Below are 57,671 nucleotides of genomic sequence, written 5' to 3'. Positions count from 1 at the left end.
TAAACTGGAAGCATAACAACAATTGCAATCTTGCCAATCTTTAATGCTGATAGTGAAAAAACTTATCGCGCCTGTAAAAAAAATGCATCCTTATCAAATCCCCTAAATTTATTTACGGGGAATGATCTTTTTACTCTTTACTTCTTAAGCTATAGCAGTTCCGTACCTAGTCAGATACGTTTTCAAAGGTACTAAACTTGGTAAAAAAGATTTGGGTGTAACTCTGCTGCTTAGGAAATGCTATGAGTCATTTAAATATTAAATATTAAATATAACAAGCTAACTTTATGGATTTTATAGACAAGTCTACACCTGAATTTCTCACCACATCTCATTAATTAAATAAGTAATGAGTAATAAGTAATGAGTAATAAGTAAGATTCTTTACTCATTACTCATTACTTCACCCGCGAAGGGAGCAGGGGAGCTTGTGAGAAATGCGGGTACAGAAGTGCTACAATAGTTGTTATAAGTATTCAATGTACGATAAAGTTTTAACTTACCGTAGCACTACAGCTACTAGATATAAAAAAACTTCCCATGACTTTAAACATAAAGTCATAAAAACTACTTTCTGCTTCAGATTCTACTGAGAATAACATAATCACAGGATATTGGCTGAAGATGCTTTAAGTGAAATCATTAGTATTTAAAAATAGCAAAAATAACTCAAATAGTTTCTAAGTACTTCCAAAACTGTATGTTGCAATAATGTCAACTCGAAGAATTTTTATCTGATGTGTGTAAGCTCCTATGGTCAAGCGATCGCTCGAAGCATCAGTTACCGGGATTGAACAAGCCAAAAAAGCGTTCGCTCATAAAGGGTGGACACAAGACAACTTGGCTTTTGAAGTCAACTTAAAGACTCGCCAACCAATTTGGCGGTTTTTTACTGGGCGTCCCGTTGAACGTCATATATTTATAGAAATTTGTTCTGTGTTGTCGTTGAATTGGCGTGAGATTGCGGCTAATCCTCCAGAAGAATTAAGCGAATCAAAAGAACTTGGTGCTGCTGAATTTTTAGATATTGATGCTCTAGTACAATTTGTGCGATCGCAACGCTTTAACAAAATTCAAGACCAGTGCGGCACTTTGCAGTTATTAGATGTTAGTCACCCCGTTAGAATGGACGACATTTACATCGATGTCAACATTTTGGAGGAGATTGCCAGCCTTCAGTGGTTAGAGTTTGCTGATTTGCAAAAGTTTACATCAAAAGAATTCGAGCGCTTTGGTTTAGATGAAGTATCCCAAACACAAATGGCAGGAATCGCAGCAGTTCAAACTTATTCAAAGCTGCGGGTGTTGGGTAAACCGGGAGCAGGTAAAACCACTTTTTTACAACATCTGGCGATTCAATGCAACCGAGGGAGATTTGCTGCAAATCGGGTGACTATTTTTGTCACCTTAAGAGATTTTGCCGACGAAACGAGAGTTGCAGGAGAGTTCTATTTACTGAACTATATTCGCAAAGAATTCCTTAACTGTGGAATTTCAGATCCATCTGTGCTGGAAACTTTGTTGTTGGAGGGCAGAGTGTTGCTATTGCTGGATGGATTAGATGAAGTACTCCATCAACAGAGCATTGGTGTCGTCAATGAGATTCGCAGACTATCTGAAAAATATCAAAAGAATATGTTTGTCGTCACCTGTCGCACGGCAGCTAAAGCTTTCAACCTTAGACGCTTTACAGATGTTGAAATTGCCCCTTTTAGTCAAGATCAAATTGTTGCTTTTGCTCAGAAGTGGTTTACAGCAGTTACGAAAACGAACATCCAGGATAAACAAAAACAGGCATTTGAGAGCAACACATTAGCGATTATATCGGTGATTTGCCGAATGCTTCCACAGAACCAGAGGAATTGCAATTAGATAGTGAAGGGGTACTTCAGGCGATAGAGTTGCAACATGGATTACTAGCAGAACGAGTGCGGGGAATTTTTTCTTTCTCTTATTTGACGTTTCAAGAATACCTGACTGCTCGAAAAATCGTAGGCAGTTATAATTTACAAGCATTAAAACAACCGTTAGAACTTCTGGTGACTCATATTACTGAACCTAGATGGCGTGAAATCTTTTTGTTAACGGTTGCCATGCTACGGAATGCAGATTTTTTGGTACTGTTGATGAAGCAAGAAATTGATGCGCTAGTTGCTGAAGATCCATATTTGCAAAAATTTTTAAAGCATCGAAACATTAAGCATGACTGGCACTTCAGCCCAAAGCAAGAGAAAGTATTGCAACAATATTACGATGCCAATCAGTTGCTTCTCGATTGCCTTAATAGCAACTGTGAGGTAACAGGCATTGTGCGACAGGAGATTGAAGCTAGTTTATTGTTGCCGATAAAAAAACTCTCCGAGCGAGAATGGTAGGGACTTTGACTAAATCAGAGTTGTCTTGCTACATGAAGCTTTCCCTACTGTTCTGCTAGTATTTTGATTTCATAAAGTTCTCGCTGAATGAAATTGGATCTAAACATCAAGCGCTTACCACTACTGTTTACAAAAAAGAATCTCTGATTACGAGATTGATAGCTAAATTTGATTTGTTACCCTCGGCAAGAGTAGATTTTACCCCGAATTAAATCGGTAGATTTAAACATTTTCAACCTCCTTATCCTCCCGATCAAAAACTTACTTACAGCAGAATTAAGAAGTCAGAATTAGCTACGCCCCACTGCGCTAACAGAAGTAAAACAGCCTTCATGCTGGGGTTTGAGACTTCGATTATTTACTTTACCAGCTTGAAATTCGCTGTATGTCGTAAGTAAATCTGCTTCGGGAAGGAGTATCATCGTTTCTGCACCAACTCTGCCAAAGTCAGGCTCTAGCCCTAATGCCATCTCAATGAGATAAGTCCATGTACCATATTCAGGTGTGTAGCTGCGTACAATCCCTTCTCCACCAACAAAGCTTACCCATTGGGCATTGCGAAACTTAGGACTCCTCATGAAGGTTGCACTCATGCGTAAAACTCCTCAATTCATAGTTGATATTTTCTGTTTTAGTAGAATAAATCAAATATGTTTTGTATCTTTTTAAGTAAAGATGTCAAACATCATCTATAACTTGAGAATGTTTTAGGTGGAGATTATACAACTTATACGTAATTCAAGCTTTTATTCAAACATTTGATAGGGCAATCCTAAATCATTCATTAAAAATTAGATACCCGACTTCTCAAAGAAGTCGGGCATCTGGACACCGCACATTTTTTACTTTTTCATAATTCAAATTAACGTGAGTTCGACAAGTCTTATTTGACCTCTCCCCCAGCCCCTCTCCGACACGGCTACGGTGTATACACAAGTCAAAAAAAGTTTGATTTTCCATTCTTCTCTCGTTTCATTGAGTCAGAGACTCAATGAATGCATTCCCAGTCGGAGACTGGGAACGAGGAACGAGGAAAGTCTTATCAAGTTAGGTTTTTAAGACTTGTGTATACACGGTAGCTCCGACACGGAGAGGGGAGCAAAAAGCTGAATTTTTCGCTACTCCTCCCTTTCCGTTTCGGAGAGGGAAGCTGGAAGGGAGAGGTTCGTCGAACTCACGTTAAAATAATCACTAAACTCTACAATTCCTGCGGCGGCTAAAAACGCGACTTCTAGTCGCCAGGATACTAATACCAATTCAATTAATGATTGCAAATTATGAATTATTAATTAGACGCTGCATTCTCTGCAACATTACGAATTATTTCCTCCAGCGTTTGCAGTAATTCTTGTTCGTTATAAGGTTTAGAAAAGTAAGCCCGTGCCCCCAATTGCATCGCCAATTGCCGATGTTTGTTACTGCTACGAGAAGTCAGCATCGCAACTGGAATATTTTTTGTCTCAACATCTGAATTCACCTTACCTAAAAAGCCATAACCATCTAAACGAGGCATTTCAATATCACAAATTACCGCCTCAACTCTCAATCCACTATGGAGTTTTTCTAAAGCATCTTGACCATCTTTAGCTTGCTCTACTTGATACCCGCCTTTTTCTAGAGTCAGAGCTAAGAAGCGGCGAACATTAATTGAATCATCTACGATCAAAATTGTGCCTTTCTGCTTAACAGATGCTGCTGATATTTTTTCTTCATCAAATATCAGGAACGGTGTTTTTAACCTTGCCGATGGTAATTGAGTACCTCTAGAAGTCCGCCGATTTGTAGCAATCCAATACAGCAACTCATTAACATTAACTAGTGGCACTACTCGACCATCACCGTAAATTGTGCAATTACTGAAGCCTTCAGGTAAAGGTATATTTCCCTCAACTTGACGAACAGCAACTTCTTGTTCACCCCAACAACGGTCTATTTGAATTGCTACTAGCTGATTATTGCCTTTGACTACTAACACACTGTTACTATTAATTGCTGCCGGAATCTCCAACTCTGGGCTATCATAACGCAAGCAATTAAACTCTAAATAACGAGTCAGGCGAATTAGTGGTAACATATTTCCTTGCCAATTCAGAACTTCGCTACCTGCCATTTGCAAAATTTGCTCGTCTTGGAGTAAAGATATTTCTGAAATGACATCTGTAGGAAATGCCAATAAAATCTTGTTAATTTCTACCAGCAGAACTCGTGCAACGGAAAGTGTAAATGGCACTGATAAGGTAAAGGTAGTACCAACTCCTGGTTCCGTATCAACTTTGACATCTCCTCGAATTAGTTTGAGGTTGTTACGAACTACATCCATACCGACACCGCGGCCAGATAATGCTGTCACTTGCTCGGAGGTAGTAAAACCTGCTTCAAAAATGAGTGATAATAGTTCTTCATCACTAGCATTAGCCAGTAGAGAAGCATCTAATCCCATCGCTAAAGCGCGGGTGCGAATTTTCTCTAGAGAAATGCCCCAACCATCATCACGGATAGTAATCAGGGTGCGATTACTGCGGTGGGTAGCTTTAATTTCAATTAATCCCTGTTCTGGTTTACCCAGAAGGCGGCGGGTGGCAGAGTCTTCGATACCATGATCAAAGGCGTTCCTTAATAGGTGCATTAAAGGTTCGTTTAATGCTTCTAAAATGCTGCGTTCAATTAAAGTGTTGCCACCTTCAATTTTTAACTGGACATTTTTTCCATACTCGACATTTAAATCGCGCAAAGCTCTAGGAAAACGTTCGACTAAATCAGACAGTGGTCGCATCCTGATGTGATTTAGTTTAGTCTGTAACTGTTTCGATGTTTTGTTGAGTTTACGAGCAATTTGGTCGGTATCATCAACACTGAGTTGCACATCAGTTGTGACTTCCTGAACTTGAACAATGGTTTCCATAACTTCCTGCGATCGCAGGTTTAAATCGTTATAGCGATCCATTTCTAAGGCATCAAATCCCCTATCTGTATCTTGTGTTTGCTGATCATTTTCAGCTTGCACTCTCACCCCAGTAGCTTGAGTAGAAATTTTGTCGTAAGCTATACGTAAATCTTGATTTTCGCGATCGAGAACTTGGACTCGCTGGTTGAGGTTACGAACAAGTTTACGTAATCTTTCTAGATGGGAGTTTAATCCATTGCGCTGAACAATCAACTCACCAAATAAATCATTAATTTGCTCTAGTTGTTTGCTAGGAACTCGGACGGTATTTTCATGGATTTCCCGATCTTTCGCAATGCCAACTTGCTCTCCCTTATTTTCGGTAAATCTGCCATCTGGAGGATTATTTTCTTTAGTAAATATCGTATTGTGTTCAGTGACATTGACACCATTTACATCATCAGCAAATTCTGCGTCCACAAACGTGAAATTAGCTGCGATTGCTTCATCTTTAATCCAAGTTTCTGGAGTGATTTCGGCTTGCCAAACAGATGTGTCAATCATATCTGTGTTAGCTGTATCTGTGGCAATCAACTTTGGTATTACTTCTGCTGGTAATAATGGTTGCGATCGCGTGTAACTACCCAACTCAATTTCTGTAGGTAAATTATCTAATTGATTTGTCAATATCAAAGCTTGCGATCGCCGCCATGCTTGCAATGCTAACTGAGCAATTTCGGGAATGCAATCGCTGCTCACAGTTTCTAATTGCTGCGTTACTGACTCACAAAGCTTGGTAAAAGCTGCCAACTGAAGCATTTCCCCTAAACCGCCCAATTCAGCCGCCATGATGACAATTTCTTCATGCAAACCGGGCTGTTCGCTATCTGCCAATATAGATTCTAGACGCTGCAAACACTCTTCTACTTCTGTGCCAAATAGCAAAGGGATAACGTCTTGCCCATCCTCAGGGGATAGCATGGTGGAAGCATCTTCCGGGGTGGGATCGCCCAAGCGATCGTGCAACTCATCAAAAATTGGATAACAAAAGGTTGCTAACCACGCATCTTCAACAACATTTCCTTCTGCAAGCAATTCTACAATCTGACGTAGCCAATCAACTCCAGATAGCAATAAACTTTGCAACTGAGTATCAATTTCTAAAGAATTTTTTTTAGTTTTTAAAACTTTAAAAGAATCTTCCAGACGATGAGATAAATCACTTAACGATCTAAACCCCATCATCCCCGCGCCACCTTTGATAGAATGAGCAGCCCGGAGTGCAGCATTAATTTTATCCAAATCGATGCGGTTAGTAGTATCGATTTCCAGCAATACCCCTTCTAAGGTATTTAAATAATCAGTTGCTTCTTCCAGAAACTGCATCTGGATTTCTAATTCTTTGTCTTGTAGCATAGTTTTTATCCTTAGTCATTGGTCAAGTCGCTTCGCTCCAATTCGTAGTTCGTAATTCGTAATTCGTAATTAATGCCCCATAAATTTAGTGATGGCCCAAATAACAAATGACAAACTTAACTAACCTTGAAAGTCTCGACAGTCTCTTGCAACTGTTGGGAAATCTCGGCGGTTTGTTGCAAAGATTCGGAAACTTGGCGAGAAGAATCGCTGGTGCGTTGTGATGTAGCAGCGATATCTTTCATCAATTGGCTGACACTTTGCGATGTTTCTACCTGAGACGCAGTTGCAGTGGAAATTGACTGCACTAAGAAGTCAATTTGACACGATACATCCAAAATTTCACTCAGACTCTGTTTAGCCTCCTCGACGATGCGTGTGCCTTCCACCACTTGGGTAGTGCCTATTTCCATTGCTTGCACTACTTCGCTGGTTTCTCGTTGGATATTTTCAACAATTTGTTCAATTTCTTGGGTTGCTGCGGCACTTCGGACTGCTAATTCGCCGACTTCTTCAGCGACGACGGCAAAACCTTGACCTTCTTCACCTGCACGCGCTGCTTCAATGCCGGCGTTAATAGCAAGTAAGTTGGTTTGGATGGCAATTTGGTTAATCAAGGAGACTACACGAGAAATTTGTTGCGAAGACTCTCCCAAGCGTTTCACTTTTTTAGCAGTTTCCCCAACGGTTTCGCGCAGAGACAGAATATTTTGTACTGTCAAATCCATTGCGTGTCCACTCTTGGTAGCGGTGTGAGCGGCGTGATTGGCAACAAAGGCAGCTTTTTCGGCGTTTTCGGCTACGGCTTGCATTGATTGCGTCATTTGGTCAACAGCATCAAGGGTATGGTTGATTTCAGCAGCTTGTGTAAGTGCTTCCTCTGCGAGATGGCGGATGGCTCCTTCGTTAGAGCCAATAGCACTATTCACATGGGTAGCAGCTTCTTGAACTTGGGTAACAATATCCCGCAGACTTTCGACAATGGAGTTGAAAAAGTCGGCAACAGTGCCTATTTCCCCAGCCGTCACGTCTGCACGTACTGTTAAGTCGCCTCTGGCTGCACCTTCTACGTCGTTGAGCAGTTGTAAAAGTTGCTGTTGCAATGTTTCGTTTTGATGCCGTTCGTCGTCAGAACCGATTACTGCAACATTTCTAGATTGCCCTTCAACGTCTAGTTCCTGTTCCTTTAAGACCTGCAATTGTTCGGCCATAAGGTTGATATTTGCACTCAATAACCCTAATTCGTCTTCTCTTTCGATTTCCAGACGGGTATTGAATTTACCTTGACCTAACTTCGCTAATGCCGCACTTGCATTGAGAATTGGCTGTGTAGTAACTTTAGCTAATCGAGATGCGATCGCACCGACAATCAATGCTGTCAGTACTGTACCAATGCTGAAAATCCACAATAATTGTCTTTGTGGCTCAAATACAGTTGCTGTATCTGTAGATAAAAGTACTTGCCAGTTTAAATCAGGTAAGCTATCTATCGTACTCGCTGGTACATAGCTAACTAGTTCTTGTTTTTTCTGAGTTTTTGGAACTTCTATAAAACTATCTAGCTTTTTGGCTGCCAGCAGTTTCGGTAAATTAGAATACTCTCCCTTTGCCTCTTTCCCTAATAATGCCTGTTGTGGACTCAATAAAACTTTTCCCGAACCATCGAGTAAATGGTATTGTTGTCCCTTGCCTACGTAGTTTTTGATTACTTCCTCTAAAGATTTTACGGGCATACGTGCTTGTACCACGCCAATAGTTTGACCCGTCCTTGTCTCTTTCACGGGTGCAGCTAGATAAATACTGACGACACCAGTATTTTTTGCTGCTTCCGGCTTGCTAATGACAGGAGTATCTTTTTGTAAAGCGTCTTGAAAATAGGTACGGTCTTTTTGATTTTCCAGGGGTTCGCCTGTAGATTGGACAATCAAGTTACCTTGGCGATCAAAAACAGCAACACTGTCATAAGCTTTGTAAACTTCGACAATGCGATTTAAAACTGCTTGCTTATCTAGAGTACTGACACTACTTTGGGGATTTGCCAAAAAAGGCAAACTTGATATTACCTGAATATCTCCGTAGCGCCCTAGCATGAAGCGGTTAACTTTATCACTTAAACCTGTTGCTTCAGCTTGTTGAGATTGAGTAATTTGCTTAGTAACCGACTTATTGACAAAACCAAAAGCGATCGCGCCGATGGTCAATACTGGTATTGTACCGATTGCGATCGCTAAAATAGTCGCTTTCTTAACCAATCCCAGCTTTGTAAAATAGGCAATAGCCTGATTCAAAGAAGAATTATTACCAGTTTCAGTAGTCAGCTTAGTTGGTAGCTTTACAACAGTTCCAATACCTTTTTGAGATGAAATCAGTGATGCTCGATTTTGAGCGTCATTACCTTGATTCGTGTTGGTTTTATTAAACATAAAAGTAGTTCTCCTAAGTATGTGAATAAGAATACTAAAAATCTTTTTTTAGTAGTACACCCTAATCACTGCGGAGAATAGAAGACTGTACAATTGCCTGTCCATCTAATACCAGTAATATTTCTTCCTCTTGCACAACGCACCCACATAAATAAGGAACTAAACTAGATGCCACTTGTCCGATAGGAGAATGAATATCATCAACGATGAACTTGGTTGTACCTTTTATTTCTTGCACAACTAAGCCTAACACCAATGATTCCACTTGAATAACGATTACATTGTATTGTCGTAGTCGATAATCTAGGGATTCTAAATTGAGCATTCTTGGCAAATCAACAACCCAAATTATCCGACTCCGCCAATTCATTAATCCTAAAATGCAGGGCGGCATATTGGGCATCGAAGTAATAGATTCAACAGGCACAATAATTGCTTCTTGTGTATGCCTCATTGATAAAACAGCAGTAGTTTGTTGATTTAGCTGAAACTTTAGATAACCATCTGCCAAGTTATTTAAAGTTGGTTTTGAAGAAAGAGTAATGTTTGTACTAGTCATTGATTCAAATTACCACTGATTTAATAGTACGTAAGAGAAGTTCGCGGGTGTAAGGTTTGGTTATATAAGCATCTGCACCTTGTCTCATTGCCCACAAACGATCGATTTCTTGATTTTTGGAACTACAAACCACAATCGGCACTTTTGCAGTAATCGGATTTCTTCTCAGAGAACGACACAATTCAAATCCACTCATTTCTGGCATTACGACATCAGTAACGATCGCATCTGGTTTTTGTAACACCGCTTTTTCTAAACCCTCTTTTGCACCACTTGCTTTAATTACGTTGTAACCACTCTCCTTCAGATAATGGCTCATTAATTCCAATTCACTGGGAGAATCTTCGACAATTAGAATTGTGCCAAGCAAAGTCAGGCTCACTATTAAATCTCCTAAAAAATTAAATTAAAGATATTTTGTTATTTTTATTTGCTTTGTTGAAATCAATCAAGATGCTTAAAAACCATTTTTAGCAATTCTGATTGTGTAAAAGGCTTAGTCAAATATCCTGATGATCTGACGATTTTAGCTTTTGCCCTGTCAATAAATCCCGTTCTACCAGTTACCATAATGATTGGTGTATTTTTAAAAGCTGAATGTTTTCGTAACAATGAACATAGCTCATAACCATCTAAGCTTGGCATTTCCACATCTAGCAAAATCAGATCAGGCTTACTTCGGAGAATTTGCATTAAAGCTTTTACCGGATCGTTGATCATGACAACGAAAAATGTGTTTTCATCCAAAAAATGCTTAATGGAATTTAAAACTGTTTGACTATCATCAATGCAGGCAATTGTATATAGTTTTTTGCCAACAGGCGGCTGAGTAGTTTTATTTTTCTCAGGAAGCTCAAAATTGATTGGTATTGGCAACTTTTGCCCAATTTTTATTTGCAACTGTGGCTTAATTTGAGACAGTTGTGTTGTAGACAAAACTTGGGAACCCCCACCAGCCGGAATTGAAGACTGGATATTTTGCCGATTTCTTAACTGCTTTTGGCAGTGTTCAACAAGTAACCGCAAGTCTAAGCGACAGAATTTAGGTAGTTCATCCAAAGAGCTTTCTGGACTGAATTCATAGCTACCTTCTTTTAAACATAGAAATGATTCCATTACTTCTTTTGCCAATTCATCTATCAGGCTTTCTGCTTGCACAGAGGTAATATAGCCCTGATTGACTAACCAACAAATAGCTTGGTAATCCGCATTTTGTATTGATTTATGTTCGTTCTTCGTCTCAAACATCAGCCGCATCTGCACGCGGGTGGCGCTGTTGAGAGCAGGAATTTGCTGGCTCAAACGCCGTAAGTGACTGTCAAGACGCTCAAACAGTTTATCTGAATAGGAGGCATAAGTAAGTTTACCGTCCTCTAGATAGATTGACCAAGAAACTATCCCGGTAAATACGCTTAAGCAACCTGTAGCACGCCGACTGGTTAATTGTGCCAACAGAGATAGCGGATGTAGTTTCTGGAACAACCTGTAGCTACCTATAGGAGTTGTGCTCATTTTCCTTTTACTTCAGCTAAATTCGATACGTGTAAGCTAAATTCGTGCAAAGTTATTCCACAATTGAAATCAAGTAAAAACCATCAAACTTATGTGTTTAAAGTACATCAGTTGACATCTAGCTTTGTGGTGAAACTTAACGACAGTAGCGTTATTTTCAGATGAGCAAATCTTAGTAAATTCGTAAATTGTGATTAATTTACTTACTTTTACTGAGATTTATAAACATCTTTCGAGAAATAAGACATAAAAATGTCAAGACTAGATGAAGCCACTTTCCATTGAGTAACCCCAATCTGACCACAGGAATAATACTGATTTTGTAAAGGTTAATATATTTGAACTTCTGTATTTACACTTAAATTAAAATTTAGTCTTCAACTAGGTAAACACAATATGCAGTCACTTTGCATTGACTTACTTCAACTTGACCACAGCAATAATACTGATTTATTTACCTAAATCGGAGAGAAGGCTCCCGCCATAATCTGTGATTTGGCGGCGAGATGAATCGTTCGCGCAGCGTGTCGTAGACAGGGCGAAAAATGAGACGTTCCCCGACCATAACTGGCTGCAAGCCAGTGAGGGAGAGGGGATAGTTGAGTTTTTTACAAATCCATGTTATAATTTACGTTAACATCTCTGACGTAAATATGCTGGTATTTGAAGCAAAACTTGAAGGACTTGACTTGCAGTATCAATTGCTTGATGAAGCAATTAGAACTGCGCGTTTCGTTCGCAATGCTTGCCTTCGGTACTGGATGGATAACAAAGGTATTGGCAGGTATGAGCTTTCTGCCTACTGCGCGACTCTTGCTCAACAATTTGAATGGGCAGGGAAGCTCAATTCGATGGCTCGTCAAGCCAGCGCTGAAAGAGCGTGGTCTGCAATCGCTCGGTTCTTGTCTACGACACGCTCCGCGAATGATAATTGCAAAAAAGCCTTGCCTGGGAAGAAAGGTTTTCCAAAGTTCAAGAAGGAACAAACCCACGGTTCTGTTGAGTACAAAACCTGTGGGTGGAAACTTTCTGACGACCGCAGGTATATCACTTTCTCTGATGGATTTAAAGCAGGAACCTTTAAGCTTTGGGGAACTCGTGACCTGCATTTCTACCAACTCAAACAGTTTAAAAGAGTGCGGGTTGTACGTCGTGCCGATGGGTATTATGCCCAATTTTGCATTGACCAAGACAGAGTAGAAACACGAGTTCCATCGGGTAAAACCATTGGTATTGATGTTGGCTTGAATCATTTCTATACCGATAGTAACGGGGAGACAATTGCCAATCCGCGTCACCTGCGTAAAAGTGAGAAGTCTTTGAAACGGTTGCAACGCCGGATGTCTAAGACTAAAAAGGGTTCTAACAATAGAGTCAAGTTTAGAAATAAACTTGCTCGTAAGCATCTCAAAGTAAGTCGCCAGCGTAAAGACTTTGCTGTTAAGACAGCAAGGTGCGTGGTGAGGTCTAACGACCTCGTGGCGTATGAGGATTTGAAGGTGCGGAATATGGTGAGGAATAGACACCTCGCTAAGTCGATTAGTGATGCGGCATGGACTCAGTTCCGTGAATGGGTTGAGTATTTTGGTAAAGTGTTTGGTGTTGTAACCGTTGCTGTTCCACCCCACTACACCAGTCAGAATTGCTCTAACTGTGGTCAAGTTGTCAAAAAGACTCTTAGCACTAGAACCCATATTTGCCCTCATTGTGGACATACCCAAGATAGGGATTGGAACGCGGCGCGAAACATATTAGAAAAAGGATTGAGTACGGCGGGTCACGTCGGAACTAACGCCTCTGGAGAGACTGACCAATACTTGAGCGAGGCAACTCTTTCAAGCAAGTCAACTCGTGGAAAGAGGAAGCCCAAAGAGTGATCTTTGGAATCCCCCACTATATTCGGTACTCCGAATTAGTGGTGGGAGGATGTCAAAAGAATAAATTTATTTTTGAAGATTCACACTTAAAAAGGTAGATTAAACAGAATGCAAAACTTACAGCGTTTTTCAGGTAAATGAAGTACACGGGTAGGGGTGTCAACTTAACGTGAAAGCCAGCCTAGAACCCAATACGGTTCAGTTAAGGCTAAAATTCTGTTATCAAAGTCAACTTTTTAACGTAGACGCTTCTCTACGAGACGCTACGCGAACGGCTTGCCGCAGGCTACCGCCTTCTCTACGAGAGGCTTTCGCCAACGCGTAGCGTCTCGTAGAGAAGGCGCAGAGAAGCCAGTGCGTTGGGCGGGTTTCCCGACTTGTTCGCTCTTAGCATTCCCGCAGGGTAGCAACTGGCGCGACGCAGAGAGAAGAAAGAGAAGGAAAAAATTGCGGTTCTTGCGTTACTTTTATGGAGAATTAATACTAAAGTGCCAATTTAATAAACTGCGTAGTCGAAAATTGCTAAAATTACGAAAGCCATATCCAAGTCTTTTAATTAACTTAAGTTTATTATTAATTCCTTCAACAGTACCACTCGTAGTTCTACCATCGAAATAACCGACTATTTCACCAAACCATCTAATCATTGTACCTATACTTTTCGGAAAATATAAAAGTGCATCGTGCATCCAATCTAATAATTTAATTATGCTATCTCCCCAAGATTTGCAAGATTCAAATACATCTCTGAATTCTTCTTTCAGCCTATGCATTTTAGCAAGAATTGGTGAAACTTCTTGGGCTGCCTTTAATTTCTCTTTTTGCTTTTCATTTAAAGAATCTTCATTTTTAATGAAGCTATATTTACTTTTATTCAATCCTTCTAATATTCTGTCTCTTTCGGATTTATTTTCTAGCGATATTGCTGCCTTCTTCTCGGCTTTACGCATTGTATCTAATTCATCATTTACTTGTTTCATAACGTGAAATCTATCAGCAGTTATGTTAGCATTGGGCATTAATTCTTCTACTAAAGTTTTATAAGGAGACCAGAGATCAATGCTCACTTCAATGATTTCTTCAAGCACCTGAACTCCCCATTTGATAAGGACTTCACGTAGTTCTTCTATCCGCCTTGATTTGACTATTTCTATAGGTTTATGAGTATCTAAATCTACTAATACTGCTAAGTAATTCCCTTGTCCTTTAACTAGAGCAATTTCATCTATACCTAATCTTTTTATTTGAGTTAAGTTTATGTTTAATATTTGCGATACTTGCCCTTTTAACATTGATTCAACTTCTTCATCACTTAAGTCATTCCTTTTCGCTACACTATGAATGTTGCTATCTAATACTTGTTGTACTATGTCTTGGGCTAATCTCTTAGTATATCCTTTGTTTTTATCGACAAAATCTAGTTTTTCGCTAAATACTTTTTTACAATTGTTACATTTGAATTGGCGACGATTTATTTTTAATAACACTGTTTGCTCACTCCAAGATAAATCATGAATCATCCTCCAATGATTTTGATGTATACTGCGAGTAATTTGCCTACACGAAGGACAAGCAGAATAGTTGACATATTTCTCTATTGTTATAACTATTCCTATGCCTTCAATTTCTTGACAGTCTAACACTTTCATCTCTGGCAGATTCAGGATTTGCTCTACAGGAAATTTCATAGCACTCGCTAAAATTTTTGCTTTTTATAAATAAGATTATATAATTTACTGTGTTTAAACATATTTAAAAACCTGTAAATTGTTAGCTACAGACAACTCTGGGCTTCAAAAATCAAAATTATTACTCATTGAAATGTAATTATTTTAATTTTTACCATAAAAATAACGCAAGAGCCAAAATTGCTTAACTGAACTGTATTAGCCTAGAACCAGCTTTTAGATATTGTCTCCTTCTCTCGTTCTCCTGCTCCGACAGGGAATGCCGTCCTTGGGGCTGCCGCCTCCCTTGCTGGCGGCAGAGCGGCTTTCAGCTTAAGAGGAGTGCTAATATTCAGACTTCTAACAGACTTACTGTTGCCGACTATTCTTACTGCGATCGCACCTAGTCTAAAACATTTGTTTTGCTAAACTGTTACTCCCTCTAACTCCTCATCTGTCAACTCATACAATTGCCGCAATTTATCCAACTTATCACTATCAGCTTCCCAGAAACCCCGCCCATGCGCCTCTAACATTCTCCCTAAAATATTGCGAAAAGCTTCAGGATTTGCCTTGCGTAATTTATCCGCCATCTCTGCATCTAATGCATAAGTATCAGCCGCTTGGTCATAAATCCAATTATCAGTAAAATCGGCAGTACCACCCCAACCAATCAACGCCGTCATCCGTTGGGAAATTTCAAACGCACCACCAGAACCTTGATTCGCCATCGCTTGCGCCCATTTGGGATTTACCAACTTGGTGCGGTACTCCATTCGTAGCAAATCATCTAAATTGCGCGGTGTAGTATCCTTCGAGAAACTTTCTACAAAGCTGGTTGTAACCTTCTTACCGCCTTGTTTTTCTGCTGCCCTTTTCAAACCGCCAGTATTGGCGTAATATTCTTGAATATCAGTTAAACCATATTCTACCGAATCGATTTCTTGGACAATGCGATCGCTAGTTTTTAACAACGTATTCAAAACTTCCGGTCTAGCTTGACCTTTATCTTCTCTCCCGTAGCTGAATACATTGCGACTTTGCCAAGTATTGCCCAACTCCTCACCAGATTCCCAGTTACCATCAACCACCCTATCATTCACCAAAGAACCAAAATCACCCGCCGGATTAGAAAACAATCTCGCTGATGCATTTTCCACACCTTGGGCTTTTAAAGCTAAAGCGTGTCTTCTAATAAAATTTTGATCATCCGTTTCATCAGCATCAGCCGCCCGTTGAAATAAATCATCTAATAATTCGATGATATTGACAAAACTATCCCGGAAAATTCCAGACAAATTACCCAATATATCAATGCGGGGATGTCCAACCTCCGCCAACGGCTTCAACTCATAACGAACAACTCTACCAGTTCCTTCCTTAACAGGTTCAGCCCCCACCAACTCCAACAGAATCCCCAAAGATTCGCCCTTAGTTTTAATCGCATCCAACCCCCAAAGCATCACCGCCACAGTTTCAGGATATTTCCCATATTCATCCAAATGCTGGACGATAATTTTTTGAGCAATTTCTCGTCCCCGTTGATAAGCAGCAGGTGAAGGCATCCGATAAGGATCTAAAGCATGAATATTTCTCCCAGTCGGCAAAACCCCAGCCCCATCCCTTAACAAATCCCCACCCGGCGCAGGCGGAATATACTCCCCATTCAACCCCCTTAACAAATTCGTTAACTCATCAGTAGATTGCATCAACAAATCCCTTATTTCCTTCTCCTCCTCTCTGCGTTCTCCGCGCCTCTGCGGTTCGTCTCCAAAATAAGCCTCCAAATACGCCCCCAACTCCTCCTCACTCGGCTTTTCCCCCAAAGTATGCAACCCCGAAGAAAACAACCGATTCTCTAAAACCTGCAAATATTCATACAACTCCACCAAATAATCATCAAAAGCATGATTGCTAAACATCCGCACATTTTCTGGAGTAAACGCAATCCCCAACCGTTTAGCATCCTCAAACGGGCAATCTGCATCCAACCCAGAATCCACAATTTTTTTACAAATCCCTTCCTTCAAAACATAATTCTTTTGTGGATCTTCCCGATACTCCGCAATTAAATCCCGCAACGCCACCAATTCCTTATACAAACCTGCGCGACCATAAGGCGGTACATTATGAGAAATTAACACACCATAACCGCGACGTTTCGCCAACATCGATTCAGACGGATTATTCGCCGCATATATATATAAATTAGGCAAATTTCCTAACAGAATATCCGACCAAGAATAACCCGTATTACCCAACGGAGAACCCGGCAACCATTCCACAGTCCCATGCATCCCAAAATGAACTAAAGCATCAGCTTGAAACTCATTTTGCAGCCATTTATAATAAGCAGCATATTGGGGATGGGGCGTTAAATCTCGTTCAAACATTAAACGCATCGGGTCGCCTTGTATACCCAAAGGTGGTTGTACACCTATCCATACATTTCCTAATTGCACACCGCCAATTTGAAATTCATCGCCATAAGTTTTAATACCAGTTCCCGTGAGAGATTTCCATTGTTTTTCGATGCGGGAAGTTTGCAGATATCCCAGCCATTTTTCTAGAGTGCGAACGTTAACAGATACAGGGATTTTTGGATCGTCAGAAGATTCATCCGCCTCTTTTACCCAGCGAATCAATTCTTCCCCATCATCTGGTAAATCTCCCACGGTATAACCTTGTTCTTTAAGTGCGTGGAGAAACTTCAGCAAACTACGCGGCACATTTAATAATGCAGCTGTGCCTACAGCACCATAACCAGGAGGAAACCCATATAAAATGATGGCAATCTTGCGTTCCGATGTAGGTTTTTGCCGCAAAGCCACCCAAGTTTTTACCCTACCAATTAATCGCTGCACCCGTTCGGGAACCAGATAAATATTTTCGCCTACCAAACCACCGAGGGGAACGGTATCAATAGCGCCATCCAATTCTGGTAATGCGTACAACACGACACTTTGCAATCCACCGATACCTTGGCGCGTCCACGAGGAAATATCTTGAATTAATAATGGTGCGGCAACAATATAAGGTACATTCTTGGCAGTGAGGATGCGTTTAGCTACTTCTATTTGACGGCCAGCTTCCATTGAACCAGCCGGGCCACCCACCAGAGGAAAGCCAATTGTAGAGACGATCGCATCTACTTTTACTGCTTCACTTGATAGTGAGGGAGTTTCTATATTACCTAGTTGTCGTTGCTGAATTTCATAGTCGGTTGTCATTAAATCTCGTACCGCCACGTGTCCTTCTACGCCGTTGATGAAGATGGGTAAAGGTGTTAAGCCAGCTTTTTCAAAACTGCGAATTAGTTGTGGAATGTAGGGTTGTTTGGTGATGACGTGTTTGCGGTAGAGTAAAATCCCAACAATTGGGGAGTGGGAATTGTTCATGCTCCCTATTCCCCACTCCCTATTCCCCATTCCCTTCTGCTGATACCATTCCAGGTATGCTTTTGGCGATTCAAAAAAACCTTGATAGTCGGGGTGGAGTAATCCGATGTTGGGGGTTTCGACTAAGGGGGGAATGTCGCCGACTTTTAAATTTAAGTATTTTTCTGCCAGTGTCCAGAATAATGAAGCGACGTTTTCTGAACCGCCAGCATTCCAGTAACCATAGATAATTAACCAGTTGCGTAAGTCTTGGACTTTTTGCACTGGCACATATTTCAGTAGTTTGGGGCCAATTTTTAAGAAGCTAATATAACCAGCGAGTTTGTCTTCTTCGCGTCCGTTGCTAAATTTGTCAAGGATGAATTTAACTGGTTTGGGCATTCCTTTGGGTTTGTCGCCAATGGCAAATATACCCAGCTTGGTTAAACTCATCAATTCTAAGGCTGACTCGAAAACTAGGCGAATGGGAATTTGGGCAATGCGATCGCGCAGCCACACAACTTGGTCATAATCAAATAGTAGGCTACCGAAAAACACATCAGCGCCATCGAGTGCTGCTTCTACCTCAGTGCGTTTATTGGTAAGATCGCGATCGCTAAATACCCGAATATCCAACTCTGGACAGCGAGAGTTAGCCAAAAAGGCTGCTTTTCTGTACAAGTCAGCGTTAAACGATTCAAACCCAGCAACCAAGACGATGCGTTTCATGCCTATAAGCTACGAAATATTTCTTTACTTAAATTTTAAACGTGCTTTCAGGCTGATTGTTAAATATCTACCCACAGATTCTGGTCACTAGTTCTTTGAAGAAGTTAAGGCTTCACTATCACCACTGCCTTTTAGATATTTTGATTTCAAAAAAGTTGTGATGTGTTGAGTCAAATTAAGGGCATCATTGAACTCTTTCGACTCCTGTAGCGCTTCATATAGTGATCACAAAATTTAAAGATCCCATGTTGAGCCTCGTTTCTTGAGCAGTTTATCTGATAAATCTCGCACAGGTGTCTAGATGCGAACGCGTATTTATTAATACTGTAAAGCATTATGTGATCAGATACTTAGGGCTAACAGGAATGTTAAAAGGCAAGTCTGTAAAGGGTTTACGGCTTTATAGGCGCACTTTTTATCAAGCAGTGCTTTTGACTTGGGCATTAAAATAAGTACATTTGTCATAGCTTTCTACTTTTACAAAGCGCTATTATCTGAATAATCCGGTTAATTGCTGCATTGAAAATTATTGCAACAATCACCTGGTTCTTCCCAATTTTGATAAATTATGATTGTTATGGTTTTTTGTTACAATCTACCTGATTTTACCAGTTAAAATTTGCTTACAAAGTTCGCAAAAAAACTTATTTTCTTTACCAGTGTACTAATGGTTAAGATAATGTGATTCTTGCTAACAATCACTAAAGAAATTTATTAACAAAACTTTTTTCTAAAAATTAAAGAGTTTTGAAGCAGTATCAAAATAAGTAAATTGAGGATTAAATCATGAAGTTTGGAATTGATAGCGGGCATAATTGTCCACCAGATACAGGAGCTAGGGGCATTAAAGTTGAGGATAATTTAACTCTAGATGTAGGTAATAGAGTTATAGCCAAGTTAAGAGCTTTAGGAAATGAAGTCGTAGTATGTAAACCAAGTAGTGCTAGTACAGTCCGTGACTCACTCTCAAAAAGATGTTCTACAGCGAATGCTAGTAGAGTAGATATTTTTGTTTCAATTCATTTTAATGCTTTTAACAGACAAGCTAATGGCACAGAAGTATTTGCAACTAGCGATACAGGTAGGAAAATTGCTAAACCTGTATTAGATGAAATCATCAAGTTAGGATTTTTTAATCGCGGCGTTAAGAGTGGTTCCCACTTGTATGTTCTAAAAAATACAGATATGCCTGCTATCTTGATAGAATGTTGCTTCATCGATTCACAAAAAGATATGAATCTTTTTAATCCGGAAACAATGGCTAATGCGATCGTCAAAGGCTTAACGGGTAAATTGCCAAGTGCCCCTGTTAGCCCCGTACAAGATGAAGAAGATAATGCAGATGCCACTATTCTGAGACTGCAAAAATCCTTAAATCGACTCAAAATAACTGATAGAAATGGTAGGGCGTTAGTAGAAGATGGCTTCACCGGGGCTAATACAAAATCTGCCGTAGAAAAATTTCAGACTATTGTCGGAGTTCAATCGACTGGAATTGCTAACCAAGCTACATGGAATGCCATAAATCTAATTTTGGCAAAACGAATTATTAGACCAAACCATGCTGGTGGTGCAGTTGTTAGATACTTGCAATACCGTTTAGGTGTTGATAATGATGGAGTTTACGGCCCACAAACAGAGGTTGTAGTTAAGAACTTTCAAAAGCAAAATGGTTTAGATGCCGATGGCATTATCGGGCCTGCTAGCTGGCAGAAATTAATTGGTTAGGCTGATAGGGATTAGGGATTAGGGAAGGGAGCAGGGGAGAAGATACCAAAAAAGGCAGAGGGCAGAAGGCAAGAGGCTGAGTTGGAATGCTTTCTGCCCTCTGCCGACGCTCGCGGACTCGCTCTAAGCGAAGCATCCCGAAGGGTATACGCTGCGCTATCCTGCCTCCTGCCTTCTTGAAACTCTTCAAGTCTGCCTCTTTTCAATTCTCAATTCCCAATCTCTTTGACATCTACTTATTAACTGGAATAATTTCAAACTCGAAAGTACTGATCAAACGGTCATCAATATAGACCTGTATTCTATGTTTACCAATAGGATCTCCAGGAGTGATCGTCCAAAAATTCTCAATCACACCCTCTGGAGCCGACTGTGTGCGCCGTGTTATGGATGTCATGCCGTCTGCTGACATTGAGAAGTTTTCACCGTTATCTGTACTCCAAGTTTCTGGAGGTTTTGGTAAACGCAAGACTTCGCGCCATTTCACTTCACCTTGGTAATCTTTGAGTTTGATTCGCCATCCGTAGACATTTCCTTCCTGAAGTGGCACTCTCGTAGTCTGGAAAATGGTAACGTTTCCTTTGGAGTCAACTCTCTTCAGCCCAAACTCGCTGTTACTGACAGTAATCTGTTTTGCATTCGTTAGCCCAGGAGATAAGATGGGATTTTCTACCAAAACAGCAGTGGCGTTGATTGCCTCAGAACCTATAACTTCAGATATTAGCCAAAAAGAAGCTAGCACAGCAGTAGTCCAAATTCTCATTAGTATGGTTTTCCTGTCAGACTTTTGGTACTTATTCAAGTAATCTGCCATGTTTTCCGGGTCAAGGTTAGGTATGGTTGGACAAAGGCGAAAGGGAGCAGGGGGAGCAGGGGGAGCAGGGGAGTAAAGAGAACGTTTTAGTAATTTTTACTACCGAAATAGTCATGAATACATTTATTTTTTCTCTCGTTCTGCCTGTCCTGCTTACCCATCTTGCAAAATCGCATTGTTTCCAAGATAAAATTGCTTTTAGAAATTTGATGGATTTAATCAAACTGCTAACTTTAGGTAACATCTAATCTAAAATCAGTAAATCATAGTCTTTGCCAAAGGCAAACTATTGTGTCATTTTTCCATCTGCGTAGGCGTAGCCCGCCGTAAGCATCGCATCTTCATCAGTCATAGTAGAGTTATACAGCAACTGGATACAGAAGCTCCTCTAATGTGTTATCACGACTGCTTTAGTTTGACACCAACTCATTCAGCAGCAAACATCAAGGGTTATAAGCATCAAATATGAACGTTTTACTTCTATACCCCCGTTTTCCAAAAAGTTTTTGGTCTTTTGAAAAAACACTGGCTTTATTAGACCGTAAAGCAATGCTACCGCCTTTAGGCTTGGTAACTGTAGCCGCGATATTACCTCAAGAATGGGAATATAAGCTAGTAGATCGAAATGTTCGTGTCTGTACGGAAGCAGAATGGGCTTGGGCAGATTTGGTTATTATGTCGGCGATGATTGTGCAAAAAGAGGATTTGCTCTCTCAGATATTGGAAGCAAAACACAGAGGTAAGCAAGTTGCTGTAGGTGGCCCCTTCCCGACAGCGCTACCGAATGAGATGACATCCGCCGGAGCAGACTACTTGATATTAGACGAAGGGGAAATCACCCTACCCTTATTTGTAGCAGCGATTGCACGGGGCGATCGCACAGGCATCTTTCGCTCTGACGGTGAAAAACCAGATGTAACTAATACTCCGATTCCTCGCTTTGACTTGCTAGAGTTTGAAGCTTATGCGGAGATGTCGGTGCAATTTTCCCGTGGATGCCCCTTTCAGTGTGAATTTTGCGACATTATTGTGCTATACGGTCGTAAACCCCGCACCAAAAACCCAGAACAATTATTAGCAGAACTAGATTATCTGTATAAACTGGGTTGGCGACGCAGTATTTTTATGGTGGATGACAACTTCATCGGCAACAAGCGGAATGTCAAATTATTTTTGAAGTCCCTTCTACCTTGGATGGTGGAACATAACTATCCCTTTTCTTTTGCTACAGAGGCTTCAGTTGATTTAGCCCAAGATCAAGAACTGATGGATTTGATGGTGGCGTGTAATTTTGGAGCCGTTTTTCTGGGAATCGAAACCCCCGACGAAGAAAGTCTCACTTTCACACAGAAGTACCAGAATACCAGAGATTCACTCAGTGACGCGGTGAATAGAATTACCCGCTCAGGGTTGCGAGTCATGGCAGGGTTTATCATTGGGTTTGATGGCGAGAAAGTAGGAGCCGGGGCACGAATTGTCAAGTTTGTCGAGCAAACAGCAATTCCCACGGCCTTATTTAGTATGCTGCAAGCGCTTCCAGATACAGCCCTCTGGCATAGATTAGAAAAAGAAGGACGACTCCGTAATAAATCTGCCAACATCAACCAAACCACGTTGATGAACTTTGTCCCAACTCGACCATTAGAAGATATTGCTCGTGAATATGTGCAGGCGTTCTGTGATTTGTATGAGCCAGAGCGGTTTTTGGAGCGTACCTACAGACACTTCCGGCTTTTGGGCGAAGCAACCTATCCGAAAAAAGGCAAAGCTGCCAAGAAACCATTGAATTGGAAAGTACTCCGAGCGTTTCTGATTATTTGTTGGCGGCAGGGTGTACTTCGTCAGACGCGCTGGCAATTCTGGCCTAACTTGTGGAGTATGTATCAGCATAATCCGGGTGGGGTGAGTAGCTACTTAGCTGTTTGTGCCCAAATTGAGCATTTCTTGGAGTATCGCCAAATTGTCCGGGATGAAATTGAAGCTCAAGTGGCTGATTTTCTAGAAGCAGAAGCTAGGATAAAACCGGAAGCAGAGGTGATGGAAGTATTAGGAAGCTTAAAAAAATAACTTATAGCACTTAGAGTAAAGGTTTAAGACCTCCACTGAACAGAGTTCAGTGGCTCCTGCTTCCTGCCTTTCTATAGCAGGGGATAAGAGATTTCCAAGAAATAAATTATCCAAATAAACGAACCACAGAGACGCAGAGAACACAGAGAGAGAAGAAATAGAAAGAATTTTTGCGTCAGTTTTGGGATATTTTTTTATTTGGAAGTCTCTAATCATTAGACATCGCCGACCCTAATAGGGGTTTTGATAAATTGTAATAAACAAGCGATCGCAGATACTTTTGGTCAAGCTGCGTTTCAATCCCTAATAGGGATTTTGATAAATTGTAATTTTACCGAGAATTCTATTGAGTTCCCACTTAATGTAACTTTCAATCCCTAATAGGGATTTTGATAAATTGTAATAAGGGACATACTCCAGTAGCTAGCCTTCTCCTGAAGCCTTTCAATCCCTAATAGGGATTTTGATAAATTGTAATATTATCCTTGGCAATCGTGTCGGAGCGACTGGAAAATTACTTTCAATCCCTAATAGGGATTTTGATAAATTGTAATTAACTAGTTGCCAAGTTCATATATTTGGTTACTTCTTTCAATCCCTAATAGGGATTTTGATAAATTGTAATAAGGACTAGTCCACTTGTTAGCTAGCAAATAATCCCTTTCAATCCCTAATAGGGATTTTGATAAATTGTAATAATCTTAGAAAAACTCGGTGTAAGATGGAGCGATAACTTTCAATCCCTAATAGGGATTTTGATAAATTGTAATGAAATAGGAACTTTCGGAACAGAAATACGAATAACTTTCAATCCCTAATAGGGATTTTGATAAATTGTAATCTGATGATTGCAGTTTCATTTACGACGAAATAACACTTTCAATCCCTAATAGGGATTTTGATAAATTGTAATTATTGTCAACACAAGTTTTTAAGCATACACTACAATCTTTCAATCCCTAATAGGGATTTTGATAAATTGTAATAGCGGGAGCCTGAAACCCAAGCTATATTTAGTTTTCAAGGTGCGGTTGCGCGATTCAAGGGCAATCATAGCATTAGAGAATCTGTTTGAAAAGAGCGCCAGGAAAATTTAAAGGCTGAAATCGAATTTTGATAAACATTTCAGAGATTGCGCGGATGAGGATTAGGCGACTAATAGGTTGAAAGCCTTGCTGGATTTGGGATAGAAGTATTTTTTTAGGGCTGGGGAATTTGTACACCTACCCTTCCGCGCATTTGAAATGCAGAAACCTAGCCAGAAGGAGACTCAGCAAAGAAAATTGTTTCGTCTCGTGGCTGTTCTCCGCCAATACGTTCGACTTTTCGCTGACAACAGCCACAGAGAAAATAAAAGCGAACGCTGTCTGTGTCGGGTTTTATTAATTTAGCTAAACGCGATCGCAGTTTAGCATACTGAGTGGGAGTGATATCGCACTCAAACACACTCAGTTGCATCCATTGTCCGTAAGACTTGAGAATGGAATGGATTTTAGTTCGACGCTTATCTTCTGGAATGTCGTAGCTGACAACAATATACATGGAGGGAATGGGGAATGGTGAAAAATTATAAGTTATTTGAGAACTAAAGGGGGATATTTATCGATTTCGTTCATTAGGTATTTACTTAATAACCTCGCCTGAATTTCAAAGGATTTTTGATAGGTGCATTTGGTTCCCATAACTGGATGTTTGAACTCTGATTGTTTCTTTTGTTCGTAGGCGCGGAGAAATGTATGCAGTCCTTCTTTAGTTAAAGACACAGCACCACTGAGCGGTTCGGTGGTAAAATCAGTTAGGGTTAGCGATCGCTTGTTAATCAGCGACAACACAACAGCATCCACTATCAAAGGACGAAATTCTTCCATCAAGTCTAAGGCTAGGGAAGGTCTACCATAACGTTCAACGTGTAAGTATCCTAGATAAGGATCGAAGCCAACAATATTTAAAGCACTTTGCACATCATGGCGCAGCAATGAATACCCAAAACTCAGTAGGGCATTAACCGGATCGGTTGGTGGGCGGCGGCGTCTGGCTTCAAATCGAAATTCTGAGGTTTTGATTAGCTGTTGAAAGCAACCAAAATAGGCTGCACTACCAGCACCTTCTAAGCCTCTGAGAGAATCAATACTGCTAGTTTTTTCGATTGGTGCGATCGCGTTTTCTAATCGAGTGATGTTATTATTCAGGTCAGTATCAGGATGTTCTCGCTGAGTGCGAAGTAAGCTATGGCGGTAATTTTTCAATTTACCCCGCACAAATCCTCTAACTAAATGTATTGCTGGTTCTGATTCTCCTATAGCTTGCCATTGGGCTTTCCGAACAAAAATATTTTTGGTAACTTCTGGTTCTAAACGTCCTAAATATCGTCCGCTTTGTGTGAGAAATGTTAAACAGATGTGACGATCTAAAAGTTCACTGACGACGGCGGGAGAAATAGTAGCCCGTCCTAGTACTACAATCCCTTCTAGTTTAATTAAAGGGATATCCATGATAGTTTTTTGTTCAGCTTTGACGGTGAGACGTTCATCAACTTTGCCGATAAAAGCATCGGCTTGTGTTACGTAAAGTGTTCCCATTTTTGATTTTTCCTAAAAATAATTGGTGTTTGGGCGAATTCTATTTGTCAGGGTATGATTTAACTTACTTCTTGATAAGTTTTGACTTTATTAGTGGCTTTGGGCAAACATTGCGAATAAAGACTACATCCTTGGCAGCGTTTGCTGTAAACTGGTTTTGGCATGGCTCCTGTTTCTAGGAGATTTGTGACAGATTCAATAGTTGCGATCGCACTTTGGCGTAACTCTGCATTAATCTCTACCAATTGCCGTTGATGGGAGTGGGCATAATAAATATATCCAGTGTTAACAGGTTGTCCTGTCATCTCTTCTAAACATAAAGCTTTGGCGCAAACTTGCAACTCATCGTTATCCCATTCGCCCTTACGTCCCCGTTTATATTCCACTGGGTAAATTTCACCTGATTCTGCTTCAATTAAATCAGATTTACCGATGAGTTTGTATTGCTCAGACTTCAGCCAAATTGCTCTAATTTGCCAAGTTTCTCCGCGCTGTACATCGCCTGTAGTGTGGACGCGATCGTGTAAAGTTGTACCTTCAATTGTGTATTGATTATCGGTAAACTCCCCTGCACAAAACATCCGCCAACAGCGATGCGCACAATAGGCATATTGATTCAATGCCGCAATTGAAATATATTCGGTTTGGTTCATAACTTAAGTGGTTTTTAAATGATGTTTGAAATTATGGAGAATACAGCCGTCGCATCATCCCCATACCCATCGTTGTTTTTCTTCCGACACCAGTATATAAAGCAAAGTCAGCTAAAGCGTTAATTTGCTTAATTTGGATTGGTTCAATTGCTCCTAAAATCTTATAGGTAACTTCGCCAAGGATGCCAATAAATTTGCTGCGAGAATCAGCTAATATTTCTGTGTGAATATTGACAAATGAGGGAAAGATTGATTCAATTGCAATCTGAGTAAATTCTATGCCACTGTATTTATTCCACCGCGAAAGTAGGGAATTGAAAACAGATTCTCTGGTAGGAAGAGTAGTATCATACTGTCCTTGACGGAAGGCGGTAGGTGTGGAAAAGCTAAGGTTAATGGAAGAATTGCGATCGCTAGCTTCTTCGTATAATTGAGCATAAGTATTGGCATTCGCCCAAGGTTGAATAGATTGGGGTGTGCCTTGAATGCTGGTAATATACAAGTCAGCCGGGCCAAGATGCCAAGGGCGATTGGGATTAAGATTTAGCCAGAGTTGGGTAAGTTTGCCAAATAGAGTGTCATCTAATAAAGAGATGCGCCACCAACAAGGAGTTCCGGCGGGAATGGGTTGTTGATGTGAGTATTGCAATTTAGATCCCCCCCTACCCCCCTTCAAAAGGGGGGAGTTAGTTTGGAGGGGAGAAAGGGTGAAAGCTTTATCTGCGGTGGAATCGTGCAAGCGATCGCCTAATGTGCTATCTACAGAACTAACGAGGGTTAAAAATAAGGCGTGGAGATGTCTACCTGTGAGATACTGTGGTGGAATAGGCGATTGAGGTAGCAAATTCAACACTAAACTATGAGGCATACTTTCTCTTTTTGGTTGTAGACTGAGTGATTCTTGACTCTACAGTGAACTCAGGGATTTCCTGGAGTTCAGTTTCACTCAAACTATACTGTTCACAAACGAGACTTAGGCGATTTCCTGGGGTTTTGACAGCGTTAACCGAATGGGTTAAATCACCTTGAAAATAAACTAAAGTATTGAATTGGGGCTTAATTTGCCCAAGTTGGCGTTTGTGCGATCGCAATACCAGTTCTCCCCCTTCCATATCTGCTGGTACTCGTACATAAAGCACACTGACAACCGCAGGTGGTTCAATAGTTTTGGAGTAGGAACGCAAGGAGCGATCGATATGCGGATCGACGCGGGAGCCTTCCTTTAGCTGTAAAGGATTGAGGTAAAAAGCATTACAACTAGGCTGGAGAGCTAAATCGAGGTAAGGCTTGAAGTAGGGAAACTGCTGTTCTACTTTTGGTAATCCAGAACGTTGAAATACTACAGAAAATCCTTTGGTGGCGACAAAATCGCGGTTGAGGTTGTTGATAGCAAAGTAAGGACAAGCTTGGATTTCTCCCCACAAGTTGTTTAGGTAATCGCTGGGGAAGGCGTTGGTTTGTTGTTGATAGTGTTTCACGGTGGATGTGAGAGAAATCTACTTATAAATTGATGTTGAATCAATTCTCGCACTAATGGTGCGAGAATTTAATTACTTATCCCGCAATAAAAACCTCATCATCTGGAAGACGTAATTGTTTAAACTTCATTGCCATTGTTAAAATTCCTGACAAGCCTGTAAAGAATCTATATTCTTTCTCCATATCATTACAAACAATGGTTATTGGATAAGAAGTAATTCCTTGCTTGTTTAATTGGAAAATAACAGCAGCATTTGTTCTGGGGCAAATAATTACTCCTGGTAACAGATGTTTATTTAAAGCTTGTATTAGGGGTGTTGGTCGTATTGCCCCTCCAGTACTGCGGATAATTTGGCAATTTTTAAAAGCTGTAAGTTTATTCAGTTCTGTACTGATAAATTCTTGCCAATTATCATTATAACGCAATCGAAAACTCAATTCATAAGTTTCAGTAGCGCGACTGGTGACTTCAATATAATCACCATTTTGGATAAATTCGTAATAACGTAATAGATGAAAAGGATCTAGTTTTGTTTCCTCTGATTCATCTAGAATAAAACCATGAGGGTCACGAATGGAAAGACTTTCAAACAGATTAGAACGAAAACTAAATAAAGGTGCATAGCTTGTACTAAAAACTTCAGCAAATTCTTTTAATTCAGCTATTACATCATCATCTTGTTTAAGCAATGAGTTTACATATTCTTCTATAGTGGCTCGTCCCGCTTGTAAATCTGCCCAATCTTCACTAAAATTTGCTTTGATAAAAGTTTTAACAAAGGCTTGACCACCTTTGATATACTTCCAATGTTTTTTGATTTCTTTGGGAGTTTTTTTCGCAATAGCTTCAGCACCTCGTAAAAGTTTCATTCTGTAGCGATAATCATCCCAAGTTCTGTTTCCGTCAAAAATAGATTTTAGAGTATTGAACAAATCCAAAATCAATTTTTCCTCAGCTAAACCTTCAAGCATTTCTTCCAATTCCAACAAGGGACGGGCAATTTCTAGAAATGCTTCTGAACGCCAGTAAGCTTTTAAAAAAGGCTTATCTAAACAGGGAAGTGTTTCAAGTAAGTCTTTTAACGCTGTACGTCCCCCAGTCGTATCTAGAGAGCTTAAACCTTCTTCCCAAGCGTTAGCAGGTAAATAAGCAATAGCCTCTGAATCAATATTAGTTTCAGATTTACCTAAGACACGCCCTACTCTACCAATTCTCTGCCAAAATGCGGCGCGATCGCGTGCTGAAAAAATCAACCAATCTAAATTTTGTCGTTTCGGTTCAGGATATCTTTCAAAGTTAAATCCTACATCTACTGTGCTAGTAGCCAAAATGATTTTACATTGCATAGCCCTTTGTCTATCTTTTTTAGGTGCAGGGCCTGTAATACGTCCAATGTCATCACCAATTCCTTGCTGTCTTAACAAAGTTGATAGACAATTAATATTATCAAGAGAGTCAAGAATTACAGCACCATTTTCATCAGGTCTTTCTCGAAAACGTTGGACAACTTCTGCTGCTAACTCTGCTAACCACTCTTCTTTACTATCTGGTTTTGGTCTTAATTCCAGATTAACTGCTGTTTGTGACGGTAAAAGATTAGTATTACCTGCTTCTCCATCAATCCTTGCTATTTTCACACCAGCTTGTTTTAAATTCTGCAATGCTAATTCACAAGCTGGTTCTGGTGTAGCTGTCAGCAAAACTATCTTGCGTCCGTCCTGAAAAAAGCGAAAAACCTGAGAATAAGCAAGATAAAACAGCATTCCTACTAGCTGTTTAGCATCGTAAAGGTGAAATTCATCAAAAATGACTGTCGAAAATTTGGTGTAAAAACCAGCAGCAATATTGCCTCTATCGAGATTGTTATATGCAAAGAAAGTTGCATAGTAAAAAATATCAGGATTTGTTACCAAAAGAATTGGTATATTTGCCCCAACATCATCGAAAACTGTAGCGGGATTTCGCAAAACATTATATAGCTTTTCTCCTGAACGACGACCAACTTTATCGTCAGGCCAGCTTTTAATATCTTTAGCTGAGGCTGATTTCACAATATGAGGTAAATTAGCATCACGAACGAACTGTTTTGCTGCTTCTGTTTGCTGTTCAATTAAAGCATTAGTTGGAGCAATGTAAACAGCACTGTTATTCGGCTGATGTTTTAATACTGCTAATCCTGCTTTAGTTTTACCTGTGCCAGTTGGTGCTAAATCAAGGATAATGTCTGCATCTTGTGATTGTTCAAATACATCTAGTTGGTGTTGAAGTGCATTCTTTATGAAAGATATTTTATCTGGTGAAGCACAAGCTGAAATACTGCGGGGTTCTAATCTGATAACTATTTTTTGATTACTCATTGCTACTTTCTCTACCACAAAAATGTAATCCTGCTGGTACAATCATTTCTCCAACTTGCCAAGCAGCACCCCGAAAACGAAGGTTTTTAATGATGGGTGCAGGAGGGATAGAAATTAAATCGAATGCTAAAGCCTCTATTTGCTGTGGTAAATCAGCAGCATTTAGATAATGTTGGCTTTGATATTCACCTTCGGGTAGTAAAGTTACAGGAAATTCATTCAGCACATTCACCTTGACTTTACTCATGAACTTACCAAGGCGAATATAATTTGGTAATTGGTGATTTCCAAATACCAAAGTTTGAAATTTGTTTCTGCGTTCAATCATCCGCAGTCTTCCAGTTTGTGGAAAATTACTCGGTCTAAATGAACTTGGTTTTTTACCTTGGCGTTGTAATGGTAAATCTTCCCGCGCCGTAGCAACACGGTTATTAGTCATTGCATACCAGTAAGCATCACAAAGAGCATTGAAACGTTCAAATCTGAATGTTACTCTACCTACTGGTGAAGCTGGTAAGATATAAAAATCGTGCGCTATTGGTTGCAAATCTTCTTTGTAGGTTGGTCGTCCTGTAGCCTGACCTTGAAGGCGATAGGGGGAATTTACCTTACCTAAAGCATAGGTAAGAGCATAATTCCCAATTACCCCCTCAGTGTAATAGGTATCAGACAACTCCCTAGAGGCAAAAAAAACTGGTTCAAGACAGTATAATTCAACAAGTTTTGCCTGCTGAAAAGGAATTGTTGACATATTTAACTCTCTACTTCAACTGGTGTATTTTTTCCTTTACCCTTACCTTTGCCTTTGTTTTTTTCAGTTGCAACCTGACGGAAGGGTTCATAAGATTGGGTTAAACGCTTGAGAAAATTATCACGTTCAACTTCTGACCAATTAGTTTCTACATCAGTCAGTAAATTTGCTAATTCTTCTTCAGATAGCTGCACAGAAACCCCTCTCTTATTTTTCCAGTTAGCAATTACTTGTTTGCTGGCTGTAATTAATTGATTAATATTCAAAGGGTGTTCTAAAGGCTTACCTAAGACATCATAAGTAGCTTGTACAAGTTCCAGAGAACTAGGAAGTTCGGTAATACTGCCAAATACACCTAATATCTCGTTTTCCATGCGTCCAACACGACTGGAAACTGCACCGTAACGACTTGTGAAAAGAATGTTACCAACGATATAGCGCAGTTCATCAGCAGTTACATCTTTTAGGGTGACGACATCCAGAAAATGCACTCCTGGTTTGATGTATTCACTGGTATTCAAGGCTGTTGAGGCATTACCTTTTTCATCGCGCATTGTGCCATTTTCGTAGATGGCATTTATGGTGCGATCGCCTACAACATCACTAGCAGGTAAAATACTAAAAGCATCTTCAGTCCAAATGCGACTTTTTTGAGCGCCACCACCACCAGCCGCGAAGCCGTAAAGGAAACAATCTGCACACATTTCACAAGGTGCATTAGTATTTAAAGAACAAAGAGCGCCATCTTTAGGGTTAGTGTATAAAAGCTCATGCGCTCTTAAATGTTCTCGTCCATAGCGTCTTTCTGGTGCTACTTGTTTACGTTTAGTCATTACCAAGCGTTGAATTATAGCTTTTTGATTTTCACCCTCTAAACCAGCTTGAACAAATTCGCTACACATTGGCTCACCTGAACCCTCTGTACGAAAGATAGTTTCAGAATGAGTTGTGCGTAAAACAACTAAAGTGATAAAACGTCCTTTAGGGAAGTTCTCATAAGTTGTTGCTAGTACAGAGGAAAGTTTTGAAATGGACATGATAAACTCCTAATTATTTAAACAGTTGCAGTTGTTTCGACAGATTCATCTTCAGATTGGACTTTAAGCTGTTTACGTGCTTCTTCAAGGAAAAATAAATAAGCAGCTTCTAAAGTTTTTTGGTCAGACAAAAACTTTTCAGGACGTGCTGAATAAACCTCCTCATATAGCTTTCGTAATACCTCGTAATAACGTTTAACTTGTTCCAACTTTGTCGCACCTACGCGATGCTCCCGGATACGGTCTAAACGAGTATGATATTGCTGTGTTAAAGCGGCAAAAATTACATCCAAACCCAAATAAGACTTTTGAGAACGAATGGCAGCAATAAAAGCTGTAAACGGTTCGGCTTGAGCAGTTCGTTTAAAAGAACTTCCCCAAATTTTGCCTTCTGCCGCAAGTTGAGCAGCTTCTTTGAGATACTTAGTTAATAACGAGTTATCATCCGGCATAAGGTTCTCCAACAAAATATTTAACGGTTCACAAATACGACTCCAAATAACACTCAAATTCGGTTCGTCTTGTTCTCGCAGAGTCCAACGTAGCAAGACATAATAAAGTTCAATTGGTCTGACACAAGCACGAGCCAAATCATACAAACAATCATCAGCTTTCTGAATACTTGCAACAGATGTTGCTAGTTTGCCAATGCAACGTAGCCGCTCAAGAATTCTTTCTGCACTTAGAGTCTCTCTATCTTCCTTAATTTCTTCTTTCTTAAAACGTTTATACTGACCACTTCCAAGTAGACGTATAAGTGCAGATGGAATTCCTTCTACTCTTCCAAAAATCCTATCGTCAACTTTATTAGTTGATATTTCTACCTCTAAGTTTCCACTGAGAGTAAAAGGAAAGCCAATATCTAAAGACAAGGAAATCTCTAAAGCAAGTCTTAGTGATTTTAGCAAAGCTAAAGAATTATTAACATCTCCCCAAAGTAAAGGAACAATGACAGATGTATGAACAAAATCAGGACGCTTTGGTAATGCTAAACCGACTACTTTATTAGCTTTAAATTCAAGCTGGTTATCTTTATATAATTTCAATTCATCAACTGTGACAGTACCACCTTCAGCATTTGTCGCTGCAAGTTGTTTTAAAAGTTCACGCCAAATTCTCAACAGTTCTGGAGCCGAACCTTTAGGTAATGCTAAGTGCAAATAAAGCGGGTCTTGTTTTTTAACAGCAGGAAAGTTTGCCCCAACTGCCATTAATTGGTAGGCTAAAGCTGCAATTGAATCTGCTTGTCTTTTAGGTTCAGCACTGATACCACCCGGTAAGCGGTTAGAAAAAGCTTGTACTTTTGTACCAGGAGGCATATTATCTGAAATTAGCTCATCTATATCAGTGGAAGTAGAACCTAAAGAGCATCTTTGTCTGGGATTTGCTTCTACATAAGCATTTAAATCATTCGCTCCATTTAAGCGAATAGCAAAAGGTAAATTTACCATTCTGCTAACGGCTGCAATCATTTCTTCAGATACTTCTGTTTCTTCAGATATCTGTGTACTTTCCTTCCTTAGTTGAAAAGATTCTTTTAGAGCTTCTTTAATACCCTCAAGTCCTTTAACAGCAGCCTTAGCAGCAAATAAAGGTCGCCCATATTGACCATTAAACGGCTCAATTGCAGTACGCTGAAGTTCAGATATACCCGTATGATGAGCGATTTTATCCCAAACTTCTTTAGGGCTTAATCCGGCTTCTCTATAACTGAGGTAAGCTGCCTTTAAACCCTCAGATATAGCAAATTCTTCTGCATTACTTACAGGTAATAACTGAAGTTCAGCCGCCTTTATTAGTGCGTCTGCACCAGCCCCTTCCCCCCACTTAGTTACATCTTTAGCAATCTTTTCTGATTTATAACCAGCTTTTTTCCTTTCTAAAAGAGCCTCAACATTTATCAATACTTCCTCAATATTTTGTTGGATGGCTTGATGAGTAACTTTAATACCATCCTTCGTAGCTCTGACAAGTCTTTCGATATTATTTCCAAAAACTTGGTCAATTTTAATTTGCCAAACAACAGCTATTTCTTTTGTCAAATCAACATTTGGTAAGGCTTCCCCTTCAAAAAGTTCGCCATCAGGGAAAATTGCTAAAGGATTTAACCCATACTTTTGTAAAACTTCTTCGCAAGCACCCAGCAATAGGGCTGTAATATAGCCTTTATCCTCAGATATGCGTATTCTAAAAAGGTTACAGCTTCGTCCAATAGCAACGGTTAATTCTTTTTCCAGTTTGCGAAAACGTTGTACATCTGGAATTCCTAAATCAAATAAAATCCGCAGCTGTAAGCATCGCCGCCCATCGTTCAATATTTGGGTCTTCTGGTAAAAACCTTGAACCATCGCTGACGTTATGACCTGAATGGCGCTCAATTAGCTTTCTGACTAACTCCAAATCATCTTCTGAGACGACAAAGGTAAGTACACAAGCTTTTTCAAGTTGTTCTCGTAAAAATTCCTGGTTTCTAGCTAAGGTTTTGACTTTTCGTTCTTGGGGATCTAATTTATTCAGGTCATGTACAGCAGTTGCGGCTAGTAGCAAAGGTCTTTTATTTTCTGGGACTTCTGCTATTCGGCTGACTGTCAAAATGAACTGACACGCCGAATCGAGATGTTCTGCAAGGGTTGTACCCGTTCTCACGCCAGTTTGATGACGATGTGCATGGTTTTCGTAAAGCTGGGGGCGAATTTCAGTGAAATAAATCTCCTCCAAGGTTTTAGGAGGAGCATTTAAAAGCCGACTGCGCTTAATCATATTCAAAGATATAGATTTAATACCAAACTCAGTCTCACAAAGTGGTCAACAAACACCATAGTCTGTCTTAATTTATTGCGTCACTAGTACGAGTTTTTACTGAATGAATTTTCAAGCCCTATTTTCAGGTGGGCGAATTCTGACTCTATCTAATTCAGCAGTTACAATTGCACCAGAGAATAATTCGTCTCCGTAAAGCTGAAGTACCCGCAAACAAACTATTGATTGTTCTTTGGTTGAGAGATTAACTAAGCGCAAGATACCACAGTGAGGATTTCCCCGCAGAATTGCTAACTCTCCAAAATCTTTATCAAGGGTGACTAAAATCCTACCTTCACGATAGGCGGTTGCTAAAATTTCCTCGTCACCTGGATCTTTTGGCCAATCTCCAGACCAAACTACATCATACCCGGCCGTTTGTAAATCGGTACGCACCCTAGCATTAATGCAAGTATCTAGTAGTATTTTCACCGTGGGGATTCTATCAATAAAGGTTCAATTCGTTCATGACCAACTAACCTTCGTGCATAGATTAAACAGGCTTGTACATCTTCCCGTTCTAACCAGGGATAAGCTTCTAGCAAAGTTTCAATAGTATCTCCTGCTGCTAACATTCCTAAAATATGTTCAACAGCTAGGCGACGACCTCGAATTATCGGTTTACCACCAAATATTTGAGGGTTAAATGTGATTCTTTCTAGTAATGTTTGTTCGTTCATGGTTTATACTATGACCTCTAATACAAGGTTTACCGAAACAAATATTGGAGTCAAGGGAAATTCTGGACAGCAAACGATCATCGGTCATGGTCGAAGCTTATTGTGCTTAATCATATAATGCTAAATGCTACCTAGATTTAGTTCTCAAAGTCGTTATAACTTATGATTTCGCCTTCGTCATTAGTTACGGGTTGACATTTCATATCTGCAATTACCCTCCTCAATCGAAGGATTTCGCATTGATACTTGTCAATCAGAACCAGACATTCAGCAATCTTGTGAGCGATATATTCCACTGAGTAGTCATGACCTATGACCTCTTGCAGGTTGAACGAAATCTACCTGCTCCTAGTATAGGCATATTGTTTGTCTAGTGGCATATAAACATTGATTTTATTTTCCCGAACCTCTAGTTTGGGGTCATATTGGGTTATATTTATTTGTGACCTCAAATATCTTCACAATCCCTATCAGGGATTGAAAATAGTGACATATATACATAGGGGTCAGTTTTTTTTGCAAACAAATCCCTATCAGGGTTGGTCAGCCAGAGTTACTCTCTGGCTTTTTTAATGTCTCGCTGACAACCGCATTGCTAGAGCATCAAAGCAATGTGGTTACACTTTCCCTTAATGAACGTAATTATTTGCATCTGTCCATGCACTTGAAGTTAATATCCTGATTTACAATTACAAATAGAAGTATGGCACAAGTAAATCAAAAGTGCAAGTACATTTTATAAATGCCGAGAAAAAAAGAAACGATTACACTGTCAATTCCGCCAGGAACCAAGGAACAACTAGAAGCGATCGCTCGCCAACTCAATATAACTTGGGGCAAAGAACCCAGTATTTCGGGGTTAATAGTAGCGATCGCACAACAATCTGTAGAGGTCGGAAAGCCTTTCACCCTTGACTCAAACCAAGTTAACGCTTTACACAAAGCTATCAAAGCCCTGAGTGATGCAGGTCAGATAGGGGAAGCTCAAACTGTACTTACACTTTTGTTAGAGCGTAGTAATCTTGAAGCTCCCTTGCGTCAATCGCTGATGAAACAACTGAGTCAACCTGCTCCTGCATGGCGAATTCAAATTGAAGAGTTAATCAAGAGACAACAGCCTTTCTACCTTGTTTATCAAAACTCTCAAGGTGATGAACTAGCATATACAGTTCGCTATGCTGAAGTTCGTTTCTTTGAGAGACGTTTTTACTTAATGATTTGGTGTGAAGAAACTCAAGACGTAGAAAACGATATTCCTGATTTACCAGAACTATGGCACAATCGGTGCTTGCGTCTAGACCGCATCGAATCAATGGCAACTATACCCGCCAGTGGAAATTGGCGTGGAGAACTAGGTTATCTAGAAGTGTACTTGCATTTTCGCCAAGGCTTAGTTAAAGCCTATCAACCTAAAGAAGATGACATTAAAGATGAAGTTATTGGAGATGTGCGCCAAGTCGTGCGGAGAGTAGTTAATGATTTTTGGTTGATTCGAGAAGTATCGCGGTATTGGGAAGATTGCGTGATTGTATCACCTGAGAATGTGCGCGATCGCCTCAAACAAAAACTCCTCACTCTATGCCAGTTATACGATATCGAAACCAGGAGTTAAGTCTTGACGAGGAGAGGGAAGCGGAAAAACTGAAGGGGAGTAAAATTCAAAGCCTCTCTCCCATTAGGCTACGGTGTACACACAAGTCGTGAAATTCCACCTGACACTTGGTTTCGTCCTCTAGCAGTAGGATTGTGTGATCGCTCCGTTATCACTGCGCTCGTAATGACAATTTAAGGGGACTATAACGCCTGAAACCCTTTCAGATAGTACTTGTGTGTACACCGTAGCCTTGGAAAGGGGAGGGTTAGGGTGGGGTAATTCGATAACTTGTGTGTACACCGTAGCCCATTAGGAGAGAGGAATGGAAGTGAGGTCACACTGTATTGCACCCAAACGAGAACCGCTATATTATGTTCCCGGACGAGAGCGAATACGATCGGGTATATGATGGCGATCGCCTAATATTTCTAACAAAGGGCCATTAACGTCAAATTTAACCATACTTACCGACGCGACCAAAATATTCACCCGATAGCGATAGCGTCCCAAATCAATTCCTAGTAAACTGCAAAGCATAATCCGAATCGTGGCTTTATGAGAAACTACTAAAACATTACCTTGGGGATGTTTTTCTTGAATTTCAGCAATTACAGGCATAGAACGGTTAGCAATATCTACCGCAGTTTCTCCACCTTTGGGTGCATTCCAAGCGGGTTCTGTCACCCATTTTAGATAGTTTTCTGCGTAATTCTCTTGGGCAAAGGATTTACTCTTAGTTTCCCATTCGCCGTAACTACCTTCTCTAAGTCCGTCACGCAACTGCATATCCATACCGATAGCATCACAAAATGGCTTGGCAGTTGCAATTGCGCGCTTCATAGGGCTAACATAAACACCCTCCCACTTCAATTGTTGATAAGCATCGGCAAAAGCGGATGCCATCTCCATCCCTTCAGAAGTCAACTCCGCATCAGTTTCACCGCAGAAATTACCACTTTGACTAAAGGTAGTTTCTCCATGTCGCAGTAAATATAAATTAAGTGTCATAGCTTGTATGCGATTAGGATAAAAGAGTTTGTGCAAACATAAAGTACCATTAATCTCGAAATCGAGTCTGTGACACCAGGACAAAGTAATCTACCAAAAAAGTCAATCAACCACAATCCGCATCCCTTATCGTAAAATCTGGTCAATCATCCTATTGGCTTGCGAATCGTAACTACCCCCAAATAAATTGAAGTGATTCAAAATGTGATACAGATTATAGAGCGTTTTTCTTTGCTCATAGCCTGCATCTAACGGAAACACCTCGTTGTAACCCGTATAAAATGCTGCGGGGAAACCACCAAATAATTCGGTCATGGCGATATCAACTTCTCTATCTGCAAAATAAGTTGCTGGATCAAATATCACTGGTTCTCCCGATGCAGTACACCCAGCATTTCCACCCCATAAATCGCCGTGTACTAAGGAAGGTTGTACCTGATGATTTGCCAATAGTTCCGGGATAGCTGCCAGTAACTTATCTTGTTTGGGAAAATTACCTCCCCGTCGCCTTGCCAACTGAAATTGATAACCCAGGCGATGTTTAATATAAAATTCTGTCCAGTCTGCTGTCCAAGTATTGATTTGCGGCGTGGAACCAATGGTATTGTTAATTTTCCAACCAAAACCTTGACTGCTGCTAGCTTTATGAATTGCCGCTAACTTGCGTCCCATTTCTAACCACGAATTGCTGTTACCGCTACCAAGTTCCAACCATTCCAGGACGATGTAGCTAGAATTATCAGCAGTACCCCAGCAAATTGGTTTGGGAACGCGAATACTAGCTGTTGCGATCATTTGCTCTAAACCCAACGCCTCAGCTTCAAACATTGCAACTTGGGATGCAAGATTTTGTTTGACGAAGTAGGTTATCTCACCATTAGAGACAGCATAACCTTGGTTGATGCACCCGCCACCAACCGATCGCCGTTGCTGACTCTGGAATTTTTCGCCAGTCACCTGGCTAATATGGGCATCGATTTGAGTCCACATGATTAAATTGGGGAGTGGGGGATGAGGGATGAGGGATGAGGGAGCAGGGGGAGCAGGGGAGGCAGGGGAGGAATAATTAATTATTGATTAATTACCAATGCCCAATGCCCCATGCCCTATTCCCAATTTTTAATTTACGGCTTGACAAAAACTACACCATAAGCGCTAGGAGATAGATATTCTTTGGCTGCTTGCATCAAGTCTGTTGCATCTTGGCTCTGAATGATTCCAGGGTAGTTAAAGGCGGGTTCCAAATCTCCCACCAAAGACTGATAATAACCATACAACCCAGAGCGATCGCTTGGTGTTTCGTTACCAAATATAAATCTGTTAGCTACTCGCTGCCGGATACGGGCAATTTCTGATTCTGTTACCAACTCTGTTTGTAGTTTACCAATGTGTTGAGCGATCGCATCCTCTACAACTGCTAAATTTTCCACTGCACATTTAGCTGAAATATAAAATATTCCTTGCAGCTCATTGCTCATGTTGCTCACAGAAATTGAAGAAACTAATCCCCGTTCTTCTCGTAAATCTCTCACTAATCTTGATGTCCGTCCGTGTCCCAAAATTCCGGCTAAGACATCCAATCCATAGGTGCGATCTAACTGCGTCATTCCTGGAACTCGCCAAACCATCACTAGCCTTGCTTGTTGCAGACTTTCATCGATAAATTCTCGACGAACAATTTCTGTAAATGGTGATTCAGCATTTAGTGGAGAGTGAGGAATGGGAAGTGGGGAGTGCTGAGTTTTAATGGCTTTTGCAAATCCTTCCGCAACAGTTGCAATTAATTCTTCTACGGGTAAATTGCCCACAGCTACAGCAGTAATTGACTGGGGTTGATACCAATTAGCATGAAAATCTCGCATCTGCTGGGGTTTAAGTCCGGCTATCACCGATTCTGGCCCCAATACCGCACGGCGATAGGGTAGCTGATCAAAGGCTGTCTCCATCGCCCGCCGATATGTACGTCGTTGGGGATTATCTTCTGAACGCCTAATTTCTTCTAAAACTACTAATCGCTCACGTTCAAAGGCATCATCAGGAATACTCGCATTTGATACTACATCTATTTGTAATGGCGCAAGCTCGGCAAAATCTTTGGGTGCAGTAGTTATATAGTAATGAGTATAGTCTTGGCTTGTAGCGGCATTGGTAACAGCACCCCGCTCTTCAATTCGACGTTCAAATTCGCCACTAGCCAGTTGTTCTGTTCCTTTAAAAATCATGTGTTCTAAAAAGTGAGCCATACCGTTAATGGCATCAGATTCTACAGCAGAGCCAACTTTTATCCATAAGTTGAGGTTTACGGCTTCAACTGGCATTTGCTCGGCAATGATTGTCAAACCATTGGGCAACTGGTGCAGTGTCGGAGCATTGAGACTAGTAAGTTTCCGCAGGGTTGAGGTCATTGCTACTTGTGTCTGAGGAGCGATATTACTCCTTTATCTTATCTGCCGCTTAAAATAAGCACTGCGATCGCACCACGAAGTGACGCAAAGAAGACTTTGGGTTAAATCTGACTTTTCACGGCATCTGGAAAACCTCTCTCTAAATCTCTCTCCTAGAAGGAGAGAGACTTTGAATTTTCCCCCTTCCCGCGACGAGTTGGGGGTTAGGTTTTTGGTGGACTTTTCCACATACGTGAAAAGTCAGGGGTTAAATAACGAACCGCAGAGGCACAGAGAACACAGAGACAAAGACTTTCATCAAGAAATTTTGCTTGGTCGAGTAGTAGTGATGAAGCTATTAATCTGGATAAGGCTGTAAAATTATGAATAGCAATATTAAGAATTATAAAGATAAATATCAATGTCCAGCATTTCTGTTGACAAAAGTAAATCTCGTGTAGTGGTTATTGGTGCAGGAATAGGTGGACTGACTGCTGGAGCATTATTAGCTCATAGAGGTTACAGTGTCTTAATTTTGGATCAAGCACTTGTACCAGGTGGCTGTGCTTCGACGTTTAAACGCCAGGGATTTACCTTTGATGTGGGAGCAACTCAGGTGGCGGGGTTGGAACCAGGGGGAATTCACCACCGCATTTTCTCAGAATTGGACATAGATTTACCGGAAGCAACGCCTTGTGACCCTGCTTGTGCAGTGTATTTACCTGGGGAAAGTACACCGATTAATGTTTGGCGTGACAAAGAGAAATGGCAAGCGGAACGACAAAAACAGTTTCCTGGTAGCGAAGCATTTTGGCAATTGATGGCAACTTTGTTTGATGCCAGTTGGGAATTTCAAGGACGCGACCCGGTACTACCGCCGCGTAATTTATGGGATTTGTGGCAGCTAGCGCAAGCGGTGCGTCCGAGTACATTAATTACTGTACCCTTCACTTTGTTTACGGTAGGAGATGCTTTACGGTTATGTGGACTGGGAAATGACCAACGATTGAGAACTTTTTTAGATTTGCAACTGAAGCTATACTCCCAGGTGGATGCAGAACAGACAGCATTACTTTATGCAGCAACGGCGTTGAGTGTATCCCAACTCCCCCAAGGATTGTTTCACCTCCAGGGAAGTATGCAAGTGTTGAGCGATCGCTTGGTACAATCCTTAGAAAGAGATGGCGGCAAATTGTTGATGCGTCACACTGTAGAAGAAATCAAAGTAGAAAACGGCAAAGCTACTGCTGTAGTTATTAGAAATCAGAAAACTGGCGAAGTCTGGACAGAAGCTGCCGACCACATAGTTAGCAATGTTACCGTGCAAAACTTGGTGCAGTTATTGGGACAAGCGCCATCTGGATATAAAAATCGGGTGGAAAAACTACCCCAAGCATCGGGCGCGTTTGTGGTGTATTTGGGTGTAGATGCCAGCGCGATTCCGCCTGAATGCCCTCCCCACCTGCAATTTTTGTATGATATCAATGGCCCCATTGGCGAGAATAATTCCCTATTTGTTTCTGTGAGTCATCCTGGAGACGGCCGCGCACCGGAAGGGAAAGCGACAATTATTGCTTCTTCATTTGTCGATCCTGCACAGTGGTGGGAGACTGAAGATTATGAAGGACTAAAAGAAAAGTTTACCCTGCAAGCGATCGCTCGTCTTGCTCAATACTTCTATCTCAAACCAGAAACGATTATTCATCAAGAAGCCGCAACACCGCGCACCTTTGCCCATTTCACAGCCCGCGATCGCGGTATAGTAGGTGGCATAGGTCAAAGGATTCCTACCTTTGGCCCCTTTGGGTTTGCCAATCGTACACCAATCCAGCATTTATGGTTAGTTGGTGATTCCACCCATCCCGGCGAAGGTACTGCTGGGGTGAGTTATTCGGCGCTGACGGTAGTCAGGCAAATTCAGGCGCAAAAACTTATTAACTACCAATAATTGAAAGGCGTTGCTGATTCCATGTATGAAAATGATTTTGCATAATACCAAAATCCTTGTAGAGACGTAGCAGTGCTACGTCTCTACATCTAGATTCATACTTCAATTCAGCAACGCCAATTAAAAAGTCTTCATTCCTTAGCAAGCAAGTCATACTTATAACCGATGGCAAACAGGACACAAAACTGATGAAATAAGGTTAGTGTTGCGAATCTGGAGTAATGACAGACAGCGTTTTAATTCTTGGTGGACGGGGGCGGATTGGTAGCAGTGTTGCTCAGGATCTCGCTACCCATACGCAGGCTCAAATTACGATTACTGGACGTTCTGCGGAGTTTGGCAAGGCTGTTAGCTTGTCTTCAGGAGGACAAGTGCAGTTTTTGGTGTTGGACTTGGCAGAAGTTGACAAGTTGCAAGATGCGATCGCAAACTCTAACTTAGTCATCCATTGTGCTGGCCCATTTCACTATCGAGATACTAATGTTCTCGAAACCTGTATTGCTCAAGGCGTTAATTATCTAGATGTCAGCGACCATCGTTCTTATACCAGCAAAGCTCTCAATTTTAGTGAACAAGCTGCTGCTGCTGGTGTGACAGCAATTATTAATACTGGTATTTTTCCTGGTATTTCTAACAGCATGGTACGTCAAGGTGTTGAACAATTTGATAAACCAGAAAAGATCCATTTAAGTTATTTAGTTTCCGGTTCTGGCGGTGCTGGCATTACAGTGATGCGGACAACTTTTCTTGGGTTGCAGTATCCTTTTGAGACTTGGATAGATGGAAAATGGCAGATAATTAAGCCTTATAGTGAAAGAGAATTAGTTGATTTTCCACCTCCCTATGGACGCACCGGAGTTTACTGGTTTGATATGCCAGAAACCTTTACACTGCCCAAAGCTTTCCCATCAGTAAAAACTGTAATTACTAAGTTTGGCTCTGTACCCGATTTTTACAATCATCTAACTTGGATTGCAGCACATATTTTTCCCAAGTGGTTAATGCAGCGCCGTTACATGATTGAATTTCTGTCTCATGTCAGCCATTCAATGACAGATGTCACTAATAATTTTAGTGGAATTGGTGTAGCAGTTCGTTCAGAAGTTACAGGGCAAAAAGATGGTAAAACCGCCGTTTATTGTTCAACTGTAGTGCATGAAAATACGGCTGTAGCTTCTGGTTGCGGTACAGGTAGTATTGCCCAGTTATTGCTAGAAGGTAAACTTAAGAAACCAGGTGTTTTTGCTGTGGAAGAAGCACTACCAACAGATTTATTTGAAGAAGTAATGCAAAGCCGAGGAATTAAAATTAATCACAGTTGGTTATAGGCTAATACGCTTGGGTTAAGCACACTAAGTAATAATTTTATCCGACGAAATATTCAGATACAGAGGTAGGGGCGTACAAATGTACGCCCCTACTGTAGGTAAAAATTAATATACCTTGCGGTAGAAGTAAAAACTGTACCTAAACATTTAGGATGCCTGTGAGCCTGAAATATTGAATATATTTATACCTGACGAAGGCTTAGAAAATAACAACAAGAGGGGTTTTTCATGCCAAAAATTCTATTAACTTTAAAACAAGCATTACGTTCAAGCTTTTTGGTTATTGGTTTAATGACTTTCATTAGCTTGTCAGGTTCTTTTATTTTTGTTCAGCAAGCTAGTTATGCAACTACTCTTGAAGAATTAAAGCTAATACCCTCAGATTATAAACCAAATTCTGAAGAAAAAATTAATCGTGCAAACGAATTTGACCCAGGTGTTGGCATTCAAGAAGAAGAACGACAAGAAGCTTATGAGCAAGCAATAAAAGATTCAAAAAACCTTACTACTATAGAGAAGACTTACGAAAGAAATTTGAAGGCTGAACAAGAACAAAATCCCCCGGAAACTTTTGGTGAAAAAGCAAAAGAAGTTATTGAAAAGGTGACAGGTAAATAGCGAATATAGACCTAAAAACACAGTTTTTACCCTAACTGGTTCCAAGCCTGGAGGCTTGGAACCGCTTTTGGGAGGCTCCGCCTCAAGTGACTTGATGAGAGGCAGAGCCTCTTAATTTTAGAATTCATTCCCAGCCTCCAGGCTGGGAACGAGGTAACACAAAGACTTTGGGCTTATCTTAGTGCCATTCGTGCGTTACCCGCATTTCCCACAAGCTTAAGGCATTTGATGGAGCAGAGGAGGAGTAATGAGCCATAAGTTTTTACTCATTACTCATTACTTATTACTTCTCCCCTACACAAGCGCAGGCTTTAAGAGGCGTGGTGAGAAATTCGGGGTTAGCCCTTGGCATAACACACCCTACAAAAACAAAAATTGCTTTTACTCAAATTCATCTATTGTGGTGGGAGGATTAGACTTTATCTTATTAGCAATATTGCGCTCATACCACTTCATTAATGGAGTTGAACTGATGCCATGTATAATTACAGAAGCGACAATGGTAGTGTAAGTTATCCAAGCAATTTGTTCAGCAGCTTCACCTTTTAAGCCATTACCAAAAGCATAGGCGAGATAATATAAAGAGCCGACACCGCGAATACCAAACCATCCCATCAACCACTTAGTTCCTGGATGAAAGGTTCGGCGGTGTGATTCTACAGGACGTTTACCTATTGTGCTAATCCAAACGCCTACAGGTCGGATTATAAAGAATAATAAAATTATCACTAATAAAGATTGCATAGCATAGTTGAGCATTGGCTGGAATAATAATATTGATCCCAATAGTAAAATTGTTCCAACTTCCATCAGTTTTTCAACTTGCTCAACAAATTCCAACTGTGCTAGCGGTTTTTCAGGATTTCTGTAACTGCGTTGGACAACTAACCCAGCAACAAATACTGCCAAAAATCCATAGCCATTCGCCATTTCTGTTAAGGAATAAGTTATTAGGATTGTGCTGATAGCAATAAAATCTTCCATTAACTCATCGGCAGGACGGCGTTTTTGAATTCTTTTTTCAATCCAAACTATAGATTTTGCGACAACAAATCCCATAAAAATGCCAGCTGCGATCGCCCAAATTAAATCAATCGCAATCCACTGTTTAAACCAGTTCCCCCAGTTATCATCTTTTATTGCATGAAGACCAAAATAAACGAAGGGAAAAGCTAAAGCATCATTTAACCCACCTTCAGAAGTTAAACCAAATCTCAACTCATCTTCGTCGTTGATGTCGGTCAGTTGTACTTCTGATGCTAATACTGGATCAGTTGGTGCGAGAATTGCTCCTAATAAAATCGCTTCTCCCCAATTCATCCCTAAAAACAATTTACCCACAACAGCCAGAGCCAAAATTGAAATTGGCATCAGAAATACAATCAATCGCGTCGTAATACCCCAAGTTCCTAATCTTAGAGGGCGAACAATTTTTAAGCCGCAGCTAAACACAGAAATAATTACGACAAGTTCTGTTATTTTTTCCAGCAGTTCGGCATTAAAAACTTCATCTCGACGTAATTGAATCAGTCCAAAGGCGTAAGGGCCTAGCAAAATACCAACTACTAAATAGATAAGGGCAAAAGAAAGAGGTAAGTGAGAAATCCAACCTGACCCTAAAGTTACCATCAACAGAAGTAGACCAATCACAAATAGGTCAATAATATAGATATCTACCATATAGCGATTTACATAAAAATTAGGCGTTACTTTGTAAGTTTAATGGTAATAGCTTGATGTTAGAAATTACCTATGGGCTGATTTTTTTGAATTGGAGATTAGGAATTAGGGATTTAGACTCGCCACCAAATTAGAGAAGAAGAGAATAGAGTCTCCAACTGGGAGCATCCCAAATGTGTAAAAACATATTTTGTCATTGCGAGCGTAATGAAATGAAGCGAAGCAATCGCAGCCGCTAGACTTTGCGATTGCTTCATTCCGCTTCGCTCCATTCGCAATGACTAGTTCTAATTGGTAAATTTGCAAAATTGGGATGCTCCCCTCCAACTAGAAATGCCATCCTAGAGGCTCCAGCTTACTTGCTGCAGCAGAGCCGCTATGATGAGCATTTCCAGCCAGAGGCTGGAAACGAGATTTGAAAGGATTTTTACCTTAAGTTGACACTAATGGTTATGCCGTGCCCCTTACGGGTGTACCTTACATAAGCGAGAAACGCTATACAGCACTTCCGGCAGCTATGAGGTACATCCTCAAAGCTAAAAGCTATGTTAGGAGAGAGGCAATAAGAAAAACTGTATTGCATAATAGCGGGAAGCGCTGTATCTGTATCAGGTATTTCGTGAAATGGAATTAGCGAGGCGTTTACGTTAGTAAATACGGGGTAGGGTTCTTAATTTTTGATTTATGCAATAAGTCTATTGGGTTTATTTAAATAATGTATTCTTTAGAAGAGTCGTATCGTCTTTAGCAAATAGCTCAACGATATTCTTAGTTTTAGCACGAAATGGAATATCTACTAAAACATAGAATATCCATTTTATCGCTATACTAAACTGGCGGTTTTTAATAAATGCAACTAAACGAATTGGTGTTTCGATTACTTGCTGATAAGGATGTTTACGTGAATCATCCTCAAATTTGCTTTTGCTAATTAGGCGTTTTAGTGATAATACAAGCCCCATAATAAAACAGCAATAATATTCAAATATAGATCCAAACTTTAAATTTTCATACAGGTAATTTAGATCGCCGCCTATTCCTCTTAAAGCTCTATTTTCCGCAGGAGCATGAAAATGATCTGCTTTTGCTTGTTTCACCTTGATAATTTTGAAATCTTGTCTCTGAATTCGTCGCATTAACTCATGCTCTTCGCAAGCATAGCTGTTAAAATACCTTAGATTTGTATCAAAGCGAAAGCGATTAAAAATGAATCGCCTAAATGACATAAGGCTACCCGTTCCATAGGTTTCCGTTCCTTTTACCCAAGAACCCCCATATTGGTAAACACATCCCCAGATAGCTGTGACTTCTGAATCTTCTTGGTAGACTTTAACTAACTCATCAAGGCAATCTGGAAATAGACTAACATCATCATCAGTAAACACAATGAATTCACCCTTTGCATAAGCAACTCCACGATTTCTTGAGTAACATGACCCTCGGTTTTTATCGTTATTGAGAACCAAAAGGTTAGCCATGTTTTCCTCACAAGTCTTAAGAAAGCTTTGTGTATCATCTTTTGAACCGTCATTGACAACGATTACTTCATAGTTCGGATAGGTAAGGTTTGCCAGTGCGGGAAAACTATAGCTGCGTAAACTTGAGGCTCTGCCATAGGTGCAGATCACAATGGAGACAAGAGGCTTTTCCATTTGTATATGTCTTTTTTACAAATTCGTTAACTGAGAAATTTAGGAAAATAACGTAAAACTAATTGCAGAATTAAGTTATTTAATTTATATGATTCCCAATAATCTACACAGTCTAACAATTAGGAAAAAGCATATTTATTGTGAGCAATAATACCTTTGTGCCCAGTTGTGAATTGGTGTCAACTTCGACCGCAATATGAAGTAATATCCCGTTTATCAAACAGAATTCAGGAGTCAGGAGTCAGGAGTCAGAATTCAGAATGAATTCTGTGCGACTGGCGGATAGCGCAGCGTAAAGCCTGCGGCATGGCTTCGCTTAGAGCGAGTCCGCGATAGCGTAGCGTTAGCGAGTACTCGAGCGTCGCGTCTGAATAACTGGGTTTAAGACCCCCACCAAATCGTAGATTTGGTGGTCTTCAATCAGTCGCGGGTCGGAATCCCCGACTAATTGATTCTGACTCCTGAATTCTGACTTCTGAATTCTTCTTCAAATAGGACTGCGATTTGATTTCTGAAAACATACTGAGACTGAAAAGCCTAATTTCCTACTCCCTACTCCCCACTCCCCGCCTACGGAGATAATTTCAAAAATCAAATACGATTCCTATAGGATTTAGCTGTTCATGACGACTGCCTTTTTCTCTTGGACATCGCCTTTTTAACCATTTATAGTATTTTTGTACTATAATATAAATAGCCTCCACAAAGCCTAGCCAAATGTATAACGGCTGTGTGAAAACCTTCTGGAAGATGGATTCAAGGGTTAGTTCGATGATGAAGCATTACATTCTCAACCTCAATCCGACTGCCAAGCATGAATGGGATCGGTGTATTTTACGCGATCCGTTGACTGCTAAACGCCCAGACATTGCCAAATTAATTGCTGAAGCGGTTGGTGCAGATACAGGCAGTTATTTAGTGAGCGTGAATATCGAAGTTCAAGTTTTGCAGCAAGCCGCAGTCCCTCAAGCCGAACAACTTTCGCTTTCATTTCCAGAGGTGAGTGTGCCGTCACAACCACAACTGCGGGAAGCAGCTTGATGCTAGAAATTAATTAATCATTGCCTGAAAACCTTATAGAGACGTAGCTGTGCTACGTTTCTACAATCATTTTCACTCCTATCGTACCCAATACTTGATCGGTTATACCATTTCACTTTAATAATGATACAAATATGCTGGTAAGGGCATGGCAATGCCATGCCCCTACAATAAATCTATATGTATCAGGATTTTCGTGAATTGGTATTACAGCAATTTTCAAATCTCGTTTCCAGCCTCTGGCTGGAAATGCTCATCATAGCGGCTCTGCCGCAAATCAGAGAGGCGGAGCCTCTAAGATGGCATTCCCAGGCGGAGACTGGGAACGAGGCAATTTTCAGGTAAATAGACCACGCGGTAGGGGCGCAAGGACTTGCGCTCCTACTACAACATATATGGTTCAAATACATGAAAACTGCAAATTCTAATACCCTACCCATGCGATACATTTCATTAACGGTATAGCCAAACACGCAAGAGTGACAGCAATTGTTCGGTATCTACGGGTTTGGTGATGTAGTCTGATGCACCGGCTTCAATACACTTTTCGCGATCGCCTTGCATGGCTTTAGCGGTCAGTGCAATAATCGGCAAAGATTTAAATTGCTCGTTTTGGCGGATTAAGCGTGTTGTTTCGTAACCATCCATTTCGGGCATCATTACATCCATCAAAACCACATCAATATCTGGTGTAGTTTCCAACAAAGCGATTCCCTCTCTGCCGTTTTCAGCATATAAAACCTGGATTTGATAACGCTCCAACATACTGGTAAGGGCGAAGATATTACGCATATCGTCGTCTACAATTAGCGCTTTTTTGCCAGCGAGTAAGTGGTCTATGGAATGCAGTTGTTCAAGTATTTCTCGTTTTGGTGCTGGTAAATTTGCTTGGACTCGGTGTAAAAATAATGCTGTTTCATCAAGGAGACGTTCGGGCGATCGCACATCTTTAATGATGATTGTTTCGGCAATTCGTCTGAGTTCCGTTTCTTGAGCTTTGCTAATTTCTCTACCTGTGTAGACAATGATTGGTAAAGTTTTGCCGTGGGGTAAAAGCTTGATCTGCTCGATCAGTTCAAATCCGGTCATGTCGGGTAGCCCTAAATCGAGGACAAGGCAATCAAAATGCTGGGTGCGAATAGCTTCTAGAGCAGTTACACCGTCAGCCACAGCAGTAGTTGAAACATCGCTGTTGCCAATCAACTCAACAATACTCAGCCGTTGAGTGTCGTCGTCTTCGACTACCAATAAATTTTTCACTTGGCGCTCAACAAAACCTTTAATTTTGGTCAACGCTTCGGATATTGTCTCGCTGGTTAAGGGCTTTTGCAGATATGCGATCGCACCTAGTTGCAAACCGCGCTGTCTACCTTCCTCAATTGTCATGATATGTACGGGAATGTGGCGGGTATTTGGGTCATGTTTGAGACGATCCAATACTGTCCAACCATCCATTTCTGGCAACCGGATATCTAGCAAAATAGCTGAAGGTAGAAATTGCTGCGCTAGCATCAAACCTGTACTACCTGTGTGGGCAGCTATCACCTTAAATCCTTGCTGTTGCGCCATATCTAGAAGGATACGCGCAAAATTAATGTCATCTTCGACAATTAGTAAAACGCGATCGCCTCTTTCTATAGTAGTGCGATCGTCATTTAGGAGTGGAGAGGGGATAGAGACGCGATTAATCGCCTCTGTACTGAGTAGGGAATAGGGAGTGAGTAGTGTTGACGCAGAATCAAAACTCAGCGATCGTGACGGGCTAAACGCCCCGCTATCGCTAACAGGACTCAATTGTGGTAGATAAAAGGTAAAGGTGCTACCTTGACCGGGTTGACTAATTAGTTTAATTTCACCGCCAAAGAGACGGGCAATTTCGCGGCTAATTGATAAGCCCAATCCAGTGCCGCCATATCTCCGGCTAGTAGAGCCATCGGCTTGCTGGAATGCTTCAAAAATCACTTTCTGTTTTTCGGGGGCAATACCAATGCCTGTATCGCTGACTGAGAAAGCAATCACAAGCTGGGCGCTATTCAAGGTTTGGTGGTCGTTGTTCCATCCCTGCTTGGCCACCGCAATCTGTAAGCGTACCTCTCCTCGCTCTGTAAATTTAAAAGCGTTGGAGAGGATATTTTTTAACACCTGTTGTATACGTTTGACATCTGTATAGATGCTGACTGGCAATTCCGGAGTAAGTTCAATTCTAAAGTCAAGTCCTTTACTCTGAGCGATTTGCCGGAAGTTACGCTCAATTTGTTCGCCCAACTCTGCCAATGGCATTTGGGTCATGTCAATGGACATCGTTCCCGATTCAATTTTAGCGAGATCCAGAATGTCATTAATTAACATCAACAAGTCAGTACCGGCTGAGTAAATTGTCTGGCTGTATTCGACTTGCTTGGCGCTGAGATTTTGCTCGATATTATCTGTCAACAATTTCGCCAAAATCAACAAGCTGTTTAGCGGTGTCCGCAGTTCATGGGACATGTTGGCGAGAAATTCTGATTTGTATTTTGAAGAGAGGGCGAGTTGTTCGGCTTTGTCTTCTAAAGACAGTCTTGCTTGTTCAATTTCCCGATTTTTGCGCTCGACTTCTTTCTTCTGCATCGCCATCAACTCTGCCTTTTCTTCTAATTCGGCGTTGGTTTGTTGCAGTTCCTCTTGCTGTCCTTTGAGTAAATCTTCAGAGGTTTTGAGTGATTGGGCTTGTTGTTCTAGACGCTGGTTGGTTTCGCGGAGTTCGCTTTGCTGGGTTTGGAGTTCTTCAGCCAAAGATTGCGATTGTTTGAGTAATTCTTCAGTTCGCATCGATGCTGCGATCGTGTTGAGAACGATCGCTATACTTTCGGTAAGCTGGTCGAAGAATGTCAGATGAATTTCGCTAAAGCGGCGAAAGGATGCTAATTCTATGACTGCTGTCACCTGTCCTTCAAAGAGTACAGGTAACACCACAGCATTAAGTGGAGACGCTTCTCCTAAACCAGAGGCAATTCTGACATAATCACTTGGTACATCCGTCAGCAGAATTCGCTCTTTTTCTAAAGCGCATTGTCCCACTAAACCTTCACCCAAATAGAAGCGGTTAGCCAAATGTCTGCGTTCGCGGTAAGCGTAGCTACTAATTAATTTCAAAAACGGTATATGTTCAGCAGACTCCATCAGGAAGAATACGCCGTGTTGCGCTCCTACTAAGGGTGCTAGTTCTGAGAGAATTAGTTTAGATACGGTTTCTAAGTCTCGCTGCCCTTGCAGCATTCGGGTAAACTTGGCTAGGTTAGTTTTCAACCAATCTTGCTCAGTATTTTTCTGCGTTGTCTCCCGCAAATTGGCAATCATCTGGTTGATGTTGTCTTTGAGTATCGCTACTTCGCCCTGTGCTTCGACGGCAATTGAACGAGTTAGATCACCTTTAGTTACAGCTGTAGCAACTTCTGCGATCGCTCGCAACTGAGTTGTCAGTGTAGCAGCAAGTTCATTTACATTATCCGTCAAATCTTTCCAAGTTCCAGCCGCGCCAGGGACTCTCGCTTGTCCGCCCAACTTCCCTTCAATTCCCACTTCCCGCGCTACTGTAGTTACTTGATTGGCAAATGTCGCTAGGGTATCAATCATCTCGTTGATTGTCTCTGCCAAAGTTTCAATTTCTCCCTTAGCATCTAACATCAGTTTCCGTTTCAAGTCACCGTTAGCAACTGCGGTTACAACTCTGGCGATACCGCGCACTTGTGCCGTTAAATTACCCGCCATCGAGTTAACGTTGTCTGTTAAATCTTTCCAAGTACCCGCAACACCTTGGACTTGCGCTTGTCCGCCCAACTTCCCTTCAGTTCCCACTTCCCGCGCTACCCGCGTTACTTCTGATGCAAAGGAACTGAGTTGATCTACCATCGTGTTGGTAGTATTCTTCAAGTCTAAAATTTCGCCTTTGGCATCGACGGTAATTTTCTTCGATAAGTCGCCATTTGCTACCGCTTTGGTAACTTCCGCGATGTTGCGAACTTGTCCGGTGAGGTTCCCCGCCATCGAGTTAACGGTGTCCGTCAAATCTTTCCAAGTCCCAGCTACTCCTCTGACGTAAGCTTGTACGCCTAATTTCCCTTCCGTTCCCACCTCACGGGCAACTCTGGTAACTTCTGATGCAAAAGAATTCAGCTGGTCGACCATGACGTTGATGGTGTTCTTGAGCTCGAGGATCTCGCCCTTCACGTCGACGGTGATCTTCTTGGACAAGTCGCCGCGCGCGACCGCGGTCGTCACCTCGGCGATGTTGCGGACCTGGCCGGTCAGGTTGTCGGCCATCAGGTTGACGTTGTCGGTCAGATCCTTCCACGTGCCGGCGACGCCCGGCACCTGCGCCTGGCCGCCCAGCTTGCCTTCGGTACCGACTTCGCGCGCGACGCGCGTCACTTCGGACGCGAACGCGTTCAGCTGGTCGACCATCGTGTTGATGGTGTTCTTGAGCTCGAGGATCTCGCCCTTCACGTCGACGGTGATCTTCTTCGACAGGTCGCCGCGCGCCACCGCGGTCGTCACCTCGGCGATGTTGCGGACCTGGCCGGTCAGGTTCGCGGCCATCAGGTTCACATTGTCGGTCAGGTCCTTCCAGGTGCCGGCGACGCCCCGCACCTGCGCCTGGCCGCCCAGCTTGCCCTCGGTGCCCACTTCGCGCGCGACGCGCGTCACTTCGCTCGCAAAGCCGTTCAGCTGATCGACCATGACGTTGATGGTGTTCTTAAGCTCGAGGATCTCGCCCTTCACGTCGACAGTAATTTTTTTGGATAAATCACCATTGGCGATCGCAGTTGTAACTTCGGCAATGTTCCGCACCTGTGCCGTCAAGCTTCCCGCCATAAAGTTCACGCTGTCGGTTAAATCTTTCCAAGTACCAGCAACGTCTTTTACTTCCGCTTGTACACCCAATTTCCCTTCAGTTCCCACCTCACGCGCAACTCGCGTTACTTCACTTGCAAAGGAACTGAGTTGATCCACCATTGTATTAATGGTATTTTTCAACTCCAGAATTTCGCCTTTCACATTAACGGTGATTTTTTTCGATAAGTCACCATTTGCGATCGCAGTGGCAACTTCGGCAATATTGCGAACTTGTCCGGTGAGATTACCCGCCATCAAGTTAACGTTATCCGTCAAATCTTTCCAAGTGCCAGCCACACCTTGCACTTCGGCTTGAACGCCCAACTTCCCTTCGGTTCCCACCTCACGCGCCACCCGCGTTACTTCACTTGCAAAAGAACCAAGCCGATCTACCATCGTGTTAACAATATTAGCAGTTTGCAGAAACTCACCTTGCAGGGGTCTGCCTTCAATTTCTGTAGCGATCGTTTGGGATAAATCACCATTGGCAACTGACCGAATTACCCGAGTAGTTTCAGCTGTTGGTTGAACTAAATCTGTAATGAGAGTATTGACAGAAGTAACACAATCTGACCAAGAACCGCGAACATCTCCAAGAGAGGCGCGATCAGCAATTTTGCCTTCTTTGCCGACAACGTTACCAATTCGCTGTAGCTCCGCCGCCATCCGCTCATTTTGATCAATAATATCATTAAGCGTATCAGCTATTTTCCCCGCCACAGCAGTATGATCTATGGGCATCCGAGCCGAGAAGTCACCTTGTTTAACAGCATTCAGCGTTCTTAGTAGCTGATTTAAATCGAGATTGTCGCTGTCTCTAGTTAACTGTTCGGTTGCCATAGCCTTTTGTCTAAAGAATTTACTAGTTTTACGTGTTTAAAAAGACTTTTCAAAGCAGAAAGTTGATTTTAACTCTCATTAGTATTTTTAAGTTTTCTGCTACTCCCCATAGCAACAAATCTTTGGGAATTTGATTAGCTTGGAGTATGTAGTTATTTAACTGTCGAATGTCCCTGGTAGTGACTGATACTGAGGCTTGCACTAGTAAGACGTACTCATTCTAATGATAACGGGGGAAATTAAAATTTCTCAACGGGCAAGGCAAGAGGGCTTGGTTAGGAAATGCCTCAATTTGGACGTAGTGCTGCGCCCCAAGCTGTCAAAGGCATAGCGCGATTAATTCAAATATTCTCTAACTCGCTACTCAATAATTTCATCATATTGATTGGTGTCGTCTTCGGGTAATTCTTTAATCTCCACCAATACATCCGCCAAAGTTTTTTCATCTAGCCATTGATGACGTTCTTTAGTGTAGTCTCCTTTACCCGGACTAAAATATTGAATAAACCGAATAGTATCGGGAACTCCCAGAGAATTGATCAAGGCATTGTAGCCCTGTTTAATAATTTCATTTTGGGTTTTCATCATTACTTTCCTCCACTTGTATTACTTCAGCCAGCCATTGAACGGGATTATTAATCAATACGTTAATTAATTGAGAGTTTTTTTGAGCTTTTTTGAAGAGTCTGTCATCTGTTGTGAGAAATACATCAGCCTGACTTCTTTCGGCGCTGGCGATGTGGGTGGCATCATAGCTGGAGAATCCTAATTTTTGAAGTTGAGCGGCTCTGTCTTCAATGAAGGTGCTATTAATAACTTTAATTTTAGCAATGTCGAGTAATTTTTTGACGTTTTGTAGTCTTTCTAAATCAGGTGTTTGGTTTAATTCGGCGATTAAAGCACTGCTGTTGATCAGTTTCCAAGCCACTGATTGACATTGATTTAGAATTGTCATAACTGCCTGTGCTTCTAAATAAATACGAGATTGCGTCTGGTCATCAAACGGACGATTCAAACAACAAGCATCAAGATATATTTTATATTGTTTGCTCATGGTGTTTACTCATCTGAATCATATTTAAGTCTGGTTGACTCCGTGAGTAATTTCTACATTATGCCCTCGTTGAGGGCTTTATGATTTTTGGAATTTGAGGAAAGCAGCAAATCAATAAATCCTAACTGATAACTGAGGTTTGCTAAAGTCAGAAATATCCGGCAACTCCAAGGATTGGCAAATGGTTAGAGAGTACTCAGCCCAGAGACATCTGCCTCCGCTTGAAAGTGGCGATCGCTTAACTCGCCCTGAATTTGAACGGCGTTATGCGGCTGCACCCCATATCAAGAAAGCAGAACTGATAGAAGGAATTGTTTACGTGGCATCTCCCTTAAGACACGAACAACATGGCAAACCCCACAGTCGGGTAATAACTTGGTTAGGAGTCTACCAATCACTGACTCCCGGCGTTGATTTGAGTGATGCCCCAACCGTCAGACTAGATTTAGACAATGAACCTCAGCCAGATGTAGTGCTGTTTATTGAACCAGACGCAGGGGGACAAACCCGTTTAAGCAGCGATGGTTACATTGAAGGATCTCCCGAATTGATTGTTGAAATTGCCGCGAGTAGCGTTGCGATCAATACAGGGAGCAAAAAGCAGGTTTATCGCCGTAATGGGGTGTTGGAGTACGTAATCTGGCAATCTTACGAGAATAAAATTGAATGGTTTTGCCTAATTGATGGTGACTATCGATTGCTATCTCCCAGTGCAGATGGAATTATTCGCTCTGGGGTGTTTCCGGGTTTGTGGTTAGCGGTGGAAGCGCTGTTAAACAATCAGATGGTGCAGGTGTTGGAGGTAGTGCAAGCGGGGTTGAAGTCACTGGAACATGATGCGTTTGTGCAGCAGTTGAAGAAACAGAAGATTGTTTGAAAAGTGGTTGGCTGTATCTTTGCACTTAACTGATCCCCCCTAACCCCCCTTAAAAAAGATACCGCGTAGTAAAAATCATCGGCGTGACTTGGCGGTATTTGTGCCGAAATCCGTCTAAATCTCGTCTAGCTTCATCGTTGGGTAATTCATTCAAACCGTCTACAAGTAACAAAAATCGCCCTGTAAACAGTAGACTTTCAATCTCTATCCTGTTTAGGTTTAACTGATAGCGAGTCAAAAAGTCCCGAATTAAATCCAGCACCAATTGTCAGATGGGAACGTCAAAAAGTTTATTTTGACGCATTCATTGACCTTGCTACTGTCCACATTTGGATTAACAAAATATTATTAGTGGGATAGATTCTTGGCTATACATTTAGACCGATGCAGAAATACGTCTTGAGAGTTTTGCGATCGCCCATAGCGTAAGGTAAAATCATTTTCAATTGTTGAGAATTCGCAAGAGAAAAAAGTTTATGGCAGATAAGTCCGGTCAAGACCCCTCGGAAATCACAGTGGCAACGGTTAATGAAGAACGAAAAGGCACAACTTTCAGCGGTACGGTCATCCTTGGTATAGATCCTGAGGGTGGGGCAGTCGTTTCCTTTAGAGACTTTTTAATTGAAGATTATAAAGGCGAACTTACCGCAAATCTTGCAACAGATGGCGATATAACGAAAAGCATTGATTTAGGCGAACTCGATCATAAAAGCCCCAGTTTTAAGCTGCCAATTCCGCTAGGAACGGATACATTACCCTACAATACAGTCGTGTTGAGCGACAAAAAAAGCAAGAAAAAAATCCTGACGATCAATCTATAAAATTTTTAACTTAGCTCGTAGTTCAGCCAAATTCGATTGCCCTCTTGTATAGAACCCATAAGACATTTTTTGCTGGGGTGCTTGGCTTTGAAGTAAGCCGTTACTTTGCGATCAATGATAGAGCCTGCTTAAACTCGACTGTTTTTTGCAAGAACAGGGATAAAACCAGCTAGCTGCAAGGCTTTTAGTT

General features: G+C 41.2%; 44 protein-coding genes and 1 CRISPR repeat array. Of the genes, 13 read left to right on the top strand and 31 right to left on the bottom strand.

What is annotated here, in order from left to right; all coding sequences use genetic code 11:
• Positions 1-753 precede the first annotated feature (753 nt).
• Complete coding sequence (locus tag ANSO36C_RS17360; RefSeq protein ID WP_410174615.1) at positions 754-1,872, top strand: NACHT domain-containing protein; 1,119 nt, start codon at positions 754-756, stop codon at positions 1,870-1,872.
• Positions 1,833-2,375 (top strand): NACHT domain-containing protein, encoded by a 543-nt coding sequence (locus ANSO36C_RS34925; RefSeq protein WP_410174614.1) that lies wholly within the window; start codon positions 1,833-1,835, stop codon positions 2,373-2,375. Before ANSO36C_RS17360 ends, ANSO36C_RS34925 begins: the two co-directional genes overlap by 40 nt.
• Positions 2,376-2,665: 290 nt before the next feature.
• Here ANSO36C_RS34925 and ANSO36C_RS17355 read toward each other — a convergent pair whose 3' ends face one another.
• The 6 genes from ANSO36C_RS17355 to ANSO36C_RS17330 all read right to left on the bottom strand — a co-directional run bounded on the left by ANSO36C_RS17355 (position 2,666) and on the right by ANSO36C_RS17330 (position 11,169).
• Positions 2,666-2,968: a hypothetical protein gene (locus tag ANSO36C_RS17355; RefSeq protein ID WP_251955553.1), complete on the bottom strand. Its 303-nt coding sequence runs from the start codon at positions 2,966-2,968 to the stop codon at positions 2,666-2,668.
• 692 nt (positions 2,969-3,660) lie between these two features.
• Positions 3,661-6,675 carry a hybrid sensor histidine kinase/response regulator gene (locus ANSO36C_RS17350; protein WP_251955552.1) on the bottom strand — a complete coding sequence of 1,005 codons (3,015 nt, stop codon included), beginning with the start codon at positions 6,673-6,675 and terminating at the stop codon, positions 3,661-3,663.
• A 116-nt stretch (positions 6,676-6,791) separates the two neighbouring features.
• Positions 6,792-9,098, bottom strand: a complete 2,307-nt coding sequence (locus tag ANSO36C_RS17345; RefSeq protein WP_251955551.1) for a methyl-accepting chemotaxis protein — start codon at positions 9,096-9,098, stop codon at positions 6,792-6,794.
• A 61-nt stretch (positions 9,099-9,159) separates the two neighbouring features.
• A complete protein-coding gene (locus ANSO36C_RS17340) occupies positions 9,160-9,657 on the bottom strand; it encodes a chemotaxis protein CheW (protein ID WP_251955550.1) in 498 nt (165 codons plus the stop codon).
• Positions 9,658-9,661: 4 nt separating this feature from the next.
• Positions 9,662-10,039, bottom strand: coding sequence for a response regulator (locus ANSO36C_RS17335; protein ID WP_190939913.1), 378 nt, complete (start codon positions 10,037-10,039; stop codon positions 9,662-9,664).
• A gap of 62 nt (positions 10,040-10,101) precedes the next feature.
• Positions 10,102-11,169, bottom strand: coding sequence for a response regulator (locus ANSO36C_RS17330; protein ID WP_251955549.1), 1,068 nt, complete (start codon positions 11,167-11,169; stop codon positions 10,102-10,104).
• Positions 11,170-11,822: 653 nt separating this feature from the next.
• Between ANSO36C_RS17330 and ANSO36C_RS17325 the strand changes: the two genes are divergently transcribed.
• Complete coding sequence (locus ANSO36C_RS17325; RefSeq protein ID WP_251955548.1) at positions 11,823-13,046, top strand: RNA-guided endonuclease InsQ/TnpB family protein; 1,224 nt, start codon at positions 11,823-11,825, stop codon at positions 13,044-13,046.
• Positions 13,047-13,513: 467 nt separating this feature from the next.
• On the opposite strand, the gene ANSO36C_RS17320 is transcribed toward ANSO36C_RS17325, so the two are convergent.
• Entirely contained in the window at positions 13,514-14,734 is a 1,221-nt protein-coding gene (locus ANSO36C_RS17320; protein ID WP_251955547.1) for an ISL3 family transposase, read from the bottom strand.
• A gap of 404 nt (positions 14,735-15,138) precedes the next feature.
• Entirely contained in the window at positions 15,139-18,819 is a 3,681-nt protein-coding gene (gene bchH, locus ANSO36C_RS17315) for a magnesium chelatase subunit H (protein ID WP_251955546.1), read from the bottom strand.
• Between the two features lie 786 nt (positions 18,820-19,605).
• Here bchH and ANSO36C_RS17310 point away from each other — a divergent pair.
• A complete protein-coding gene (locus ANSO36C_RS17310; protein WP_251955545.1) occupies positions 19,606-20,547 on the top strand; it encodes an N-acetylmuramoyl-L-alanine amidase in 942 nt (313 codons plus the stop codon).
• 232 nt (positions 20,548-20,779) lie between these two features.
• Here the strand turns inward: ANSO36C_RS17310 and ANSO36C_RS17305 are convergent, their stop codons facing one another.
• Positions 20,780-21,310, bottom strand: a complete 531-nt coding sequence (locus ANSO36C_RS17305) for a hypothetical protein (RefSeq protein ID WP_251955544.1) — start codon at positions 21,308-21,310, stop codon at positions 20,780-20,782.
• Positions 21,311-21,387: 77 nt separating this feature from the next.
• Between ANSO36C_RS17305 and ANSO36C_RS17300 the strand changes: the two genes are divergently transcribed.
• Together ANSO36C_RS17300 and ANSO36C_RS17295 are read left to right on the top strand one after the other, a co-directional pair.
• Complete coding sequence (locus tag ANSO36C_RS17300) at positions 21,388-21,609, top strand: hypothetical protein (RefSeq protein ID WP_251955543.1); 222 nt, start codon at positions 21,388-21,390, stop codon at positions 21,607-21,609.
• A gap of 217 nt (positions 21,610-21,826) precedes the next feature.
• Entirely contained in the window at positions 21,827-23,428 is a 1,602-nt protein-coding gene (locus ANSO36C_RS17295; protein ID WP_251955542.1) for a B12-binding domain-containing radical SAM protein, read from the top strand.
• A 221-nt stretch (positions 23,429-23,649) separates the two neighbouring features.
• A CRISPR array of direct repeats spans positions 23,650-24,414; the repeat unit is 37 nt; unit sequence CTTTCAATCCCTAATAGGGATTTTGATAAATTGTAAT.
• A gap of 268 nt (positions 24,415-24,682) precedes the next feature.
• Here the strand turns inward: ANSO36C_RS17295 and cas2 are convergent.
• The 12 genes from cas2 to ANSO36C_RS17235 form a co-directional block, all read right to left on the bottom strand.
• Positions 24,683-24,970 (bottom strand): CRISPR-associated endonuclease Cas2, encoded by a 288-nt coding sequence (gene cas2 / locus ANSO36C_RS17290; protein ID WP_251955541.1) that lies wholly within the window; start codon positions 24,968-24,970, stop codon positions 24,683-24,685.
• 32 nt (positions 24,971-25,002) lie between these two features.
• Positions 25,003-26,007 carry a type I-D CRISPR-associated endonuclease Cas1d gene (gene cas1d / locus ANSO36C_RS17285; protein ID WP_251955540.1) on the bottom strand — a complete coding sequence of 335 codons (1,005 nt, stop codon included), beginning with the start codon at positions 26,005-26,007 and terminating at the stop codon, positions 25,003-25,005.
• A 59-nt stretch (positions 26,008-26,066) separates the two neighbouring features.
• Complete coding sequence (gene cas4, locus ANSO36C_RS17280) at positions 26,067-26,660, bottom strand: CRISPR-associated protein Cas4 (protein ID WP_251955539.1); 594 nt, start codon at positions 26,658-26,660, stop codon at positions 26,067-26,069.
• A gap of 31 nt (positions 26,661-26,691) precedes the next feature.
• Positions 26,692-27,528: a CRISPR-associated endoribonuclease Cas6 gene (gene cas6 / locus ANSO36C_RS17275; protein ID WP_251955538.1), complete on the bottom strand. Its 837-nt coding sequence runs from the start codon at positions 27,526-27,528 to the stop codon at positions 26,692-26,694.
• Complete coding sequence (locus tag ANSO36C_RS17270) at positions 27,518-28,138, bottom strand: 2OG-Fe(II) oxygenase (protein WP_251955537.1); 621 nt, start codon at positions 28,136-28,138, stop codon at positions 27,518-27,520. Before ANSO36C_RS17270 ends, cas6 begins: the two co-directional genes overlap by 11 nt.
• A gap of 76 nt (positions 28,139-28,214) precedes the next feature.
• Positions 28,215-30,497, bottom strand: a complete 2,283-nt coding sequence (cas3, locus tag ANSO36C_RS17265; protein ID WP_251955536.1) for a type I-D CRISPR-associated helicase Cas3' — start codon at positions 30,495-30,497, stop codon at positions 28,215-28,217.
• The gene (gene cas5d, locus ANSO36C_RS17260) at positions 30,490-31,248 is read right to left on the bottom strand and encodes a type I-D CRISPR-associated protein Cas5/Csc1 (RefSeq protein ID WP_251955535.1); all 759 of its coding nucleotides are present in this window, start codon (positions 31,246-31,248) and stop codon (positions 30,490-30,492) included. Before cas5d ends, cas3 begins: the two co-directional genes overlap by 8 nt.
• A 2-nt stretch (positions 31,249-31,250) precedes the next feature.
• Entirely contained in the window at positions 31,251-32,285 is a 1,035-nt protein-coding gene (gene cas7d / locus ANSO36C_RS17255) for a type I-D CRISPR-associated protein Cas7/Csc2 (protein WP_251955534.1), read from the bottom strand.
• A gap of 17 nt (positions 32,286-32,302) precedes the next feature.
• A complete protein-coding gene (locus ANSO36C_RS17250; RefSeq protein ID WP_251955533.1) occupies positions 32,303-34,633 on the bottom strand; it encodes a CRISPR-associated protein Csc3 in 2,331 nt (776 codons plus the stop codon).
• Complete coding sequence (locus ANSO36C_RS17245) at positions 34,557-35,045, bottom strand: hypothetical protein (protein ID WP_251955532.1); 489 nt, start codon at positions 35,043-35,045, stop codon at positions 34,557-34,559. The genes ANSO36C_RS17250 and ANSO36C_RS17245 overlap by 77 nt, the downstream gene beginning before the upstream one ends.
• 111 nt (positions 35,046-35,156) lie before the next feature.
• The gene (locus ANSO36C_RS17240) at positions 35,157-35,516 is read right to left on the bottom strand and encodes a DUF5615 family PIN-like protein (RefSeq protein WP_251955531.1); all 360 of its coding nucleotides are present in this window, start codon (positions 35,514-35,516) and stop codon (positions 35,157-35,159) included.
• Positions 35,513-35,764, bottom strand: a complete 252-nt coding sequence (locus tag ANSO36C_RS17235; RefSeq protein ID WP_251955530.1) for a DUF433 domain-containing protein — start codon at positions 35,762-35,764, stop codon at positions 35,513-35,515. The genes ANSO36C_RS17240 and ANSO36C_RS17235 overlap by 4 nt, the downstream gene beginning before the upstream one ends.
• Positions 35,765-36,506: 742 nt before the next feature.
• On the opposite strand from ANSO36C_RS17235, the gene ANSO36C_RS17225 reads away from it, so the two are divergent.
• Positions 36,507-37,376, top strand: coding sequence for a helix-turn-helix transcriptional regulator (locus tag ANSO36C_RS17225; RefSeq protein ID WP_251955529.1), 870 nt, complete (start codon positions 36,507-36,509; stop codon positions 37,374-37,376).
• A 351-nt stretch (positions 37,377-37,727) separates the two neighbouring features.
• Here the strand turns inward: ANSO36C_RS17225 and ANSO36C_RS17220 are convergent, their stop codons facing one another.
• The 3 genes from ANSO36C_RS17220 to ANSO36C_RS17210 all read right to left on the bottom strand — a co-directional run bounded on the left by ANSO36C_RS17220 (position 37,728) and on the right by ANSO36C_RS17210 (position 40,771).
• Positions 37,728-38,366 carry a histidine phosphatase family protein gene (locus ANSO36C_RS17220; protein WP_251955528.1) on the bottom strand — a complete coding sequence of 213 codons (639 nt, stop codon included), beginning with the start codon at positions 38,364-38,366 and terminating at the stop codon, positions 37,728-37,730.
• A 126-nt stretch (positions 38,367-38,492) separates the two neighbouring features.
• Positions 38,493-39,356 carry a fructosamine kinase family protein gene (locus tag ANSO36C_RS17215; protein ID WP_251955527.1) on the bottom strand — a complete coding sequence of 288 codons (864 nt, stop codon included), beginning with the start codon at positions 39,354-39,356 and terminating at the stop codon, positions 38,493-38,495.
• A gap of 134 nt (positions 39,357-39,490) precedes the next feature.
• Entirely contained in the window at positions 39,491-40,771 is a 1,281-nt protein-coding gene (locus ANSO36C_RS17210) for a M16 family metallopeptidase (RefSeq protein ID WP_251955526.1), read from the bottom strand.
• A 400-nt stretch (positions 40,772-41,171) separates the two neighbouring features.
• Here ANSO36C_RS17210 and crtD point away from each other — a divergent pair, with 400 nt between their 5' ends.
• Positions 41,172-42,698 carry a C-3',4' desaturase CrtD gene (crtD, locus tag ANSO36C_RS17205; RefSeq protein WP_251955525.1) on the top strand — a complete coding sequence of 509 codons (1,527 nt, stop codon included), beginning with the start codon at positions 41,172-41,174 and terminating at the stop codon, positions 42,696-42,698.
• Here the strand turns inward: crtD and ANSO36C_RS17200 are convergent.
• Positions 42,685-42,852 carry a hypothetical protein gene (locus ANSO36C_RS17200; RefSeq protein WP_251955524.1) on the bottom strand — a complete coding sequence of 56 codons (168 nt, stop codon included), beginning with the start codon at positions 42,850-42,852 and terminating at the stop codon, positions 42,685-42,687. The genes crtD and ANSO36C_RS17200 overlap by 14 nt on opposite strands.
• 67 nt (positions 42,853-42,919) lie before the next feature.
• Between ANSO36C_RS17200 and ANSO36C_RS17195 the strand changes: the two genes are divergently transcribed.
• Together ANSO36C_RS17195 and ANSO36C_RS17190 are read left to right on the top strand one after the other, a co-directional pair.
• A complete protein-coding gene (locus tag ANSO36C_RS17195; RefSeq protein WP_251955523.1) occupies positions 42,920-44,026 on the top strand; it encodes a saccharopine dehydrogenase family protein in 1,107 nt (368 codons plus the stop codon).
• A 228-nt stretch (positions 44,027-44,254) separates the two neighbouring features.
• Positions 44,255-44,644 carry a hypothetical protein gene (locus tag ANSO36C_RS17190; RefSeq protein ID WP_251955522.1) on the top strand — a complete coding sequence of 130 codons (390 nt, stop codon included), beginning with the start codon at positions 44,255-44,257 and terminating at the stop codon, positions 44,642-44,644.
• Between the two features lie 381 nt (positions 44,645-45,025).
• Here the strand turns inward: ANSO36C_RS17190 and ANSO36C_RS17185 are convergent, their stop codons facing one another.
• Positions 45,026-46,324, bottom strand: a complete 1,299-nt coding sequence (locus ANSO36C_RS17185; RefSeq protein WP_251955521.1) for a cation:proton antiporter — start codon at positions 46,322-46,324, stop codon at positions 45,026-45,028.
• 704 nt (positions 46,325-47,028) lie between these two features.
• Positions 47,029-47,976 (bottom strand): glycosyltransferase family 2 protein, encoded by a 948-nt coding sequence (locus tag ANSO36C_RS17180; protein ID WP_251955520.1) that lies wholly within the window; start codon positions 47,974-47,976, stop codon positions 47,029-47,031.
• Positions 47,977-48,747: 771 nt separating this feature from the next.
• Between ANSO36C_RS17180 and ANSO36C_RS17175 the strand changes: the two genes are divergently transcribed.
• Complete coding sequence (locus tag ANSO36C_RS17175; protein WP_069069307.1) at positions 48,748-49,017, top strand: hypothetical protein; 270 nt, start codon at positions 48,748-48,750, stop codon at positions 49,015-49,017.
• Positions 49,018-49,470: 453 nt separating this feature from the next.
• Here the strand turns inward: ANSO36C_RS17175 and ANSO36C_RS17170 are convergent, their stop codons facing one another.
• The 3 genes from ANSO36C_RS17170 to ANSO36C_RS17160 form a co-directional block, all read right to left on the bottom strand.
• On the bottom strand, positions 49,471-54,729 hold the full coding sequence (locus ANSO36C_RS17170; RefSeq protein WP_251955519.1) for a HAMP domain-containing protein: 5,259 nt from the start codon (positions 54,727-54,729) through the stop codon (positions 49,471-49,473).
• Between the two features lie 360 nt (positions 54,730-55,089).
• The gene (locus ANSO36C_RS17165; RefSeq protein ID WP_251960355.1) at positions 55,090-55,314 is read right to left on the bottom strand and encodes a hypothetical protein; all 225 of its coding nucleotides are present in this window, start codon (positions 55,312-55,314) and stop codon (positions 55,090-55,092) included.
• On the bottom strand, positions 55,298-55,783 hold the full coding sequence (locus ANSO36C_RS17160) for a PIN domain-containing protein (protein WP_251955518.1): 486 nt from the start codon (positions 55,781-55,783) through the stop codon (positions 55,298-55,300). The genes ANSO36C_RS17165 and ANSO36C_RS17160 overlap by 17 nt, the downstream gene beginning before the upstream one ends.
• 181 nt (positions 55,784-55,964) lie before the next feature.
• Here ANSO36C_RS17160 and ANSO36C_RS17155 point away from each other — a divergent pair, with 181 nt between their 5' ends.
• Positions 55,965-56,660, top strand: coding sequence for a Uma2 family endonuclease (locus ANSO36C_RS17155; RefSeq protein WP_251955517.1), 696 nt, complete (start codon positions 55,965-55,967; stop codon positions 56,658-56,660).
• Between the two features lie 49 nt (positions 56,661-56,709).
• Here ANSO36C_RS17155 and ANSO36C_RS17150 read toward each other — a convergent pair whose 3' ends face one another.
• Positions 56,710-56,925 carry a hypothetical protein gene (locus ANSO36C_RS17150; protein WP_251955516.1) on the bottom strand — a complete coding sequence of 72 codons (216 nt, stop codon included), beginning with the start codon at positions 56,923-56,925 and terminating at the stop codon, positions 56,710-56,712.
• 211 nt (positions 56,926-57,136) lie between these two features.
• Here ANSO36C_RS17150 and ANSO36C_RS17145 point away from each other — a divergent pair, with 211 nt between their 5' ends.
• Positions 57,137-57,481, top strand: coding sequence for a hypothetical protein (locus tag ANSO36C_RS17145; protein WP_251955515.1), 345 nt, complete (start codon positions 57,137-57,139; stop codon positions 57,479-57,481).
• Positions 57,482-57,671 lie beyond the last annotated feature (190 nt).

This window comes from Nostoc cf. commune SO-36 (assembly GCF_023734775.1).
In the GTDB taxonomy this organism is placed as follows: domain Bacteria; phylum Cyanobacteriota; class Cyanobacteriia; order Cyanobacteriales; family Nostocaceae; genus Nostoc; species Nostoc commune_A.
This window is presented reverse-complemented; position numbering and strand designations above follow the sequence as displayed.

Excerpts from the sequence above, each read along its gene's own strand:
- bchH (WP_251955546.1), bottom strand. The coding sequence starts at position 18,819 with ATGAAACGCATCGTCTTGGTTGCTGGGTTTGAATCGTTTAACGCTGAC.
- ANSO36C_RS17185 (WP_251955521.1), bottom strand. The coding sequence starts at position 46,324 with ATGGTAGATATCTATATTATTGACCTATTTGTGATTGGTCTACTTCTG.
- cas7d (WP_251955534.1), bottom strand. The coding sequence starts at position 32,285 with ATGTCCATTTCAAAACTTTCCTCTGTACTAGCAACAACTTATGAGAAC.
- ANSO36C_RS17325 (WP_251955548.1), top strand. The coding sequence starts at position 11,823 with ATGCTGGTATTTGAAGCAAAACTTGAAGGACTTGACTTGCAGTATCAA.
- ANSO36C_RS17310 (WP_251955545.1), top strand. The coding sequence starts at position 19,606 with ATGAAGTTTGGAATTGATAGCGGGCATAATTGTCCACCAGATACAGGA.
- cas6 (WP_251955538.1), bottom strand. The coding sequence starts at position 27,528 with ATGCCTCATAGTTTAGTGTTGAATTTGCTACCTCAATCGCCTATTCCA.
- ANSO36C_RS17160 (WP_251955518.1), bottom strand. The coding sequence starts at position 55,783 with ATGAGCAAACAATATAAAATATATCTTGATGCTTGTTGTTTGAATCGT.
- ANSO36C_RS17210 (WP_251955526.1), bottom strand. The coding sequence starts at position 40,771 with ATGACCTCAACCCTGCGGAAACTTACTAGTCTCAATGCTCCGACACTG.
- ANSO36C_RS17320 (WP_251955547.1), bottom strand. The coding sequence starts at position 14,734 with ATGAAATTTCCTGTAGAGCAAATCCTGAATCTGCCAGAGATGAAAGTG.
- ANSO36C_RS17180 (WP_251955520.1), bottom strand. The coding sequence starts at position 47,976 with ATGGAAAAGCCTCTTGTCTCCATTGTGATCTGCACCTATGGCAGAGCC.
- ANSO36C_RS17330 (WP_251955549.1), bottom strand. The coding sequence starts at position 11,169 with ATGAGCACAACTCCTATAGGTAGCTACAGGTTGTTCCAGAAACTACAT.
- ANSO36C_RS17295 (WP_251955542.1), top strand. The coding sequence starts at position 21,827 with ATGAACGTTTTACTTCTATACCCCCGTTTTCCAAAAAGTTTTTGGTCT.
- cas4 (WP_251955539.1), bottom strand. The coding sequence starts at position 26,660 with ATGAACCAAACCGAATATATTTCAATTGCGGCATTGAATCAATATGCC.
- ANSO36C_RS17190 (WP_251955522.1), top strand. The coding sequence starts at position 44,255 with ATGCCAAAAATTCTATTAACTTTAAAACAAGCATTACGTTCAAGCTTT.
- ANSO36C_RS17165 (WP_251960355.1), bottom strand. The coding sequence starts at position 55,314 with ATGAAAACCCAAAATGAAATTATTAAACAGGGCTACAATGCCTTGATC.
- cas3 (WP_251955536.1), bottom strand. The coding sequence starts at position 30,497 with ATGAGTAATCAAAAAATAGTTATCAGATTAGAACCCCGCAGTATTTCA.
- crtD (WP_251955525.1), top strand. The coding sequence starts at position 41,172 with ATGTCCAGCATTTCTGTTGACAAAAGTAAATCTCGTGTAGTGGTTATT.
- ANSO36C_RS17220 (WP_251955528.1), bottom strand. The coding sequence starts at position 38,366 with ATGACACTTAATTTATATTTACTGCGACATGGAGAAACTACCTTTAGT.
- ANSO36C_RS17305 (WP_251955544.1), bottom strand. The coding sequence starts at position 21,310 with ATGAGAATTTGGACTACTGCTGTGCTAGCTTCTTTTTGGCTAATATCT.
- ANSO36C_RS17250 (WP_251955533.1), bottom strand. The coding sequence starts at position 34,633 with ATGGTTCAAGGTTTTTACCAGAAGACCCAAATATTGAACGATGGGCGG.
- ANSO36C_RS17225 (WP_251955529.1), top strand. The coding sequence starts at position 36,507 with ATGCCGAGAAAAAAAGAAACGATTACACTGTCAATTCCGCCAGGAACC.
- ANSO36C_RS17355 (WP_251955553.1), bottom strand. The coding sequence starts at position 2,968 with ATGAGTGCAACCTTCATGAGGAGTCCTAAGTTTCGCAATGCCCAATGG.
- cas2 (WP_251955541.1), bottom strand. The coding sequence starts at position 24,970 with ATGTATATTGTTGTCAGCTACGACATTCCAGAAGATAAGCGTCGAACT.
- ANSO36C_RS17215 (WP_251955527.1), bottom strand. The coding sequence starts at position 39,356 with ATGTGGACTCAAATCGATGCCCATATTAGCCAGGTGACTGGCGAAAAA.
- ANSO36C_RS17360 (WP_410174615.1), top strand. The coding sequence starts at position 754 with ATGGTCAAGCGATCGCTCGAAGCATCAGTTACCGGGATTGAACAAGCC.
- ANSO36C_RS17195 (WP_251955523.1), top strand. The coding sequence starts at position 42,920 with ATGACAGACAGCGTTTTAATTCTTGGTGGACGGGGGCGGATTGGTAGC.
- ANSO36C_RS17175 (WP_069069307.1), top strand. The coding sequence starts at position 48,748 with ATGATGAAGCATTACATTCTCAACCTCAATCCGACTGCCAAGCATGAA.
- ANSO36C_RS17170 (WP_251955519.1), bottom strand. The coding sequence starts at position 54,729 with ATGGCAACCGAACAGTTAACTAGAGACAGCGACAATCTCGATTTAAAT.
- ANSO36C_RS17155 (WP_251955517.1), top strand. The coding sequence starts at position 55,965 with ATGGTTAGAGAGTACTCAGCCCAGAGACATCTGCCTCCGCTTGAAAGT.
- ANSO36C_RS17350 (WP_251955552.1), bottom strand. The coding sequence starts at position 6,675 with ATGCTACAAGACAAAGAATTAGAAATCCAGATGCAGTTTCTGGAAGAA.
- cas5d (WP_251955535.1), bottom strand. The coding sequence starts at position 31,248 with ATGTCAACAATTCCTTTTCAGCAGGCAAAACTTGTTGAATTATACTGT.
- ANSO36C_RS17345 (WP_251955551.1), bottom strand. The coding sequence starts at position 9,098 with ATGTTTAATAAAACCAACACGAATCAAGGTAATGACGCTCAAAATCGA.
- ANSO36C_RS17235 (WP_251955530.1), bottom strand. The coding sequence starts at position 35,764 with ATGAACGAACAAACATTACTAGAAAGAATCACATTTAACCCTCAAATA.
- ANSO36C_RS17200 (WP_251955524.1), bottom strand. The coding sequence starts at position 42,852 with ATGACTTGCTTGCTAAGGAATGAAGACTTTTTAATTGGCGTTGCTGAA.
- cas1d (WP_251955540.1), bottom strand. The coding sequence starts at position 26,007 with ATGGGAACACTTTACGTAACACAAGCCGATGCTTTTATCGGCAAAGTT.
- ANSO36C_RS17245 (WP_251955532.1), bottom strand. The coding sequence starts at position 35,045 with ATGATTAAGCGCAGTCGGCTTTTAAATGCTCCTCCTAAAACCTTGGAG.
- ANSO36C_RS17145 (WP_251955515.1), top strand. The coding sequence starts at position 57,137 with ATGGCAGATAAGTCCGGTCAAGACCCCTCGGAAATCACAGTGGCAACG.
- ANSO36C_RS17340 (WP_251955550.1), bottom strand. The coding sequence starts at position 9,657 with ATGACTAGTACAAACATTACTCTTTCTTCAAAACCAACTTTAAATAAC.